This window comes from Deinococcus metalli, assembly GCF_014201805.1.
Classification (GTDB): Bacteria; Deinococcota; Deinococci; order Deinococcales; family Deinococcaceae; genus Deinococcus; species Deinococcus metalli.
On sequence record NZ_JACHFK010000002.1, the window covers coordinates 227,963 to 284,615 of the forward strand.

A 56,653-nucleotide genomic window follows, 5' to 3' on the forward strand; every position below is an offset into this window, starting at 1 on the left:
GAAGCGCTCCGCGAACCCGGACTCCAGCGCCGAGTCATGCTCGCTGGGAGGCGCGTAATGGCTGACGTAGCCGTCCTCGCTGGTCAGCTGGAACGACCACTCGTCGTCCCCGGGGTCCACCCAGGACAGGTCCTTGCGCGGTTTGAGGGCCGCCGACAGGTCCCACTTCGTGACGTGCAGCAGGGCCGGAAGGAATTTGGCCATCGCCAGGCCGTAGCGTGTGGTCGAGCCGAACAGGCTCGTGGGTCCGTCCAGGGTCAGCGTGAACCCGAACTCGGCATCGCCCTCGACGGTCACCATCAGGCCGAAAAACTTCAGGTACTTCAGGAGCTGCTTGTAGCGGGCGGGCTCGTTGCGCCGGGCGGTAATCACCAGACTGTAGGCGCGGTACAGCATGCCCTGTGCCTGCGCCAGGTCGTAGCGGTGGATCAGTTCCAGGGCGGCCGGCGGCTCGAAGGTCACCAGCGTCTGCTGATCGGACAGGTCGGCGTACAGGCTGGACGCCACGTCAGCGGCCGACAGCGGCGATCCGCTCGACAGGGCCCTCGCCGCCTGTTCGAGGAGGTGTGGCGTCTGCCGGCGGCTCGGCACGTGGGCCTGAGCGAGTTCAAAGACCTTCGCGCGGACGTGCACGGGGTCCACGTGGCCGCCCGCCTCGAAGGTGCCCATGCCGGTCAGCAGGTGGGCCAGGGCACGGACCGTCTTGAAGTCCTGGCGGCCGACCTCAAGGGCGCGGATGGCCTCGTCCAGCTCCCAGCGCCGCTTGCCGAGGTGATCCTCGAACACCCCGATCAGGTCGGCGGCGAGGTTCAGGTTGGCCGTGGTCGGCCTGAGGCGTCTGGGCTCGACCAGCCCGGCCTTCACACGGAATTGCAGCAGCTCAGTCGGGAGCATTGATGTCCAGGTAATGGTCGGCAATGTCCTGCGCGCTCATCCCCGCCTGCCACTGCCCCCGCCGCTGCTGGCTGACGCGCTCCTCACTGGTGCCCTCGGTGATCACCTCGTACAGCACCGCCTGCTTGCCCTCGACCCGCCGGAGGATACGGCCCAGCCGCTGGATGTGCTCGCGCTCGGTGGCGGTCCCCGAGAGGACGACCGCCACGCTCGCCTCCGGCACGTCCACGCCCTCGTTCAACACCCGGCTGGTCACGATGACCCGGTATGCCCCGGACCGGAACCTCTCCAGCACGGCATGCCGCTCCTTGACCGGCGTCTGGTGCGTGATGGCCGGAATCAGGAACTCGCGGCTGATGCGGTACACCGTGTCGTTGTCGTCCGTGAAGATCAGGGTGCGCGCGTGCGGATGGTTCGCCAGCAGTTCCTCTAGCACGCGCAATTTGCCCTCGGTGCCGTACGCCAGCGACTTCGCTTCCCGGTGTGCCCGCATGGCGGCCCGGCCCGGCGGACTGCCGCTCGCCCGGACGAACTCGGTCCAGCCCTCCAGCGACCCCAGACGGATGCCCTGCAGCCGCAGAAAGTCGTTCCGTTTGCGGATCAGGTCGTCGTACAGGCGCTGTTCACCCTGGCTGAGCTTCACGCGGATGATCGTCTCGCGGTAGTCCGCGAGCGTGTCGCCAGCCAGGTCGTCGGGGGCCGCGGCGTACACGATGGGGCCGATCAGCGAGTCCAGATCCCGCTCCCGGCCGTCGGACCGCTTGGGGGTTGCAGTGAGGCCCAGGCGGTACGGCGCGAGCCCCATCTCGGCGATCACGCGAGTGAAGTCGGCCGGGAGGTGGTGGCACTCGTCAAAGATCTGAAACGCGTACCTGCCAGCCAGCTCCTCGGCGTGGATGGCGGCGCTGTCGTAGGTGCTGACCAGCAGCGGCGTGTCGTCATGGCTGCCCCCGCCCAGCAGCCCAACACTGGCGTCCGGGAAGGCCGCCACCAGCCCGGCGTACCACTGCTGCAACAGGTCCAGCGTGGGCACGCAGATCAGGGCGCTCCGTGGCGTGTCCCTGAGGGCCAGCTGGGCCACCAGGGTCTTGCCGGCGCCGGTCGGGAGCACCACGACCCCCCGGCGCCCGGCAGCTTTCCAAGCGCGGACGGCAGCGGTCTGGTGTGGATACGGAATCACATCCCGCGCAAAGCCGAGCTCCAGTTTTACAAACGCGCTGGCCTCGTCCCTGACTGCGATTCCAGCATCCCTGAGGAGTTCCATCACGTCCCGGTAGCGGGTGCCTGGAGCGCGGTAATTCTGGCTGCGGGCATCCCAGGTGAACAGCCCGGCGACCGCCTCCGGACGGTCGCGCATCACCAGGGTGCCGCGGTCAAGCCGCAGCGTGGGCGGCCGGCCCGACGTCTGCCCGCTCCGCGCGCCGGAGGGGTCGTCCGGGACGGATCGGCGCAGCTGGCCCGCGTCAGAGCACACCGTGTAACCACTCAAGGCTGAAGGTCGTGCGCTGAATCCGCGGCCATAGGTCGTCGTGCAGCGGCACCGGACCGTCCCAGCGCCACGGCCCGGTATACAGCGGCACCACACTGTCCCGGCGCTCGGTTGACTGGACCAGACTGAGTTCTGCGCCGTAGGTCATCCGGACATACCGCCACAGGTCGTCAACGGCGTCCGCATTGATCTCGTGGTGCTCGGGGACGATCAGGATCAGGTTCGGTGTTACTTCGTCCATAGCATAATCAGTCTACCGCAATACGCCATAAGACGTCTGTGATGGGGTCTGTTGACGCCGCGCCGCATAGCCACGGTCTGACACTCGCCCGCCATCAGAGGGACGTGTGGCCGAGAGCCGCACCCAGCCACCACTCACACCGCAAAGGATCGGCCACACGTCTCCCCTCCCCCGTTCCACTTTGTCTTGGGAAGCATCAAGCGTGTGGTCGCACGAGCGTCCAGCACCTCATTGCCTTCCAGTTGCCATCCTGTGGGGCCACGAGGTATCGGACGTCGCCGGGCCCGAGCTGGTTGGTGCCCCCGGAACCCGTCTCATGGTGCCAGCGCTGAACACTATCCACAAGTGTGTGAGTGAAGCACTGGTAGAGGTCCGCTGCCCTGCTTTGCGAGAGAAACGTTCGGGTGCCCACCTCGACCATGAGCTACGTTCAAAGGGCACCGTGGAAGCGGCTGAGCATGAGATGCAAAGCATTGGAGATCAGGTTGGGAACGACCCACAGCAGCGTGTGACTGTCTCGATGCACCTTCCGCAGCCGCGGCACGTGAGTGCACCCATGGCGTCGATACAACCGGCCAGATAGCCCTGGTCTTACCGGTAAGACCACCCCGCGCGGTATGGTGCTCGCGTGAAAATTGCGACGGTGTTCAATCACGCTGGAGGTGCGGGTAAGACGTCCATCGTGCGTGATGTCGGCTATGAACTGACAGGCTTGGGCATGCGGGTTCTTCTCGTCGATCTCGATCCGCAGGCTTCATTGACCAAGTGGCTCGGGGTCGAAAACGTTGACCTTTCAGATACGGTCTATCCGCTGGCACTGGAAGGCAAATCGCTGCCCCAACCCAGGGAGGCACATGGCCTCCATCTGATCCCAGCGCATATCAGCCTGTCGCTCGCAGAGGCACAGATCAGCGGGCAGATCGGCGCAGTGTTGACCCTGCGTCAGGCCCTGGGACAGTTGCGCGATTCGTACGACGTCGTGCTGATCGACTCGCCGCCGAGCCTGGGCCAGTTGGCCGCCCTCGGAGCGCTCGCAGCCGACCACCTGATCGTTCCGGTGCTGACCCAGCAAAAGGGGCTCGATGCTCTGCCTGGACTCCAGAGCGCCCTGGAGCTGTACCACCGCCTGCGACCGGACCTTGGCGTCGCGCTGTACATCCCGACCATGTACGAGGGACGACGTGCCCATGACCGGGAAGTGCTGCAGGCTTTGCGTGCCAATCTGCCGCAGGTGTCTCGGCCCGTACCGTTGCGCGGCGCGGTGTGGCTCGACTCCAGCAGCGCAGGACAGCCGGTGGGCATGTTTGCACCTGGAAGCCCTGTTCACCGGGACGTACAGGAATTGACCCGCTCGGTCAGTGAGGCCCTGAAATTGGAAGTGACCGCATGAGCCAGAAGCGCAAGGGGCCAAACCTCGGCGGGCTGCTCGGTGCCTCGGCCGCTCTCCTGACAAGCCCGGACCTTCCGACGCGGACGCTGCCAGTGAACACCCTTACCACAGGCAAAGGTCAACCGCGGCGGACGTTTCCGCAGGGCAGTCTGGAGAGCCTGGCGAACAGCATCCGGGAACATGGGGTGCTTCAACCCCTGCTGGTGCGTCCTGACGGCGACGGATACGAGATCGTCGCGGGGGAACGGCGGTGGCGCGCCGCACAGCTCGCCGGAGTGACTGAGGTACCGGTCGTCATCCGCACCTTGAGCGACCAGGAAGCGCGCATCGTGGCTCTGGTCGAAAACCTTCAACGGGAAAACCTCAACGTCATCGACGAGGTGGACGCCAAGCTCGAGCTCGCTGCGGCGACGCTGAATCTCACTCCGGATCAGGCACGGTCACGGCTCATTCGCCTTACCAAACAGGACCCCGGAGAGGAAGCGGCGGCTCTGGCGGCCGCGTTCGCGCCGCTGGGGGAAACCTGGCAATCGTTCGCGAAGAACAAGCTGCGCGTGCTCGGCTGGCCGGACGCGGTTCTAGCTGCGTTGAGGCGTGGGCTCCCGCTGACAGTCGCGTCCGTCATAGCCGGCTCGCCGGCAGCCCATATGGATCGCTTGATCTCACTGGCAGAGGGCGGCGCCAGTCGAACGGACCTCAGGCAGGAGGTCGAGCGGCTGGCGGCGCCGGTCGAGAGCCCAGACCTTGCTGCCACCGCTGGCCGCCGCCTCTCGAGCCGCCGTTTCCTTGCGTCATTGGACGAGCACCAGCGCAAAGAAATGGACCGCTGGCTTGCTCGGATGCCAAACTTCATCAGGGATCGGACGGGGTGATGTTTCAAGCAGCGCACCTGACGAATTCTTTCGTGCACAAGCTGCTGTAGAACACGAATAGGTCGGTCAGCGTTGCTGTGCATTCAGAGCTGTCACGATGCGCTCCGATATGGCTCCGGCAGACCGCGCGGTCGGGCTCGACCGCGATTGCTAATGGCCATGCAGTATGGGTGAGCTTCAGCTGCCGTCGAGCATTTAGGACCGTTGCTTCTGCAACCGGAGAGCGGGTCGCCCTGCGGCATTCAGGGGCTTTATAGACCTAAAATCAGCCTGAGCCACCCCTTCATGACCACAGATGTGCCCCTACCCAACGGGGCCCTGATGACATTCACGATCCGTCGCGTTGTGTGGAGCGTTACCACGCAAGACCTGTACGGCTGTCGTACAGCGGCCCAACTGAGCAGGCCCTGACCTCACTACGCTGCTTTTAAACATAGGCCAAACACGACCTATGCCTCGAGGAGCGCTTCCAGTTGACGCAGGAGCTTTTCTACCTGGCTCCGTTTGCGATGGTCGAGGCGAGCACGAGACTGCGCGTCCAGCAGATGGCGTCCTACGGTGGTCCAAGGATCGTCTGGTGTCGGGTGGGCAGGCACGCGGGGTCCCGAAACCAGCGCACGGAGTTCCTGAACAGTGATGCCGCTCTGCGTACGCTCCAGCAGGGTCAGGCGCTCGCCTGCGTCCTTGACGCGGCCGATGATCAGAGCCTTACGATAGTCGAGGCCCTCGCGCACGGCGGCCTGGACATCGGGGGGCAGATTGAGAACGGCAGCACGATTTCGGATGAAACTGCGCCACGTCTCACGGCCGAGCGAACCGAAGGCCGCGTCGAGGGCTGCGACGAGATCAGGCGCTGCCTCGGGATGACGGTCAAGGGCAAACATCCGCGCGACGGCCTCCGACTCCGGGACATCAAGGGTGGCGGCTGCCACCTGCAGACGTGCCCGAACCTCCTCAATCACGTTCAGGTTCTCCCTCTGCAGGTTCTCGACTGCGGCCGCCATCCGCGCCTCGGCGTCGTTCAGGGTGCGGATGAGGACCGGCACCTCATCCAGACCGGCCAGTTGGGCGGCCCGCCAACGTCGCTCGCCCGCCACGATCTCGTAGTGTCCGCCCGCTTCGGGGCGAACAAGGAGCGGCTGGAGGATGCCCTGCTGACGAATGGAGCGCGCGAGGTCGGAGAGCGTGGCCTCATCGAAGTGAACGCGCGGCTGGAACACGCCAGGTCGCAGGCTGCCCACGGGCACGGTCGTGGTGGCCGGCTGCGACAGGTCATCGACCGAGGCGACGAGGCCAGTCAGTCGGGCGCCGATCACGGGTCGACCCCGGCGCGTCACGCGGGCGCTCCGGGAATGATCACACCCAGGCCAGCGGCGTCGCTGATCTCCTGAGTGACGCGCAGGACGTCGCGGTGGACGGGTGAACCGTTGGCGTACATTCCGACCGGCTGCCCGGCACTGGCGCTGTCATTCCACACCGCCCCGCGGTCAGCGATCGGACTTGCTAGAGGATGCAGAAGCTGCTTGAGAACCTCGTATGCCTCGCGGTCGTGCGAACGTCGGGCGTCGTAGAGCGTCGGTACATACAGCGCGACGGTCAGGTCTGGGCGGAGCTTGCGATACGTCGCCATCGCTTCGCCCAGGCCGGCCAGAGCATTCATGCCTTTCTGGCGCGTGGGCACCGGCACGATCAGGTGATCGGCAGCCAGAGCGCCCAGAATCGACAGCTGGCCCAGGCTGGGTGGGCTATCGATCAGCACACTGTCGTACTGGTCAGCCACCTGGGCCAGGGCCTGTCGAAGGTGAAGGTGCGCGCCAACCACACCCATCATCCGTCCTTCGGCCAGGGCCAGGGAGACGTCGCTCGGAATCAGGGACAGGCCGTGAACCTGCACTGGATCGGGCAGAGGAGAGCCCTGTGTCGCCGTGTTGAAGACCGTCTGATCCTGCCTGATATCGGTAACACCCAACCAGTCGGTAAGGTTCGCCTGCGGATCAAGATCGACCAGCAGGACGCGCTGACCTGCCTGGGCCAGCGTGTAGCCCACGTCGCGGGTAAGACTCGATTTCATGACCCCGCCCGCATGGTTGAAAAGCGTCATCGTCCGCATTACATACAGCCTACCTCGGCATCTGAACGTCTGGACGAAGGTAGCGCGGCTTGCTCGTCACATGACGAGCAGACTGAGTTGCACGGAATCAGTGACGAGTGGCGAACGCGTCCTATATGGCAAAAAATGCCGGTGGCGTGGCGCGAACCTATCGGACAACTTGCGCCATTCATTGTGGAGACCTTCTGAGACTATCGGACAACTTGCGCCGTTTTGTTCCCAGGACCCAAGCGGGCGGCCACTGCGAGCGGCCTCTCTGAAGCGCGTTTTGATCGTGTGGACCCACTATCGGACAACTTGCGCCGTTTTCCGCAGCCCGCTATCGGACAACTTGCGCCGTTTGACCGGCGGACCCCCTTGAAAACGCCAGAAATCGTCGATGCATCCAGACGCATTTGAACTATCGGACAACTTGCGCCGTTTGGTGGCAGCGTATCGGACAACTTGCGCCATGCGCGCCCTGCACTATCGGACAACTCGCGCCGTTCCAGCCACGCCGCTATCGGACGACTTGCGCCGTTGCTATCGGACAACTTGCGCTGTTGCTGCTCTGAGGTCGGACAACTTGCGCCGAAACGGGGGCCAAACTATCGGACAACTTGCGCCAAACTATCGGACAACTTGCGCCGTTTGGGACCCTGGAGCGCGTCCAGCACGCGAGGAGCGGCGCCGCTTGTTGTTGACAACATATATTCTTTTAAAAGATAAAAAGATCTACTAAAAGAAAAACAACAACAGGGGGATCCGTGACGGACCGGGGAATCAAGCGCTTCGACGAACTGAACATCGCCAGACTCAGCCTGATTAGCGTCCAGGAACGCATTCCGGCTGATTACCGGGACTGGGTCGTCGAACTCGAGGACGGAGATCGCCGCTACCGGGTCACGTGTCAGGCGCTGCCCGAGTACGGCGTGCCGCACGGAATCGACACGGACATCAGCGCGGCGCTGGTCAACCTATACATCGACCAGGGGTCACCCACGGACGGCACGGTCACCTGTACGCCGTACCAGCTGCTGATGATGGCCGGTCTCGATACCAGCGGCCGGTATTACGCGACCCTCGATGAGAGCCTCAAACGCCTGACCACCACGACCTACTTCATCGCTGAGGGTTGGCGGGACCATCCGCGTGGCCGGTGGACGAACGTCAACTTCCGGTACATCGACCGGATCGAATTCACGTCCGGGCAGGCCGAGAAGCTCGACGCCTCCAGCGTCCTGCGGATCACGCTGCCACAGGAGATCGCGCGCAGTGTCCGGGCGGGCTACATCAAGTCACTCGACCTGTCGTTCATGCAGACGCTCAAACGCCCACCCACACGGGCGCTGTACCGGCTGCTCGATGCCCAGCGGCGCGATCCGGAGAATCCGGACGCGGTGGCCATGGCCTATCAGGTGGGCCTGATGGAATGGGCAGAGGCGTGCAAGATCGTCACGGACCGGCCGAGCATGGCGCAGCGGACGCTCGACTCGGCGCACGAAGAACTGATTGAGAAGGGTTTTCTCAAGAGCGTCGAGTATCTCGGGCGTGGCAAGAAGAAGCTCCTCCAGTACACCTTCGGTGAGGCGTTCATTCCCCCTGACCCGGCCCTGCTACAGGAACTTGCAGAACTGGGCATCACACAGACCCGCGCGCTGCAACTCGTGCGCGAGCACGGCGAGAGTGGTGTGGAAGATGCCGTGGCACGCTGTCGCGCCATCCTGGCGAATGGCTACAAGCCGCGCAGCAAGCCGGCCTTTTACGTGGACGTCCTGAAGAACCCCACGAAGTACCAGATGCCCGAGGGGGCCGTGGAGCCTCAGAAACGGCCCTCTAAAGCCCAGGAGGGCCGGAGGCGGGGAGTTGGGCAGCCTACCCTCTTCGATGAGGCTTCTGGAGCCTCTCAGGAGGAAGTGCAGGACGAGGACGCGCTGCTCCGGGCCCAGCCCCGTGAAAAGCAGGTCGAGGAAGTCATGCGCACGCTCACCTTCCTGCTGCGCAACGATCTCAAGCTCATCGAACTGGACACCCTGCGCGTCGCCCTGGACGAAGGTTTGGAGGACCCCCTCGAGATCAAGGCCTGGGCCATCAAGGGTATCGCCACTGGGCAGAAGATGAGCATCGTCCGGGACCTGCGCACCCGACTGAGCTTGAAACCGCTGCTCGAGGTGTCGTCCTGAACAGGGCAGGGGAGACGAGAGGATCGCCGGTGATTTCTCACCGGCGAAGTTTCTTGTGGCCCTTACTCGCCTCCGGTGGCCTCCTGGCTCCTCGGAACGTCTGGTCCTGTCAGCCGTTTCGCCAGCCAGCGGTCGAAGCGCGCCAGGTTCTCCTCTTGTCGCGCGTACGCCTCGTTGATGGCGCGCAGGCGTGCATGCAGCGCCTCGAGCCGCTGGTCGCTGATCGGGACGTCCGAGCGTGTCCAGTCGCGGCGGTACTGGCCCGAGACGTCGTGCGTGGCCCGGCGCAGCGTGACCATGTCGCGCGCCTCCTCCAGCGTCATGCCGAGGGCGCGCAGGTCGATCAGGTCGCGCAGCAGGCGCAGCGAGTACGGACCGTAGAGTGCCCGCCCCGACGCCGTCACCTGATCCGGGGTGAGCAGGTTCAGTTCGGCGTAGTGCATCACGGTCCGCCGGGTTACGCCGGCCTCGCGCGCGAGTTCGGCGGTGGTGTAGAAGGCGATCTCGGGCGTCACGGGACGAGCACGACCTTGCCGGTCACGCGGCGCTCCAGCAGGGCCCGCAGCGCTTCCGGCCCGCGTTCCAGCGGGTAGCGCGCACTGATCAGCGGCCGGAGAGTGCCGCCCTGCACCCACGCGGCGAGTTGCGCGAGGTGGCGGGCGTTGGCGGCGGGCTCCCGGCGCGCGAATTCGCCCCAGAACACCCCGACCACGCTCGCGCCCTTCAACAGCGGCAGGTTCAGCGGCAGGCGCGGAATCTCGCCGCCGGCGAAGCCGACCACGAGGTACCGACCGTCCCACGCGATCGAGCGGAACGCCGGTTCGGCCAGCGCGTCTCCCACTGGATCGAGGATCACGTCGGGGCCGCTGCCGGCTGTCAGTACCTTGAGCCGCGCGCGGAGGTCTTCGGCGGCGTAGTCGATGATCTCGTCGGCCCCGTGCTCGCGGGCCACGGTGCCCTTTTCGGCGCTGCTCACGCCGGCGATCACGCGTGCCCCCAGCGCCTTGCCGATCATCACGGCCGCCAGACCCACGCCGCCCGCCGCACCCAGCACCAGCAGTGTCTCGCCACTCACCAGCCGGCCCCGGTCGACCAGCGCGTGCATGGCCGTGCCGTATGCAAGCGGCAGTGTCGCTGCGACCGCCGCGTCCAGGCCGTCCGGGAGGGGCATCACCGCGCGGGCCTGAGCGATCACGTGTGTGGCGAAGGCGCCCGTGCCGGTGAAGGCGGCGACCCGCTGCCCCACCCGGAGACCGTCCACGTCTGGGCCCACGGCGGCGACCGTGCCGGCGGCCTCCGCGCCGGGCACAAAGGGCAGGGGAGGCCGCACCTGGTACTGGCCCATGACCATCAGCGCGTCCGGGTAGTTCACGCCGGCCGCCTCGACCGCGATCAGCACCTCGCCCGGGCCGGGTACGGGCTGCGGCCCCTCCAGCACGCGCAGCGCCTCGGGCACGTCGTAGGACTCGCAGGTCAGGGCGCGCACGGAGCGCCTCGCGTCGTCAGGGCAGGGGGGAGCATGGATCATGTTAACGCGGGCGTGCACAGTTGACGTGCGGGGACACCGTGGATACGCTCGCCGTAGCCCAGACCCCAGTACCCGGCCGGGCGCCCCGGCCCCAGGAGACGATCAAATGGCCCCCTTCCTTGACCGCCGCGACCTCCGTTTCCAGCTCTTCGAGGCGCTGGACACCGCCCGCCTGCCCGAGCGCCCGAGGTTTGCCGACCACTCCCGCGAGACCTATGAGGATGTCCTGAAGCTCGCCTACGCCGTGGCGGAGCGGTACTTCGCCAACCACGTTCGGGCTGCTGACCTGAACGAACCGCATGTCGTAGACGGCAAGGTGGTGCTCGTGCCGGAGGCGAAGGAGGCTCTGCGTGCTTTCCGAGACGCGGGCTTCTACGCCGCGCACCACGACGAGTCGCTGGGCGGTCTGCAACTGCCGTGGGTGGTCATGCAGGCGGTCATGGCGCACTTCCAGGCGGCGAACATCGGGACCGCCGGATACGCCTTCCTGACCATCGGCAACGCCAACCTGCAGCGCGTGTTCGCGTCACCGGAGCAGCAGCGCACGTACATGCAGCCCCTGATCGAGGGCCGCTGGACCGGCACCATGGCCCTGTCCGAACCGCAGGCCGGCTCCGGGCTCGCGGACATCACCACGACCGCCACGCCGCGCGCGGACGGCACGTACAGCCTCCGGGGCAGCAAGATGTGGATCTCCGGCGGGGAGCACGAACTCGCCGAGAACATCGTGCACCTCGTCCTGGCGCGCATCGAGGGCGGCCCGGCCGGCGTGAAGGGCATCAGCCTGTTCCTGGTGCCGCGTTACCGGCCCACCCCGGACGGCCGGCTCGGCGAGGACAACCACGTGGTACTGGCGGGCCTGAACCACAAGATGGGCTACCGCGGCACCACCAACACCCTCCTGAACTTCGGCGAGGGCGGCGAGACGGTCGGCGAGCTGGTGGGCGAACCTGGCCAGGGCCTGGCACAGATGTTCCACATGATGAACGAGGCGCGGATAGGCGTGGGGCTGGGCGCGGTGATGCTCGCCTCGGCCGGGTACCAGGTGAGCCTGGAGTACGCCCGCGAACGCCGCCAGGGCCGGCGGCCCGGCGTCCGCGATCCCCTCAGCCCGCCCGTGCCGATCATCGAGCACGCCGACGTGAAGCGGCTGCTGCTGCGGCAGAAGGCCATCGTCGAGGGCGGCTTGGCGCTGTGCTTGTACGCGTCGTCGCTGGTGGACGACCTGGAGACCGGCGCGCCGGACGCCCGGCCGGACACGGCCCTGCTGCTCGACCTGCTGACCCCGCTGGTGAAGTCCTGGCCGAGCCGGTATGCCCAGGACGCCCTGAGCGACGCGATTCAGGTGATGGGCGGGGCCGGTTACACCCGCGACTACCCGGTCGAGATGTACTACCGCGACAACCGCCTCAACCCCATCCACGAGGGCACCGAGGGCATCCAGGGCAACGATCTGCTGGGCCGCAAGCTCACGCAGGCGGGCGGACGGGGCCTGACGGTGCTGCTGGAGCGGATCCACGCGGATCTGGCCAGCGCGGACGGGCTGGAGGCCGTGGAGGGCATCGGTACCGCCCTCACTACGGCTGCCGGCCACGCGCGGGAGGCGCTGGGCACCCTGCTCGGGCAGGCCGACGCGCTTGGACCGGAACGCGTCCTGGCCAACGCCAACGCGGCGCTGGAGTTGCTGGGGCACACGGTGGTCGGGTGGATGTGGCTGCGGCAGGCGACAGTCGCCGCGAGCGCCTTGGATCTGGCCCGCGGCGACGACGCGGCCTTCTACCGCGGCAAGCTCCAGACCGCGCGCTATTACGCCGTGTACGAGTTGCCCAAGGTGCGTGCCCTCGCCGAGCTGCTCGCCAGCGCCGACACCACCACGCTGGAGATGCAGGCTGAGTGGTTCTGAACGCAGGACCCGCCGTCCCTGTCCTGGCTGTGCAGCGCCGGGCTCAGTTCAGCAGCTTGCCGGCGTCACGCTCCGTGCGGGTCACGGCGACCAGGGTGAAGTCGGCGTGCACGTGCAGCACCACGTCGCGCTGCTGGTAGCGCAGGGTGACCGTGTGCAGGTTCTCGGCCATGAACTGGTGCCCGATCACGCGGGCCGTGTTCACGAAGTACGACGCGAAACTCAGCAGCTTGGGGTCCAGCGGCCGACCCTGGTGCCCGAGCAGCTTGTGGCTGGCGTCCAGCAGGGCCAGCGCCTCGGCACGGCCCGAGTCGTGGTAGTGCTGGATCAGGCGCTGCGCCTCGCCCACCGGCCGCTCCGGGGCCGGGGCAGCGGCCGGTGCCGGCACCGGAGCGGCGGCCACGGCCGCCTGGAGAGCGGGCACCTCAGCGGGTTGCGCGTCTGGGGCAGGAGCGCGGCCAGGGAGCAGGCCCTCGACCATCGGAATGAGTTCGTCCTGGCTGAAGGGCTTGCGCAGCACGGCGTTCGCGCCGGCGTCGCGGGCCTGCGCGCGGATCTCCTCGTCGACGTTGCCGCTCATCAGGATCACCGGCAGCGAGTGGAAGCGCTCCTGGCGGCGCAGCGTCGAGCATAGCTCCAGACCGCTCATGCCCGGCATGATCACGTCCACCATCAGCAGGTCGAAGGAGGTCGGCTCGTTCAGCAGCGCCTCGAGCGCTTCCTCGCCGCTGACCGCGCTGTGGCTGGTCAGGGCGTGACGCTTGAAGGTGATCTCGAGGGCCTTGCGGACGGAAACGCTGTCGTCGACGATGAAGATCTGTGGCATGGGGTGTCCTGTCAGGGCCGCGCGCTGGATTCGTCCAGGTCGACGGCAAGTTCGATGAGAAGGCGGGCGGTGGATTGGGTGAAGTCCTGGGCATCGTGCACGGGCACTTCGGGCGAGCGGTAGAAGCTGAACTCTGCGGCCGGGTGCTGCTCGATGAACTTCAGCAGCGCCAGGATCGCGGCCTTGCCGGAGCGGCCCGCGAATTCGGCGTACACGACCTGCCCCGCGTTCATGGCGAGGTGACCGGTGCGCTGGCTGCCGCCCTCAGGGCGCACCGTGACCAGCCAGTGGCCGCTGAACGCCAGGTCCGCCACCCAGTTCAGGAATTCCGGCAGGCTGGGCGCGCCCAGGTGGCCGTCGAGTTCCGGCCGCCGGCGGGTGTTCATCGGCACCGGGTAGTGGGCCATGTCCACGCCCAGCTGCCGGAACGCGCGGGCGAGCACCTCGGGGCCGGCGGGCAGCGTCATGAAGCGGTGGTCGCCGGCGTCCGGCGCGCCGGGAATCAGGTACACCGGCAGGCGGCTGGTCGAGTCGTCGCCCGCCACCACCGAGCAGAATTCCGCGCCGGACATGTCGGGCATCTGCGCGTCGCAGATGATCGCGTCCACCGACGTGCGTTCCAGCTGCGTCAGGGCGTGCAGGGCGCCCTCGGCGTGCACGACCTGCACGCCCACCTGGCGGGCAAGGTGGCCGTACATCGCCGCGCGCGCGGGGTTGTTCAGCACCGTCAGCATGACCGGGGTGCTCATATCTGCGCTCCAGCCAGGCGGCCCACGCGGCGCAGCAGCAGCGCCTCGTTCACGGGCTTGGTGAAGTAGTCTGTGGCGCCCAGGTTGAAGGCCAGCCGCTGGTGCTTCTCGCCGGCGCGGGTGGTCATGATCACGACCGGCAGCGCCGCGGTGGCCGCGCGCGCCCGCAGGCTGGACAGCAGCTCGAAGCCGTTCATACGCGGCATCTCCAGGTCACTCAGGACCACGTCAAAGCGGGGATCGAGCTGCAGCTTCTCGTAGGCTTCCTGGCCGTCGTTGGCAGTCTCGACCGTGAAGCCTGCGCGTTCCAGCATGCGGCCCACTACGCGGCGCACGCTGAGCGAGTCGTCGACCAGCAGCAGGCGTCCGCGCGCCGCCCCCTGCTCGGCGGCGGCGCCGGAGCGCAGCCACGCGTCCGGCCGGCGGGCCAGGCGCAGCAGACCCTGCGGTTCCAGCAGGGGCAGCACCTCGCCGGACGCGGACAGCGCCGTGCCGCTGAGATAGTCCAGCGTGCCCAGCAGGGTGCCGGGCGGCGCGACGGAACTCTCCTCGATGGTGCCGAAGGAGTCCACCCGCGCCGCGACCTCGCCGGCCAGGGTCGAGAGGATCACCAGCGAGAAGGTGCGGCCCGCCGCGTCCGCGCCCCACAGGTCGCGCAGGTCGATGACCGGCACCCAGCGGCCCTCGAAGGGCGCCTCGAAGCCCAGCTCGCCGATGCGCAGCTCGTCCTCGTCCAGCTCGCGCAGGGCGCGGACGCCGGCCACCGCGAACGCGAGCGGCACGGACCCGACCCACACCTGCAGCACGTCCATGATGCGGCGGGTGGTGGGCAGGCGCAGCGTGAAGGCGGTGCCCTCGCCGGGGCGGCTGCGGATCAGCAGCTCCCCGCCGAGCTGCCGGGTGGTCGTCGCCACGATGTCCATGCCGACCCCTCGGCCGGCCACGGTGCTGACGTGCTGCTCGGTCGAGAGGCCCGGCAGCAGGATCAGGCGGGCTACCTCCTCGTCCTCCATGACGTTCAGTTCCTGGGCCGAGCGCAGGCCGCGCGCCAGCGCCCGCTCGCGGATCGCGGCGTAGTCCAGGCCGCGGCCGTCGTCCTGCACGGTGATCTCCAGGAACGAGCCAGCCAGTGCGGCGCTCAGCTCGACGCGGCCGGTGGCGGGCTTGCCGGCGGCGATCCGCGACTCCGGGCTGCCCAGGCCGTGGTGCACGGCGTTGGTGAGCAGGTGCAGCAGCGGCTCGCCCAGGCGCTGCAGGGTGGCGCTGTCGACCTTGAGGTCGTCGCCGCGCGTCACGAGGTCCACGCGCTCGCGGTGGTCGCGCGCCCAGCGGCGCAGCCGGGTCGTGACCTGCGAGAACGGCACGCGGGCCGTCTGGGTCAGGTCCACACGCAGGCGGCGCAGGCGTTTGCCCATGTCCTCGTGCTCGCCCAGCAGGTCGCCCACCGCGCCGTCCAGGCGCCGGCGGACCTCGGCGAAGTCGGCGCTGAGCTCCGTGATCGAGCGCGCCAGGATGTTCAGGTCGGAGTAGGTGTCCAGTTCCAGCTCGTCGAACTCCTCGGCCAGCGCGGGACCGGCGCGCTCCGGGCGGGCGTCCCCGGCGGCGCGCAGCATGTCGGGGTTCAGGTAGCGTTCCTCGAAGTCCCGCACGGCGCGGCCGAAGCGGTCCTGGCTGTCCTGCATCGCGCGCTGGAGGTCGTCCAGTCTGGTCAGGGCCTGCCCCAGCCGGGCGCGCGACGTGACCAGGCCGCCCATCTGGTCGATCAGCCCCTCGAGCTGCCGTGCCGGGACCCGCAGCGTGGCGAGTTCGGGCGCGGCGACCGGGGTCTCGCGGGTCGCCTCGGGGGCCGGGGTGGGCGCTGTGACCTCCCCGCTGGCCAGCTGTGCCAGCCGCGCCGAGTGCTGCTCCAGCGCCGCCAAGACCGGCTCGTCGGCCCCCTCCGCGACGCGCAGCATGGCGTCCAGCACGTCTGCGGCGCGCCGCAGCTCGTCGCGCATGGGCGTGCCCAGCCGCAGCAGGCCGTCACGCACCCCGCCGAGCACATCCTCCAGCGTGTGGGCGAAGGTGCCCAATGGGTCCAGGCCCACCATGAACGAACTGCCCTTGATGGTGTGCGCCGCGCGGAATGTGACGTCCAGATCGGGTTCCGGCTGGTCCAGCTGGGCGCGCAGGTTGGCCAGGTGCTCGCGCACTTCCGGTGCGAAGTACTCCCACACCTCGCCCTGTTCCCGCACGAAGGCGCGCAGGACGCCCGTCAGATCGGTGCCCGGCACTGGGCCGTCCACGGGAACAGCTTCGGTCTCGAGCACGTCCGGTGTGGGGGTCGGCAGCGGCTGGGGCACGAAGGCCTGCGGCTGGGCGCGCAGCATCGCCTGGAGCTGCGCCGCGCCGCCCGCGCGCGTGAAGCGCAGGCCCAGCTCGGCCTCGCCGCGGCCGGCGGTCACGTCGTCCAGGCCCTCACCCAGCACCGCCAGCGCGGTGTCCAGCAGCGCCGCGTAGGCCGTGCGGGCCTCAGTGTGCAGGTCAGGCCGCGCTTCCAGGACGCGTTCGAGCAGCGCGGCCACCTTCGAGAGCTGCGGGAAGCCGTAGAGGCCCGCGCTGCCGCGCATGCGGTGGGCGACGATGGCGAGGCGTCCCAGCAGGAGCGCGTCGTCCTCGAGGCCGGCCCGCAGGGCGTCCGCGCCGGCCCGCAGCGTGCTCAGGTCGGCCCGGGCCTCGCTCAGGAAGGCCGGCAGCAGTCCGGTGCGCGTCGCGGCGTCCATGGTCAGCTCGGCAGCCGGAAGCGTTCCAGGCTGCGGTTCAGGGTCGAGGCCAGCGCCTCCAGCTGCTCGGCGGTCTGCCGGCCGTGCTCGACGGACGCCTTGGACTGCTGCGCGGTGCTGGCGATCGACTGCACCGCCACGCCCATCTGCTCCACGCCCTGCACCTGCGCCTGGGTGGCCTGGGCGATCTCGTCGGCGAGCTGCGCGGACTGCTGCGACAGCGCGCCGATCTGGCGCAGGCGTTCCCCGGCGGTGCCGGCCACGTGGTAGCCCTGCTCCACCTCGCGGGTGCCGTCCTCCACGCTCACGACCACGTCCTGGATCTCGGCCTGCACCGTCTTGATCAGCGTGGCGATGCGGGCGGTGGCGCTCGAGGACGTGTCGGCCAGCTTGCGCACCTCGTCGGCGACGATGCTGAAGCGCCCGCCGGCCTCGCCCGCGCCGGCCGCCTCGATCGAGGCGTTCAGGGCCAGCAGGTTCGTCTGGCGCGCGATCTGCGAGATGGTGTCCACGATCTCCTGGATCTCCAGCGAGCGGTCGCCCAGCGTCTTGATGCGCTTGGCGATGCCCTGCACCTCGCGGCGGATGTTCTGCATGCCGTCCAGCGTGCCCGTCACGGCTTCCTCGCCCTGCTGCGAGGCCAGCAGCGCCTGGCGCGCGGTCTCGGCGGAGGCCTGTGCGGCCTGCGCCATGCTGCGGATGGCGTGCGTGACGGCGCGCACGCGTTCGGACACGCGCTGCGCTTCCTCAGCGGTCAGCTGCGCGCCGTGCTGGATCTGCTCGGTGCTGCCGAGCATCTCGCGCGAGCCCACCGACACCGACTGCGACGCGTCCTGCACGGTCCTGAGCACGCTGCCCAGCTCCTCGGTCATCAGGTTGATCGAGTCGACCACGTTGCCCAGCACGTCCTCGGTCACGGTGCCGCGCCGCGTCAGGTCACCCTCGGCGATGTCCATGGTCACGTCCAGGAACGCGCCGATGTTGCGCTGCAGGTCCTCGGAGTCGCGCAGGCTGGCCTGGTTGCGCTCGTCGTTGGCCCGCAGCTTGAGAACGGCGTCGTTGAAGGCGCCGGCCACCACGCCCACCTCGTCGCGGGTGGTGACGCGCACGTCCGCGCTGAGATCGCCGCGTGCCAGCTGCCCCGCGGCGCGCGCCAGCCCGGCCAGCGGGCGGGTGATGGCCCGGCCGATCAGCAGCAGCAGCACGGTCGCGGCCAGGGTCAGCAGGCCCAGCGCGGCCAGCTGGCTGTACATCACGCGCTCGGTCGCGGCGACGCGCGCGTCGAGAAGGCGCGTGACCTCGGCGCTGCCGGAGCGCACCGCCTTGCCCACCTGCTCGCTGGCGGCCTGCAACGCGTCCGCCTGCAGGCTGCTGTACTCGGTCATGCCGGTGGTCGCGCCCAGGTTCAGCACCTGCCGGATCTGCGCGAGGTCGTTCACGGCCGCGCCCAGGGTGTCGGTCAGCGACTCGTCGGAGCGCTGGGCGCGCTTGGCAGCGCTCATGGCGGCGTCCAGGGCCACGCCGGCGCGGATCGCTTCCTCCTTGAACTGGGGCTCCAGGATCGACACGACCGCGGTCTGACCCTGCACCCGCGTCAGCGCGTCCGCGAGCAGATACATGCTGGCCAGGCGCACCTGCACCTCCGGCAGCTTGATCAGCACGCTCTGGATGGCGTAGTTGGACGCAGCCTCAGGGTCGCGCCCCAGCTTGGAGTCCTGCAGCAGCGTCTCCAGGCCCGGCAGCAGCTGCTCCTTGGCGAGCTGCGCGAAGCTGGACACCGCGATCATGCCGCCCGGTCCCATGTCGGACTTCTGCAGCGTGGCCCACTGCGAGGCCACGTCCTCGAAGGCAGTCCGGGTGTCGTACAGCCCCTGGGCGCCGGCGTCAGTGGTCAGCTGGTTCAGGCCCCGCTGCACCTGCACGGCGGCCGTCTTGGCGGTGGCGGCGTCGTGTTCGGTGGTCGCGTTGATCCACGTCATCATGCCGGACTGCAGCTGCTGGAAGGCGCCGAACTGCGCCGCGCCGGTCACCTCGCGCTGCGCGAAGCTCAGGTTGTCCTGGTGCACGCGCACGGCCAGGATCAGCACGCCCGCGATCGGCAGGGCGAAGGCTGCGGCGCTCAGGGCTAGTTTCTGGCTCACACTCAGGCGCGCGAGCAGTCCGGCGGAGACCTGCGTGGTGTTGCCGAACAGCGTGTCGTGGCGCTTGGCGGGGGAGGCGTTCAGGGGCGAGGCGATCTTGTGCAGCATGGGCAACTCCTGGAGGGGGCAGGCAGCCGCTGAGCCTCAGCTCAGGCGGAAGCGGGCGAGGGTGGCGTTCAGGTCGCGGGCGAGCTGCGTGAGCTGCCCGGCTGCCTCGCGCGCCCGGGCGGCCGAGTCCTGCGACGCGCCGGCCACCTGCGCGATGGCGTGGGCGCCGTCGGACACCTGCGTCACGCCCTGCACCTGCTTGTCGGTCGTGGCGGAGATGTTCTGCGCGAGCTGCGCGGTGATGCCGGCCAGTTCACCGATCTCGCGCAGCCGCTCCCCGGCGCTGCCGGCCACCTGCACGCCGCGCGTGACCTGGGCGGCGTTTTCCTGCGCGCCGCGCGCCACCTGCGCGATGTCGGCGCGCAGCTCCGCGATCAGCGTGCCGATGCGGGCGGTGGCGGCGGTGGACTCGTCGGCCAGCGTGCGGACTTCCTCGGCCACGACCGCGAAGCGGGTGCCGGCGGGACCGGCGCCGGCGGCCTCGATGGACGCGTGCAGCGCCAGCAGGTTCACCTGCGAGGCGATGTGCGCGATGGTGTCCACGATCTCCACGATCTCGCCGGAGCGCGTTTCCAGCGCCCGGACGCGCTCGCCGGTGTCCTGAGCAGAGGCGCGGATGGCGTCCATGCCGCCCAGCGTGGCGGCCACGGCCTGCTCGCCGTGCTGCGACGCGGCCAGCGTGCGGCGCGACGCCTCGGCCGACGCGCGGGCGATGGCGGCCATGGTGCGCACACCCTGGCTGAGGTCCTGCGCCTGCGCGGTCATGCGCTGCGCGGCGGCGCTGGTGGTGCGCGTGCCGTCCTCGATCTGCTCGGCGCTCTGGAGCATGGCCTGCGAGCCGCCGGACACCGTGGAGGACGCCTGCTGCACCGACTGCAGCGTCCGCGCCAGCTCCTCGGTCATCACGTTGATCGAGTCGACCACGTTGCCCAGCACGTCCTCGGTCACGGTGCCGCGCCGGGTCAGGTCGCCGTCCGCGATCTCCATGGTCACGTCCAGGAAGGACCCGATGTGCTGCTGGAGCTGCTCGGCCTCGAACAGCTGGTACTCGCTGCGCTCCTGGTTGCGGCGCAGTTCGGCCACGGCGGTGTTGAACGCGCGTGACAGCGTGCCCAGCTCGTCGTTCGAGGTCACGGGCACCTGCACGGCGAACTGCCCCTGTTCCATGCGCTGCGAGGCGTGCGTGAGCAGCCGGATCGGCTGCGTGATGCGCCGCACGACGGTCAGCAGCAGCGCGCCGGCGGCCAGCAGGGCACCCAGCACCAGCACCGTGAGCAGCCCCAGCTTCAGGAGGTCCTGGCGCATGCGGTCGCGGATCTGCCGGTCCATCTCGACCACCACAGCGCGGTACTCGCGGTCGAGGGTCTCCAGGCCCGCGCTGTAGGCCTTCAGCAGTGCGGGGGTGACCAGGCCGCTGGCGAGCGTCTGGTCGGTGAGGTCCAGCGCCTGCTGCGCCGCTGCGGTGGCCGCGCCGCCGGCCTCGCCCAGCCGCTCCTTGAGATCCGGCTGCAGCGTGAACGCGCGGTTCAGGGCGATCTGGTAGGACGCCAGCGCGTCGGCCGCCATGAACATGTTCCGCTCCGTGAGGCGGGCCTCCAGGCCCGCGCTGGACGGCTCGCGCAGCAGCGCCGCGTCCAGCGACAGCAGTTGCAGCTGGCGAGTGAGCAGGGCCGCCTGCCGCGACGACGTGAGCAGCGACTCGATCACCGGGGAGCGTTCGAGGTCGAGCCCCGCCTCCGCGAAGATCGCCTCGGTCAGGGGCTGCTGGTGGGTCTGCACCAGGGTCTGGTAGTTGTTGATCACCGTGAAGGTGTCGCGCGTGCGGGCGTAGTCCTGCAGGCTCTGCCACGACCTCTGCAGCGCGCCCAGCTGACCGGCGGCGTCACCGCCCAGCCGCTCTGTGAGGATGGCGAGGTTCGTGCGCGTGGCGTCCAGGCCCGCCCGGGTGGCGGCCGAGTCGCGCGCCACATGGCCGGACGTGAAGGCGTACAGGCCCGATTGCAGCGCCGCGAGGGTCGCGGCGTCCTGCAGGCCCCGCAGTTCGGCGGCCGATCGGCTGCCGGTCTGCAGGCCCTGGGACAGCTGCGACGCGCTCAGGCCGAGCACCGGGACGCCCAGCACCAGGGCCATCAGCCCCAGCTTCTGACCGACACTCAGCCGGTCGAGCCAGTGGTCCCGGCGCAGCGTGGCGCCTGGCCGCCCGTGGGCCGGGGTCGGCGCGAGGTCCGTCAGGGGGGTAATCGTGGTCATGCCTGGAACTCCTTCAGGGTCAGGGAAAACGGGCGGCGGATACCGGGGGTCATGGGCCGCGGTGCGGGAATCACACGCGCTCGAGGTGCTGGCGCAGGGTCTGGACCAGCGCGGCGGGGTCCAGCGGCCTCACGAGGCGCTGGCCGGCGCCGTCGGGGGCGGGCACCGGCAGCGCCTCGCCGATCGGGGCGCCGCCCGGGACGCCGGGCAGGCGGGACAGCCCCAGGGTGCGGTCGGCGGGCAGGGCCACCGCCTCGCCCTGCACCTCGATCACAACGTGCAGGGACGCGCCGGCGTGCCCGGGCGCGCCCAGCAGGTGCGCGAGGTTCACGACCGGCACGGCGCGGCCGTGGATCACGCTCAGGCCCAGCAGCAGGGGCGCCGCGACGGGCAGGCCGGTGGTGGCGCCCGCCTCCAGCACCTCGCAGCGTGCGCCGTCGGCGGGAATGGCCAGGGCCTCTCCGGCGAGTTCCACCAGCAGCGCGCGCGTCACGAGAGCCTCAGTTCACGTGCCGGGACACGATGCCCAGCACCTGCTCGGGGGTGTACGGCTTCACGACGTAGTCCACGGCACCCTGGCGCAGGCCCCACTTGACGTCCGTGTCGTTGCCCTTGCTGGACACGAAGATGACCTTCAGGTTGCTGAGCTCCGGCGTGCGCTTCATGGCGCGGGCCACGTCGTAGCCGCTGCGGCCGGGCATCACGACGTCGATCATGGCGAGGTCCGGCTGGTCACGCAGCGCGGTGTCCACGGCCGCCTCGGGGTCCGTGATGGCGGTGATGACGTGGTTCGCGGGCCGCAGGGCGGCGGCGAGGAAGTTCAGGTCAGCCTGGGAATCGTCAATGATCAGGATGCGGGCCATGGTCGGGCCTCCTTGGAGTGGGGGAGCGGGGGCGGAGAACGGTGCGGGGTGGCGGCGGTGTCAGCCGGTGGCGGCGTCCAGATGGGCGGTCGATTCGCCGGTGTCCATCGCAATGCTGGTCACGGCCAGACCGAGCAGCAGGAAAGTCACCACACCGACCACCAGAGCGAGCAGGCTGGGATCGGCGCCGTGCGCGGCCATGCGGCTCGGTTCGGCGTTCGGGTCGATGACGTAGTGCAGGGCGGCCATGCCGGTGTAGTGCATGCCGGTGATCGCCACGCCCATGACCAGGGCGGCCAGCGCCTTGGCGCCGTACAGCGTGGCCCGCTTCTGCTGCGCGGCCCAGCTGCTGGCCAGCAGGCCGAACAGCAGGAGCGCGACCATGCTGGCCCCGACGGCGATGGCGACCGACGCGAGCAGCGGGGCCCACACCAGCTCGACGGTGGTGCCGGGTATGCGGTAGGCGGCCATGCCGAGGTAGTGCATGGCCGAGATGCCGCTCCCGGCGACCGCGCCGGCCAGCGCGAGGCGGCCCAGGGTCAGCGGGCCGGCGTGCAGGATGCGCAGCGCCGGGTAGACCAGCGCCACGGCGGCCAGACCTGACAGGGCCGTAGGCAGCAGCTCGAACGTGGAGGGCATGTTGCTGTGCAGGGCGAGCATGCCGATGAAGTGCATGGCCCAGATCCCGTAACCGAGCAGCAGGGCCTGGGCGATCTGCCAGAAGTGGCCGGAGCCGATGGCCTGGGCGCGTCCGGCCCGCCCGGCGAGCTCCAGCGAGATGAACGAGGTGAGGGTCGCGATCACGTACGACAGCCCGACGTAACTGGCACTCCATGTCTGGATGAGCGGATGTTCCATGGTGGCCTGACCGTAGGACAGCCACCCACACATGTTTCTTACATGTGCCGTTCTGGAGGGCAAATTCCAAGTTTTTCACACAGATGGCATTTCGGTCCCGGCGCCGTGTCCGTTGTCGTCCACAATTGACGCGCACGTACACTTCTGGCTATGCTGGCGGCACCGTCACGTCCCCGGAGGTTTCCCGATGAAGGCTCCCCTATGTCCTTGAAAGCCCTGTTCGACCTCAGCGGCCGCGTCGCCGTGATCACCGGCGGCAGCCGCGGTCTGGGCCTCCAGATCGCCGAAGCGCTGGGCGAGTACGGCGCCACAGTCGTCCTCACTGCCCGCAAGCAGGCCGAACTCGATGAGGCCAAAGTCCACCTGGCCGGACTGGGCATCACCGCCCACGTCTACGCCAGCGACCTCGGGCAGTTCGACGCCATCGACCCGCTGGTGGAGCGCATTCACGCCGAGGTCGGCTCCATCGACATTCTGGTGAACAACGCGGGCGCCACGTGGGGTGCCCCCACGCCGGAGCATCCCCTGGACGCGTGGATGAAGGTCATGAACGTCAACGTCAACGGCCTGTTCCTGATCACCCAGGCCGTGCTCAGGCGCTGCATGCTCCCCGCCGGGAAGGGCCGCATCGTGAACGTCGCGTCCGTCGCGGGGCTCCAGGGCAACGACCCGCGCATGTCGCCCACCCTGGCGTACAACACCAGCAAGGGTGCGGTCGTGAACTTCACCCGCGCGCTCGCCGCCGAGATGGCAGACAAGGGCATCACCGTGAACGCCATCTGCCCCGGCTACTTCCCGACCAAGATGACCAGGGGGACGCTCGCGTACGGCGAGGACCTGATTCTGTCGCACACGCCCATGCACCGGCTGGGCACCGACCAGGACCTTAAGGGCCTCGCGCTGCTGCTCGCCAGCGACGCCAGCGCGTACATGACCGGGCAGAACATCGCCGTAGACGGCGGCGCCAGCAGCGTATGACGGGTTCCGGGCTGGACTCTCCCGCGGCCCTGGAACTCGTCCGGCGCGGCGTCCACGCCAGCGCCTACACCACCGCCATGGGCACGCGCCTGCGCCACTTCGAACCCGGGCGGGTCGAGATCGAACTCGATCTGCGGCCCGATCTGACCCAGCACCACGGGCAGGCACACGGCGCCGTGATCGGCCACATCGCGGACACCGTCAGTGCGTGGGCAGCGTCCAGCGTCGCCGGCGACGTCGTCACGGCCGAATACAAGATCAACTTCCTGACCGCCGCGCGTGGTGAGGTGCTGTGGGGGCGGGGCGACGTGCTGCGTGCCGGACGGCGGCAGGTCATCGTCCGAGCCGACGTGTATGCCACCCACGCCGGGCGCGACACGCATGTCGCCACCGCCCTCGCCACCATCGCTCCCGTCGGGGGGCCGGCGTGATGCGTCCAGACGAACTCGCCGCCCACGTGGGCCAGCCGGTCGCCCTCTCCGAGTGGATCGAGATCACCCAGGACCGCATCGACGCCTTCGCGGACGCCACGGGCGATCACCAGTTCATCCACGTCGACCCGGAGCGGGCCGCGCAGGGTCCCTTCGGCACCACCATCGCCCACGGCTTCCTGACCCTGTCGCTGCTGGCGGGCGACTTCATGACGCGCGGCGGCGCGCCGCATATCGATGGTGCACGTCTGACCGTCAACTACGGCCTGAACCGCGTGCGCTTCATCACGCCCGTGCGGGTCGGCGCGCGGCTGCGCAACCGCGCCGTGCTCCAGGCCGCCGAACCCGGCGACGGCTACGTGCAGATCACCGTGCTGAATACCATCGAGATCGACGGCGAGGCCCGGCCTGCGTGCACCGCCGAGAGCGTGTTCCGGGTGTACGTGTGACCGGCCTGTGAAGCCCGGCACGGTCTACACCCTGGAGCGTGGCGCGGAGGTGCTCGGCACCCTGACGGTCACGGACACTGCGGGCTTCGCGGTGCACGCGACCTTCGAGGCCACGCCCGCCTTCGCGCCCTACCGCGTGCTGTTCGACGAGGACGCCCGGCTGGCCCAGCACCTCGCGGCCGATCCCGACCCTGCGCTGCTGGAGGCGGCGGAGGCCTTTCTGGACAGCATCGTGGCCCTCGGCCTCGTGCTGCGGGGTCAGGGCGGCACCGGCCACCGCACCTTTCTGATCGGCATCGAGGGTGACAGCGCCCACTTCCGCCCCCTGAGTCCCGAGGAGGAACCCCTATGACCGTGTTCGACGTGTCCGACCGCTCCCGCGACCTGCGCGCACGCCTGAGCGCGTTCATGGAGGAGCACATCTACCCGAACGAGGGCGAGATCGCCCGGCAGATCGCCGAGGGCGACCGCTGGCAGCACCTGCCGCTGATCGACGAGCTGAAGCCGCGCGCGCAGGAGGCCGGGCTGTGGAACCTGTTCCTGCCGCCGGCCAGCAGCCGGGGCGGCACGTACGGCGCGGGCCTGAGCAACCTGGAGTACGCGCCGCTGTGCGAGATCATGGGCCGCGTGTGGTGGGCGCCGGAGGTGTTCAACTGCTCGGCGCCGGACACCGGAAACATGGAGGTGCTCGCCCGCTACGGCACGCCCGAACAGCAAGAGCGCTGGCTGCTTCCGCTCCTCAACGGTGAGATCCGCTCCGCGTTCTCCATGACCGAGCCGGACGTGGCGTCGAGCGACGCGACGAACATCCAGTCCAGCATCGTTCGTGACGGTGACGACTACGTGGTGAACGGCGACAAGTGGTGGACGAGCGGGGCGGGTGATCCGCGCTGCGCAGTCAGCATTTTCATGGGCAAGACCGACCCAGGAGCCGAAAAACACCTTCAGCAGAGCATGATCCTGGTGCCCATGGACGTGCCCGGCGTGGAGAAACAGCGCATGTTGACCGTGTTCGGCTACGACGACGCCCCGCACGGCCACGCCCAGATGACCTTCCGCGATGTGCGCGTGCCCGCCACGAACATGCTGCTCGGTGAGGGCCGCGGCTTCGAGATCGCGCAGGGGCGCCTGGGGCCGGGCCGCATTCACCACTGCATGCGCCTGATCGGGCAGGCGGAGCGGGCGCTGGAACTCATGGTCGAGCGCGCCGGGCAGCGCGTCGCCTTCGGCAAGCCCCTGCTGGGGCACCAGCACGTCCGTGAGGCCATCGCCCACTCGCGCATGGAGATCGACCAGGCGCGGCTGCTGACCATGAACGCCGCGCACATGATGGACACCGTCGGGAACAAGGAAGCGCGCGGCCAGATCGCGGCGATCAAGGTCGTCGCGCCGAACGTCGCGCTGCGCGTCATCGACCGCGCCATTCAGGTCTTCGGCGGCGCGGGCGTCAGCCAGGACACGCCGCTGGCGATGATGTACGCCCAGGCCCGCACCCTGCGCCTCGCGGACGGCCCGGACATCGTCCACACCGAGACCGTGGCGAAGGTGGAGATCGGGCGGCAGGCTGGGGCGCGGCAATCGTTCGGAGGCGCCAGGGACCGCCTGTTTACTGAGAAACGCGACCTTCTCCAGCGAGACGCTGGAGAAAGTTGAGCGGCGAGGCGACCAAGGTGGTTTCTCTTGGTGTGAATGTGAGGACGGCTGTATGAAGGATGCCTCCAACTTTGACTCATGACTGATCCACTCCCGGACTTCCGGTACTACGCCGATCCATATGGCGACCGGACAATCATCGAAGAGGACATCACGTGTCGGGTCTGTGGTGCCCAACGCGCATGGAAATATGATGGCGTTCTCTACGCCGCTGATGAGCTGGACGCAATCTGCCCGTGGTGCGTCGCGAATGGCCACGCAGCGGAGAAGTTCGACGGATGTTTCCAAGATGTCATGTTCCCTGAAGCCGCCAGTGAAGAGAGCGTTCTATGGGTGCTGATGCGGACGCCATCGGTGGCGAGCTGGAACCCATTCGAGTGGCCGGAGCATTGTGGTGAGTGCTGCCGATACATTGGGGATCTGAGAAATCACCGCCATCCGGGCTACATCGAGAGCGCTAGTGTTCAGACTGACCTGTTTGAGATTTCCCGGAAGACGGGGCTGACCAGGGACGAGGTGCTGTCTTGGGCAGACACAGGATCGATCTACCTGCGATTGTTTCAGTGCGTCCAGTGCGGTACTTATCGGGTGATCCTCGATCTTGACTGAGGCAAGGAGGAAGTCATGGAATTCAAGGACAGAGTGATTGTCGTGACCGGCGCGGCCTCCGGGATCGGGCTGGCCCTGGCGGCCCGCTTCGTGCGTGAGGGCGCGACCGTGATTGCTTCCGACCGGAACGCGGAAGGAGGTGCGGCGCGGGCTGCGGAGATCGGAGCGCGGTTCGTCGCGGCGGACGTGGGGCAGGAAGCGGACGTCAAGGCCCTGATCGATGACGTGCTGGCGACCGAGGGCCGTATCGACCTGCTCTGCTCGAATGCCGGGATCGGGGTGGGGGAAGGCCCGGAGACGCCGGACAAACAGTGGGACCTGATCCACCGCGTGAACGTGATGAGCCACGTCTGGGCGGCCCGGCACGTGCTGCCGCACATGCTCGCGCGCGGCGAGGGCTACCTGCTGAACACGGCGTCGGCGGCGGGCCTGCTCACGGAACTGCACTCCGCACCGTACGCGGTCACCAAACACGCGGCGCTCGCCTTCGCGGAATGGCTGGCGATCACGTACGGCGACCGGGGCATCCGGGTGGCGGCGCTGTGCCCCGAGGGCGTGTGGACGCCGATGATCCAGAACACGCCGCTGCTCCAGCAGACCGCGATCAGCACCGACGACCTCGTCGAGGCGACGCTGGAGGTGCTGCGCCGCGACGGCTTCCTGATCGTGACGCACCCCACCACGCTGAAGTCCTTTCAGAACAAGGCCAATGACTACGACGTGTGGATCAGCAAGATGCGTCATCTGCGCACCAAGGCGATGGCGCTGCTGGCCGCGCAGGTTCACGGCGCGGCCCCAGGCGGCGGGCAGCCGTGACGACGGGAGACACCGCGCCCGTCCGGCCCGGCGAGGAGCTGCCGCTGGACGCGCTGCGGGAGGCCCTGCGCGGCCGCGTGGCGGGAGACGTCGACGCGCTGAGCGTGGAGCAGTTTCCCGGCGGCTTCTCGAACCTCACCTATCTCGTGCGGGCCGGAGAGCAGGAGTATGTGCTGCGCCGCGCGCCGCTGGGGCCGGTCCCCAGGGGCGCGCACGACATGGCGCGCGAGGCCCAGCTGCTGTCGCGGGTCGCGCCGGTGCTGCCGGTCGCGCCCCGCCCCGCGCTGCTCGTCGAGGACGCCTCGGTGATCGGCGCGCCCTTTTACCTGATGGAGCGCCGGCACGGAGTGGTGGTGCGCTCGGCGCTGCCTCCCGCATATGCGGCCATGCCCGACGCGCCGGCTCGCCTGTCGGAAGCGCTCGTGGACACGCTGGCCGACCTGCATGCCGTGGACATCGACGCGGCGGGCCTGCGCGAAATCGGCAAACCGGAGGGCTTCAACGCTCGGCAGGTCTCGGGCTGGGCGGGCCGCTGGCGCCGGGCGCGGGAGGCCCTGAAGGACACCGGCGACCTGCCGCCGCCCGCCGTCCTGCGCGACGAACTGGTGATCGCGTGGCTGGAAGCGCACACGCCGCCGGAGAGCGCGCACACGCTGGTGCACAACGATTTCAAGCTCGACAACGTGATGCTCGATCCGGCCGATCCCGGCACCGTCACGGCGCTGCTCGACTGGGAGATGACCACCGTGGGCGATCCACTGGTCGATCTGGGCCTGACCCTGACGTACTGGACCATGCCCGAGCAGCCGGGCCGCGCGCCGAGCGCGGTGGGCGCGCACGTGCCGGGCTTCCTGGGCCGCGAGGCCATGGTCGCCCGCTACGAGATCCGGAGTGGTCGTCACGTGACGAGCAGCCTGCCGTGGTACGAGGTGCTGGGCCACTTCAAGCTCGCGGTCATCGTCATCCAGATCTTCGCGCGCTACCGGGCGGGGCAGACGAACGACCCGCGGTTCGCGCCGCTGGCTGGGCAGGCCGAGTGGTTGATGCGCGAGGCGTGGCGGCGCATCACCATGCTGTCGGACGTGCAGGGCGGGGGAGACGTCACGCCCGCAGGCGAGCCGCCCGCGTGAGCGAACTCCTCCTGGTGCGGCACGGACAGGCCACGCCCTTCGAAGCCGACACGGACCGCCTGTCTCCGCTGGGCGAGGCCCAGGCCCGCGCGGTGGGCGACGCGCTGAGGGCAGACGGCGTGCGTCCTACGCACGTCCTGCACGGTGCACTGGTGCGGCAGCGGCGCACCGCCGACCTCGCCGCCGCGCTGGAGTGGCCCGCGCCGGCGCTGGATGCCCGGCTGTCGGAATACGACGGCGACGGCCTGGTGAACGTGCTGGCCCCGCTCCTCGCCGCCCGTGATCCGGTGGTCGCCCGGCTCGCCGCGACGTTCCGGGCAGCGGCCCCGGCCGAGCGCAACCGCGCGTTTCAGACGTATCTGGAAGCCGTCGCCGCGGGCTGGCAGGCCGGCACGCTGACCCACCCCGACGTCGAGGACTGGGCCACCTTCCGTGCCCGCGTGCGCGCCGCGCTGGACGATCTCTTGCGGCTGCCCTCCGGTTCCACGGTGCTGGCGTTCACCAGCGGCGGCGTCATCGGCCTCACGGTCGCGCTGGCGCTGGACGCGCCGGACACCACGGCCCTGGCCCTGAACTGGCGGGTGAAGAACGGCAGCGTCACCCGCCTGACCTTCGGCCGGGGCCGCGTCAGCCTCGATTCATTCAACGAGGTGCACCACCTGCCGCCGGACCGGCGCTCCTGGCGCTAGCACCGGCGCCGGCCCGTGCGCCGGGCAAACGAGGAGGGAGTGGTCGGCCGTCGCCGCCACTCCCTGTCCTGTGTGAAGTCAGCGGTACTGCTGGAGGGTTCCGCTGATGGTGTAGGGCACGCCCCGGCTGTCCTTGAAGGACAGGGTGAAGGGGCCGCTGGCCGGCAGGTTCGGGATGTCGAAGGTGTACGAGACCACGCCGAGGTTGCGGAAGTCGGACTCCCCGCTGGGCAGCGTGAAGTTGTCCCGGTACGGACCGTCCACCGAGGGAGAAGCGGCGTACTTCCGCCCCGCGACCGTCATGGTGGCCGGCTTGAAGAAGTCCAGGTAGCTCTTCTCCTTGTCTGGGTTCGCCTTGATCCTGTCAGTCTTGTACGCCAGCTGCCACTGCTCCTCCTCGTCCGCGACGGAGTAGGGGCTGTGCGAGTACACGCGCACGGTGATCTTGTGGTTGAGCTTCTGCGCGAACGCGGTGGCCTGGGCGGTGGTCAGGGGCTTGCCCTCTAGCCGCGCGAGGTACGCCTCGTAGCGCAGGCGCTCGAAGGGCGTGCCGAGCACCACGCCGTCGATCTCCGGTGAGTTCGGACGCAGGATCACGTCCTCGTTGTAGGCCCTGAGCAGGTACGACCCGAGGATGTACCCGCCCTCCTGGATGCTCATCGCCTCACCGGCCTTGAGCGCCTCGGTCACGATGGCCGGGGTGAGGGTCGGGCTGACCGCCTGCACGGAGCCGACCACACTCAGCGCAGCCAGCACGCCCAGCGTCTTCAGTCCGCTCATTTGAGGCTGTAGATCGCGATGCGCGACCCGACGTTTTTCACGCCGGCCGTGCCCTTGGAGGTGTTGCCCGCCGCGACGGCCATGTACTGCTTGCCGGCGATCTCGAAGGTGGAGACCCCGCCGCCGATGGGCGCTTTGTCGATGTTGTCCTTGAACAGCACCTTGCCGGTCTTGGCGTCCAGCGCGTAGAACGTGCCGTTCATGGCGCCGGCCAGCACCAGGTTGCCGCCGGTCGAGGTCACGCCGCCCACGATCCGGATGCTGGGCAGTTCGTACTTCCACATGGGCTTGCCGGTGGCCGCGTCGTAGGCGGTGGTGTTGCCCACGGCCTTCTCGGCGGGGTCGAGCTGCATGGACCCGCCGAAGAACAGCTGGCCCTTGATCAGGCGCACCTCGCCCAGTTTGACCACGCCGCACCAGTCCACCGAGTTCACGAACAGCATCTTGTTCTGCGGATCGTAGGACGGGCCGGACCACTGCGAACCGGCCGAGTAGTTCGGGCAGATCGGCAGGCCTTCACGGGTGGTGGGCTTCTCCTGGTTGGTGGTCTTGATCATGGCCTGCTTGAAGACCTCGGTCTTGCTGTCCTCGTTGTAGCCGTGCAGCCAGCCGGCCTTGGTGGCGACCGCCAGACGCTTCTGGCCGTCGACGTCGTACAGCACGGGCGCGGCGGCCGTGTCGTAGTCCTTGTCGTCGTGCGGGATCTGCGAATAGTGGTGGTCGTACTTGCCGGTCTCGGCGTCCAGCACCGTCACGGTGTTCGTGAAGAGGTTGTCGCCGGGGCGGTACTGCGCGGCGAAATCCGGCGCGGGGTTCCCGACCGAGACGTACAGCTTGCCGGTCGCGGTGTCCAGCGTGTAGCTCGTCCACGTGCTGCCGCCGCCCGTCACGGTGGAGTCGGCCTTTTTCCAGGTGTCGGCGCCGACCTGGCTGCCGGTAGGGATCAGGTCGAAGGTCCAGGCCTTCTTGCCGGTCTTGGCGTCGAACGCGTACATGTGCGCCTTGATGCCCCAGTCCGCGCCGGCCTCGCCGATGAAGACCTTGCCGTTGTAGTAGATGGGCGCGGCCGACAGGAAGTAGCCCACGGTCGAGTCCGCGACCTTGGTGTCCCACAGCTGTTTGCCGGTGCCCGCGTCGATGGCGATCAGGTGGGCGTTGGGTGTGCCGCGGTACAGCACGCCGTCCGCGATGGCCAGGCCGCGGTTGGTGGTCAGGACCGAGGGGCTGTCCATCATGTACTTGTTGATCCACAGGGCCTTGCACGTGCGGGCGTCCACTGCGAAGGTGCGGTTGGCCTGCGTGAAGAACAGCACGCCCTTGTAGACCTGCGGCGTGACCTGGAAGCCGCCGTCGTCACCGGTCTCGAAGGTGCACATGCGCTGCATCTGCGCCACGTTCGAGGTGTTGATCTGGTCCAGCGGCGAGTACCGCTGGCCGGCATAGCCCTTGTTGTACATCAGCCACGAATCGGTCGCCTGGTCGGCATTGTTCAGCTCGTCCTGGGAGGGGCCGGTCATGGCCAGACCCTGGCCGAGCAGCAGGGCGGTGCAAAGAGCGAAGCCGACGTTCAGTCCTGATTTCCGCATACGTGCCTCCTGGGCAGGTGTGGTGAGTCGGAGTGGGGCGTGACAGGCCGTCCCGGCCCCTGGGTGGGGACAGGTCGGGAAAGGAAGCGTCAGCGGGGAGCGGGCGCTACTTCTTGAAGGTGTAGGCCTTGAGGTCCTTGACCGCCAGCGCCTTGGTGGTGGGCTTGAAGCCATTCACCTGCAGGATGTACGCGAGCACGTTGATGTACTCGGCTTCCTTCAGGCCGCCGGGCTTGGTCTGGGGCATGGTGGTGGACATGATGAAGTGGAAGTCGTCCAGGGTGTTGGTGGCCCACTTCTGGAAGAACGTGGTTCCGGCGAGTTTCGGAGCGCCGCCGTTGCTGAGTTTTGCGCCGTGGCACATGGCGCACTGCGCGGCGTAGGTCTTGGCGCCGGCCGCCGCCTGGGCCTTGGTGTACTGGGGCGTGGCCGCCAGCGCCGGGCCGGCGAGCAGCAGAGCGGGAAGCAGTCGGGCGGGGTGCATCACGGAGTCTCCTTGGGGGAGGGCTGGAAGAGGGGAAGCAGGAGCGTCATGGCTTCCTGGACGGCCGCGTCGACGCTGCGCTGCCGGGTGTACAGCCGGGCATAGAACAGGCGTTCGGTGACGGCGGTGTACAGCTGGGCCAGGCTCTCGGCGGGCGTGCGGGCGATCAGGCCACGCGCCTGGGCGTCCAGAAAGATGGTGGTGTAGATGTCGATGAAAGGCAGGTACCGGTCGGCGTTCTTCGTGTCTTCACGCAGCACCATGTGGGTGAGTTCCAGATCCGCCACCAGCAGCGCGTACAGCCTCGAGAGGCCCTGGGCCATCCGCCGCTCGAGGGTCACGCCGGGCGGGCCAGCCATGATCTGCGTGGCCGCGTCGCGCCAGCTGCGCAGCGTCTCGCTCACGATCTCCTCGAAGGCGGCTTCCTTGCTGGGCCACGTGCGGTAAAACGACGGCTGGGTCAGCTGGGCGGCGGCCACGATGTTGCTCACCTTGGTGCCGTGCAGACCGTGCCGCGCGAATTCCCGGATGGCGGCCGCACGCAACCGCTGCGTGTTGTGCAGATGCCGCTTCGTCTGTGGGTGAAGCGGGGAGCCGGGGTCACCCTGCATGCTCCTGAACCTCCTTTCGTTGTGTGAGGGCATGCTAGGAGCCGGTAGATGTACTCTCAAGCCCCCTCCGAGTACCTTTGTCCTTGATTTTCCGCGTGCCAGTGGTGAGAACCACTCGCCGGCCCCGGGCGGAGCAGGGCGCCGCCGGGCGCTGAGTGACGCCCCAGACGTCGTCTCGGCCGGGAGCCCACAGGCAGCTTTCATCCCCCTCAGAGAGCTACGGGAACGGTCTGATCGTTCCGGCCACTCAGTCCAGCTGGACGATCACGTCGGCCCGGTTCCGCGTGCCCTCGATCAGGGCGGCGTTGCGCTGGTCCACGGCCCCCACCCACGCGACGGCGTCGTCGTGTGCGCGGCCGAATGTCTCGTGCCGGCGGATCAGCCGGTCCACGCGGACGTCGTCCGGCAGGTCCAGGTACCACACCTCGTCGACCGCGGCGCGGACGTCCCGCCAGCGGCCCTCGTCCAGCAGCAGATAGTTGCCCTCCGTGAGGATCAGCGGCGTGCCGGCCGGCACGGGGATGGCGCTGCCGATGGACTCCTCCAGCGCCCGGTTGAAGAACGGAGCGTACACGGTGTCGTCCTTCTCCGCGCGCAGGCGGCGCAGCAGGGCGGCGTAGCCTCCGGCGTCGAAGGTATCCTGCGCGCCCTTGCGGTCCTGGCGGCCCAGCCGCGCGAGTTCCTCGTTCGCAAGGTGGAAGCCGTCCATGGGGACCACGCACGCGTCCGCGCCCAGGGCGGTGGCCAGTGCCTCACACAGCGTCGATTTCCCGGCGCCCGGCGCGCCCGTGATGCCGAGGATGCGCCGATCGCCGGCCGTGACCAGCGCGCGGGCCCGCGCGACGAGGGTCTCCAGATCGGCCCGGAGAACCGGGGGGTGGGATGCGCCGTGGTCAGCCATGCTGGAGGTCATGATGCCTGATCCCGGCCGCTCAGGCGTGGCGCAGCGCCTCGACCACGCTGAGACGGGCGGCCGTATGCGCGGGCACCAGGGCGGCGAGCACGCCGAGGAGCCCGCTCACGCCCAGCGCCGTGAGGGCCAGGACCGGGGTGAGGGCCGCCGCGTCGATCCCGGCGAGACTGCGGGTGTAGGCGTTCACGCCGGCGTTGCCGGCCATCCCCAGCAGCACGCCGGCCGCGCCGGCCGCCAGCGCGAGCAGCAGGGCCTCGGTCAGCACCACGGCGCGCAGCGTGGCGGGCCGCGCGCCGATGGCCCGCAGCGTGCCGAATTCGCGGATGCGTTCAAACACGCCCATGGCGACGGTGTTCGCCACCGCCAGCCCGCCCACGATCAGCGCGACCACCGACAGGCCGACGCGGGCAGCGTCCGTGACGCGCAGCGCCCGGTTCACGACCGCGAGCACGTCCCCGCGCGTCTGGCCCTCCAGCTCCAGCTGACGGGCGAGCGTGGCGGCCACCTGCGGCGCCCGGCCCGGGTCGCGCAGCGTCACGGCCACCAGCGACACCCGCCCCGGCGTCCCGGCCAGTCGTTGCAGGGTGTCCAGCGGCAGGAAGGTGAAGGTGTCGTTCAGGCCGTGTCCGCCCTCCAGCACGCCGATCACGGTCACGCGCGTGCCCAGGACGTCCACCCGGCCGCCCACGTCCACTCCGGCGTTGTGGGCGGCGCTGCGGCCCAGCACGGCCACGTCGCGTCCCTCGTCGGCTGCCGTGAGGACGCGTCCGCGCGCCGCGCGCAGGCCCCCGAACAGCGCGCCGATGCCCTGGTCGGCCGGCAGGCCGTAGTACACGGCGCTCTGTGCAGGGTCGAGCGACTGCTTGAGCAGCGTCACGGCGGGCGTGACCTGCACTGCCCCCAGCGGGGCGGCGGCCGCACGCACGCGCGCCACCACGCTGTCCGGCAGGTTCGGCGGGGGCAACAGCCCGCTCTGCGCGCCATCGAGCGTGAGCTGCACGTCCGGCCCGACGCTGCGGAACTGCGCCGTGAACACCTGCCGGATGCCCTCGCCCAGCGACAGGAACACCACCATGCCCGCCACGGCCACGGCCAGGCCCAGCGCGGTCAGCAGCGTCCGCACCAGGCGGCGGCTCAGGCCGCGCCACGCCAGGAGCAGCACGTCGCTGGGAGTCATGCCGCCCAGCGTAGAGCCCGGCGGCCCGGGCACGCCGCTATGCTCGGCGCATGAAGTGGCCCCCGACGCCCGTGCTGGTGCGCTTGGCCGTCACGCTGGGCGCGGCGATCGGCGCGGCGGCCATGGTCGGCCGCACGACCGGCTGGCGGCGCCCCCTCGTGGCCGTCGCCCTGCACGCGGGCCTGATGCGCTGGGCGGTGGACGCCCTGCCCGCCCTGTGCCCTGAGCTGCGGGGCGGGTGGTTCCGCGTGCGGGACTGGGAGCCGCGCGTGTACCGGCGCGTGGGTGTCTACGTGTACATGCGGGGCCTGCGGGTCCTCGGGTGGGAGGCGTTCCGGCGGAGCGCGGTGGGGTTTGCCGGCCGGCGGGCGGAACTGGCCCGCCTGGAGCGGGCCACCCGTGAGGCCGAGACGAACCACGCCGTGCTGGGCGCCCTGGGGGTGACGCTCGCCGTGCTCGCCGCGCGGCGGCGCTGGTGGGACGCGGCGCTGTGGCAGCTCCTCCTGACTGCACTGCTGCACGCCTACCCGGTAATGCTCCAGCGCACCCTGCGCGCCCGGCTGGCCCGGCTTCAGCGCCCCTGAAGGAGGCCCTCGATCAGGTCCGCCGCCTCGCGCGGGGCGTCGTGGGCGCGGAACTCTGCCCGGAGGGTCTGCGCGCGTTCGCGGAACCGCGGCTCGCGCAGCAGGCGCCGTACGGCGCGCCGCACCGCCCCGGGGGCCGGCGTGCGGGTGCCCAGGCGCAGACCCACCCCCGCTACCTGCACGCGCCGGCCGACCTCCAGCTTGTCCTCGGTGGTGCCGGCGGACAGCACCGGCAGGCCGTGCGACAGCGCGAGCTGCACGCCCCCGTAGCCTCCGTTCGTGACATACACGCTGGCGTGCGGCAGCATCCGGTCGAAGGGCAGGAACGGCGCCGTGCGCGCGTTGGCCGGAAGTTCGCCCAGGGCCGCCGGATCGCGCACGCCCGCGGCCACGACCAGCACGGGCTCGTCCGCCAGGGCGCGCACAGTCGGCAGAATTAAGTCGCGCGGGTCCGTGGCGATGGTGCCCTGCGTGACCACCACCACCGGCCGGTCGGCGCGCTGCACGTCGGGCCACCAGTCCGGCAGCGCGGCACCGGGCGGTGCGGGCGGCGTCAGTGCCCCGATGAAGTGCAGCTGCGGCGGCCGGTCGCTGACGGCGTACTCCACGCCCGGCACGCTGGCCTGCAGCAGCAGCGTCGGCGGGATCGGCGGCTCGAAGGGCCGTTCCGGAATGCCCAGGGAGCGGCACACAGCCCGCAGGTCTCGGTCGGCGCCGCCGAACACCACGCGCTGCGTCACGCGGCGCAGGGCGGCGTTGCGTGCGCGGCCCAGCGGTCCCCGCATGGGCGGCAGCCCCGGCCCGAACGGCGCCGTGTCTCGGCTGTGGATACCCAGCGGCAGCACGCCCAGCAGCGCGCACGGCGGGCCGCCCAGTTCCTCCAGCAGCAGGCCGGCGCTGAGGGTCTGTTCGGCCAGCGTCACCTCCCACGGCCACGCCCGGTGCAGGGCTTGGAGGTCACGCAGCTGCGGCAGCATCTGGCCCACGAAGATGTGCCGTGTGTCGAACTGCACCTGCCGCAGTCCGCTCAGCGCGTCCCGGCCGGGAAAGGCCACGCCGAACGCGCGGTCGTCGTAGTCGCGCGCCAGGGTGAACGGCTCGAAGGCCGCGCCGGCCGCCCGCACCCGCGCCGCGTACTTGCGCCCCGTGTACCAGCGCAGCTCGTGCCCACGCGCCGCGAGTTCGCGCGCGACCGGCAGCAGCGGCAGCAGGTGCCCCGCGATGGGCTGCGACGCGATCAGGATGCGGGCCATGGAAACCCCACCCTAGCGCGCGGCCAGGGTGGGGCGGTCAGGGGTTCAGAACGGCGAGTCGGGGAAGTAGTAGTTCTTGGCGTTCGCGGGCGTCACCAGCACCGAGGGGATCAGGGTGGTGGCCTTCATGGGCGTGCCCTTCACGCGGCTTTCCACGGTCAGGCGGATCGCGTCGGCGATCATGCTGGGCGGGTACGTGACGTCCGCCGGCATCAGCTTGTCCTTGTCCATCACCTTCTTGATGGCTTCCTTCATGCCCGCGCCGCCCAGCACGAGCTTCACATCGGTGCGCTTGGCCTGCTCCAGCGCCTTCAGGACGCCCACAGCCATGTCGTCGTCGCTGGCCCACACGGCGTCGATCTTGGGGAAGCGGGTCAGGTAGTCCTGCATGACCTTGAAGGCGTCGTCGCGGTTCCAGTTGCCGAACTTCGCGTCTAGGATCTTGATCTTGGGCGACTTGGCCACCGCCGCCTTGAAGGCGTCCACGCGCTGGTTGTCGATCACGGTGGGAATGCCGCGCAGCACGACCACGTTCGCGCCGCTGGTGCCGAACTGCTTCACGAAGTATTCGCCGGCCACGCGCCCGAAGGCGGTGTTGTCGCCGGCCACGTAGGCGTCCTGGGCCTTGGGATCAGTCAGGCCTCGGTCCACCACCGTCACGAACACGCCCTTGGCCTTCAGGGCCGCGACCGGGCGGGTCAGGGGCGCGCTCTCCTGCGGCAGGATCACCAGCGCACCGATCTTATTCACCGTCAGCAGGTCCTGGATCTGGTTGGCCTGCTCGTTGCTGTCCTTGGCGGTCTTCACGATGATCTGGACGTTCGGGTACATCTTCTCCAGCATCGCCTTGGCTTGGTTGGCGTGGTATACGACGCCCGCCGTCCAGCCGTGGTCCGCCGAGGGAATCGAGACGCCGATGACCTGCTTGGCCTGCGCGAGGGCGCCGCTGCCGGCGAGGAGGAGCGAGAGGGCGGTCAGTCGGGTGAGGTGTCGCATGTTGGAACTCCTTGACGGGGCGAGAGGGGCGGGGACGGCGGGCACGGGGGCGCTCAGGTCATGGCTCTCCCTTCAGCGGCGGCCGCGCTGGAAGAACGCGACGCCGATGATCACGAAGCCGGTCACGGCCGCGTTCAGGTACACGGAGATGATGTTCGTCAGGTTCAGGACGTTCTCGATGGTCACGAGCAGCACCGCGCCGACCACGGTGCCCCAGATGCGGCCCGAGCCGCCCCTCAGCGCCGTGCCGCCGATGATCACGGCCGCGATGGCCTCCAGTTCCCACAGCAGGCCGGTCGAGGGCGTGGCGCTGCCCAGCCGCGGCACGTACAGGATCGTCGCCAGGCCCACGCACACGCCCAGCAGCACGTAGGTCAGAATCTTGATGCCGGTGACGTTGATCGCCGCGTAGCGCGCGACCTGCTCGCTGCTGCCGATGGCCTGTACGTAGCGGCCGTAGCGGGTGCGGTTCAGGATCACGCCGCCCGCGAGCGCCACCGCCGTGAACACCAGGATCGGCACGGGCACGCCCAGCAGCGAGCCGTAATACACCGGTCCGTAGCGGTCGCCCACGCCCGAGTCGAGCGAGATGGCCCCGCCCTGCGCGAGGTACGTGAGAACCGCCCGGAAGATGCCCAGCGTGCCCAGCGTGACGATGAAGGGCTCGATACGCCCACGCGTGATCACGGTGCCGTGGAACAGCCCCGCGAGCGCGCCGATGGCGAGCGCCGCGAGCATCCCCAGCGCGATGGTCAGCAGGCCCGGCCCCAGATGCACGCTCAGGGCGTTCATGATCAGGATCATCGAGCCGGCGATCAGCGCGGCCATGGAGCCCACCGACAGGTCGATGCCGCCGGAGATGATCACGAAGGTCATGCCAACCGCGATGATGCCGCTGAAGGCCGCGCGCGTCAGCACGTTCGAGAGGTTGGCCACCGTGAGGAAGTCCGGGTTCAGCAGCGTGGCCGCCACCATCAGGGCGATCAGCCCCAGCAGCGGCCCCAGCGACGCCACGCGGGTCAGGACCGGGCGCGGCGGCCGGGCGGGGACGGCGGTCGTCCCGGCGGCGCGCGGATCAGGCTGGGACATGGGCCTCCCGGCGGCGCAGTCCGGTCGCGTACTGGATCACGTCCTGCTCGCTCAGGCCGCCCGAGTCGAGGTCGCCCACCACCCGGCCCTCGTGCATGACCAGCAGGCGGTGGCACAACCCCAGCAATTCGGGCAGTTCCGAACTGATCACGATGATGCCCTTGCCCTGCCGGGCGAGGTCGCCCACCAGCGCGTAGATGTCCCGCTTGGCGCCCACGTCTACACCCCTTGTCGGTTCGTCCAGGATAATCACCTCCGGTTGCACCTCCAGAATCTTCGCCAGCGCCAGCTTCTGCTGGTTCCCGCCGGACAGGCTGCCGGCCGGCACGTCCAGCCGGCCCGCACGGATGCCGAAGGTCTGCACCGCGCGCTTCAGGGCGCCGTCCTCGGCGCGGGTGTCCAGCAGCGGGCGGGCGTAGTGCTCCAGCGTCATCAGCGTCAGGTTGGGGCGCAGCGCTAGGTCCACGTGCAGGCCCTTGCCCTTGCGGTCCTCGCTGAGGTACACCATGCCCGCCTGCACGCCGTCCGCCGGGGACCGCAGGCGCACCGGGCGGCCCCGCACCCGCACGCTCCGGACGTGGTGGGGCCGCAGACCGAGCAGCCCCTCGATGCTCTCGGTGCGCCCCGCGCCGACCAGGCCGGCCAGGCCCAACACCTCCCCCCGGCGCAGCGTGAAGGTCACGTCGTGCGCCCAGCCGGGCACGTCCAGGCCCTCCACGTGCAGCAGTTCCTCCGCCAGCGGCTCCATGCGGGGCGGATACATCGCCTCCAGCTCGCGGCCCACCATCGAGTTCGCCATCTGCGCGGTGCTGAGGTCCGCCGTGTCGGCACTCATGACCACCCGGCCGTCGCGCAGCACCGTGACCCGGTCCGTCACGGCTTTCACCTCGTCGAGCTTGTGGCTGATGTACAGGATCGTCACGCCCCCCTCGCGCAGCCGGCGCATCAGGTCGAACAGCGTGGCGGTCTCGTGCGGGGTGAGCGCGGCGGTCGGCTCGTCCATGATCAGCACCCGCGCCCGGCGCGACAGGGCGCGGGCGATCTCCACGAGCTGTTTCATGGGCACGGCCAGGTCGCGCACGCGCACGTCCGGGTCGAGCGTGACCTCCAGCCGCGCGAGCGCTTCGCGCGCCCCCCGGCGCATGGCCGCGTCGTCGAGCAGCGCGCCGCCCAGTTCGTGGCCCAGGTAGATGTTCTGCGCGACGGTCAGGTCCTCAGCCAGGTTGAATTCCTGGTGGATCAGCACGATGCCGCGCGCCTCGGCGTCCCGGCCCCCGCGCAGGGTCACGGGCTCGCCGTCCAACACGACGGTGCCGCGCGAGGGCGCATGGTATCCGGCCAGCACCTTCATCAGGGTGCTCTTGCCGGCGCCGTTTTCGCCCAGCAGCGCGTGGATGCTGCCGGGCTGCACGTCGAAGGTGACGTCGTGCAGCACCTCGACGTCACCGAAGGCCTTGGAGATGCCCTCGAAACGGACGGCCGCCCGGATGGGTCCGGTCATGCCGGCCCGGGAGCAGGGGAGAGCAGGGCGGGAAGACGTCCGGAAACAGGCATGGAACGAACACTCCTCGTGCAGTGGCGGTCCACCCAATCTAGGAGCCACGCCCGCCCGGGTCAACCCGGGATGAGCCGTGGACCCCGTGCTGCTCGTCAGTATCTGGGCGCGCGGTCAGTCGCGGCGGGTGCCGTCGCCGGAGGGCCGTGTCAGGATCTCGTACAGCTCGCGGATGTACGCGGCGCGGGCGCGGGTCCAGTCCTCGCCCTGCTTGCCGCCATGGTCGAGATTCCCGATGCTGGACAGGTCCGACGCGATCTCGAGGGCCCGGGTGTGGAAGTCGCTGCTGGTCAAACTCACCTTGTCGGCCATGCTTCACCGTAGCAAGCCTGGGCACGTCATGAGCCGGGCCACCCGGCACGATATCGTCCTTTCATGGTTCTCATAACGGTGGAACTCGCGGTCTGGAGCGGCATCTGTCGAGGAAACAGCGCGGTGCCGCTGCGCACCCTGTAGCGGTCCTGAAGCGGCACTCGCCCATCCGTAACGGCGCCGGACCCCCCAGATGACTAGGGTTCATTCACCGGGGCCGACCATGCCTCGGGACGCCAGTGGACCGGGCCGACGCGCCACTCACCGGCGGGGCGATGACCACGAACACCGGATCACGCGGAGCGGGGGCTCGGCGTGACCTGGACAACCAGAGGAGCGGAGGGAATGCAGATCGCGTTGCTGTGCGAAGGCACGTATCCCCACATGCATGGTGGGGTCAGCGTGTGGTGTGAACAACTCATCGCCGGACTTCCAGAACACACCTTCGACGTCTACGCCATCAGCGGGCCACCGCTGGACGCCCGCGGCCTGACGCTGCCGGGCAATGTCCGGAGCGTGACCAACGTGCCGCTGTGGGCCGCGCGGCCACCGGCCCTGCGCGGCCGGACCCGCGCGGCCGATCTGCATGAGGGGTACGGGCAACTCCTGTACAGCCTGTTCGTGGCCGCGGACCGGCCCGAGATGTTTCTCGCCGGTCTGCGCCGGCTGTTCGACTACGCGCAGCACGGCGACCTCGGGCGTGGCCTGGACACCGGCAAGAAGGCCGCGCAGCTCTTCGAGATGTGGCGCGTCGCGGCCCGCGACCACGCGCCGGACGCCAAGCGCCAGAGCGGCCTGCTGCTGCCGCCCACCCTGGCGGACGCCCTGCAGGCCCACGTGTGGCTGGAACACTTTCTGCGGCCGCTGTCGTGCCCCGCGCCGTACGCGGCGGTGTGCCATGCCACGTCCAATGGCCTGAGCCCGCTGGTCGCCTTCGGCAGCAAGTGGCGCTACGGCACGCCCTTCGTCCTGACCGAGCACGGCATCTACCTGCGCGAACGCTACTTGGAACTGCGGTACAGCGGGCACACGCCGGCCTTCAAGTCTTTCCTGCTGCGCTTTTACCAGCAGCTCAGCGCGGCCGCGTACCGCATGGCTGACCTGATCACGCCCGGCTCGCACTACAACGAGCGCTGGGAAGTGATGCAGGGGGCCGAGCCCGGCCGCATCCGCGCGGTGTACAACGGCGTGAACCCGGCGTTCTTTCCGCAGGCGCCGGCCGAACCGACCGAACCGACCATCAGCTGGGTGGGGCGCGTCGATCCCCTCAAGGACCTCGAGACGCTGATCCGCGCCTTCGGAGAGGTGCGCGCGCAGCTGCCTACCGCCAAACTGCGGATGTTCGGCGGCACGCCGCGCGGCAACGAGGACTACGCCCGGCACTGCCAATCGGTCATCGACGAGCTGGGCCTGCGCGGACAGGCCACCTTCGAGGGCCGCGTGACCGACGTGGTGGACGCGTACCACGCCGGTCACCTGGTCGCGCTGACCAGCATCTCCGAGGGCTTCCCGTACACGCTGATCGAGGCGATGGCCGTCGGGCGCGCCACCGTCTCGACGGATGTCGGCGGCGTCACCGAGGCGGTCGGAGACGCCGGCCTGGTCGTGCCGTCCCGCGACCCGGGCGCGTTCGCGCGCGCCAGCCTGCGCCTGCTGGGCGACACGGGCCTGCGCGAGCAGCTGGGCCGGGCCGCCCGCCACCGCGTCCTCAGCGAGTTCACGCTCGACAGTTTCCTGAGCGTGTACCGCCGCGTGTACCCGCTGGTGTCGCAGGAGGGCAGTGCGCGCGTCGCCCGCAGCGGCCTGCGCGCCGCGCTGCTGGACAGTCCGGCCGGCCAGCCGCTGGTCGGGGCGGTCGCGTGACCACCATGTCGTGCGGCCCGGAACGGCGCTCGGCCGATCCGCTCGCGCAACTGTCGCGCCAGCTCGACCCGGCGTGCGTGGCCGCCGTGCATCCCCTCGAACTCGCCGCGGTGCTGGAAGCCGAGGGCCTGACTGACCGCGTGGTGCGCGAACGTTACGGCCAGGAGAGCGTGTTTGCGTGCGCCCAGCAGCTGTACCACATGGTGCCGCACCGCGCCGGCCCGCCCCCACCGCCGCGGCCCGGCCCGCAAAGTCCGTCGTGGCAGAACCTGCTGCGCGGCGTGATCTACCTTCTGCCGGCCCTGTGGACGCCGCATGCCCTGGCGGTGGCGGGCGGCGGCGTGTACCGCGGCGCGGGCCTGGGGCTGCTGGTCGCCACGCTGTTCGGGTGGGGCTGGATGCAGGGCGTGGCGTTCCTGGGCTACGCCGCGCTCGGCCATGACCGGGCGCTCGCGCAGCGCCGCCTGCGCGCGCTGGGCTTCGGGGCGGCCACGCTGAGTGTGCTGCTGGCCGCGGCGCTGGCTGCCGTGCTGGGTCAGGCGCCGGTCCCGGTCGCGCTCGCCACGGGCGCCATCTCGCTGTACCTGGCCGCCGCGACGACCCTGCTGGTGCTGGGCCGCGAACTCGCCCTGCTGCTGGCCGCTCTGCCGGCCCTGCTGTGGGTGGCCGCGCAGTCCCGCTGGCCCGGCGCGCTGCCGGGCGGCCCGGACGCCGTGCTGCTGCTGGCGGTGGCCGTGCCCGCGCTGCTGGCGGCCGTGGCGCCCCGCAGCGCGGCGCCCTCCCGCACGGCCGGCGTGCCCTGGCGCGCGGCGCCGCCGCACATGCTGTACGGCTGGCTGTGCGCCGCGTGCCTGTCGCTGGCGCTGCTCGATCCCTTCGGCACGGTGCCGGACGGCGGGCTGCTCGGGGCGTCGTGGAGCGTCGCGCCGCTGATCCTCAGCCTGGGGGCGATGGAACTGCAGCTGCGGCACCTGCACGCCGGGCTGCGGCGGCAGTCGCGCCTGTCGGGCACGCTGCGGTCGATCGTGTGGCGCGCGGCAGGTGAGGTCGCGCGGCGCGGCGGGCAGTACGCGCTGGGACTGGCCGCGGCCTACGGCCTGGTCGCGCTGCTCGCCCCGCGGGTGGGCGCTGGCCCGCTCCCGGACGCGCTGCTGGCCGGACACGTCCTGACGGGCGCGGCGCTGATGCTCAGCGGCCTGCTGATCAACTTCGCGCAGCTGGTGCGGGTGCTGGTGGTCTGGGGGCTGTCGCTGGCCGCGCAGCTCACCGTGCTGCTGCGCGGCGCGGACGCTGCCAGTGCGTACCTGCAGGGCTCGGCCGTGGCCGCCGCGCTGCTGGTGGTGCTGGCCGCTCTGGCCGTCCGCGACGTGCGGCACCTGGGCTGACGCCCGGCACCGGCGCGGCCCCCAGTCTTCGATCATCTCCGGCCAGCACCACCGGCCCATCACAACCGCACCCATCCACGTCACGGCCGCTCGGGGGAGCGGTCCCGCAGGAGAGGAGGACGCATGAACGCAGTGGTCGCAGTCACAGGAGCAGAGGGATTCATCGGCTCGCATCTCGTCGAGGCGCTCGTTCGGGCCGGATTCCGGGTCCGCGCGATGGTGCTGTACAACTCGTTCGGCTCGTGGGGCTGGCTGGAGCAGCTGCCGCCCGACGTGCTGGCCGAGGTGGACGTGGTGCTGGGCGACGTGCGCGACCCGCTGTCGGTGCGCGAGGTGCTGCGCGGCGCGGAGGTCGTGTACCACCTCGCGGCGCTGATCGCCATTCCGTACTCGTACCGGGCGCCGCACTCGTACGTGCAGACGAACGTGGTCGGCACGCTCAACGTCCTGGAGGCGGTGCGCGAGCTGGAAACGCCGCGCCTGATCCACACCTCGACCAGCGAGGTCTACGGCACGGCCCGCCAGGTGCCCATCCGCGAGAGCCACCCCCTCCAGGCACAGTCCCCGTACGCGGCGTCCAAGGTGGGCGCGGACAAGCTCGTCGAGAGTTACCACCTGAGTTTCGGGCTGCCCGCCGTGACGCTGCGGCCCTTCAACACCTTCGGGCCCCGCCAGTCGGCCCGCGCGGTGATTCCCACGGTCATCTCGCAGATCGCCGCGCGGCGGGACGTCATCAAGGTCGGCTCGCTGGCGCCCACGCGCGACTTCAACTACGTCGCGGACACCGCCCAGTCGTTCCTGGCGGTGGGCACCGCGCCGGCCGAGAAGGTGCTGGGACGCACGCTGAACACCGGTACCGGCGTGGAGGTCTCGGTGGGCGCGCTGGTCGAGGCGATCGCGGACGTCATGGGCGCGCGCGTGGAGGTCGAGCAGGAGGCCGAGCGCATGCGGCCGGACGCGTCCGAGGTGATGCGCCTGATCAGCGACAGCTCCGCGCTGCGCGACCTGACCGGGTGGCAGCCGGCGTACACCCTGCACGCCGGGCTGGAGCAGACCAGCCAGTGGTTCCTGCACCCGGCCAACCTCGCCCACTACCGCCCCGGCCAGTACGCCATCTGAGCGGCCCGGCCCAGAGCGCCACGTCCACCGCCGCCACGTTCCACCGTCCCCGATTCCAAAGGAGCGACTCCATGCACGCAGTCATCATGGCCGGAGGCAAAGGCACCCGTCTGCGCCCGTACACCACCTGCGTTCCCAAGCCCCTCGTGCCCATCGGCGACCGCTACTCGATCCTCGAGGTCGTGTTCCATCAACTCGCACACAGCGGCTTCACGAGCGTCACCCTGGCGATCGGGCACATGGGTCACCTGATCCGCGCCTTCGTCGGCGACGGCCAGCGCTGGGGCCTGACGGTCGATTATCTCGACGAGGTCACGCCGCTGGGCACCATCGGACCCATGCTGGGCGCGCTGGACCGCCTGCCCGAGCACTTCCTGGTGATGAACGGCGACGTCCTCACGAACCTCGACTACGGCACGCTGCTGCGCACGCACCAAGCGTCGGGCGCGCCGGTCACGGTCGCCACCTACGCCCGCGAGGTCCGCAGCGAGTTCGGCGTGCTGGACGTGCAGGGCGGCACCATCGTGCAGTTCCGCGAGAAGCCGGTGTTCGACTTCATGGTCAGCATGGGCATCTACGGGTTCACGCGCTCCACCCTGCAACGCTACCCGGCCGGGCAGGCCTTCGGCTTCGACCAGCTGATCCTCGACCTGCTGTCGCGCGGCGAGCGCCCGGCCAGCTACGCCTTCGGCGGGTACTGGCTGGACATCGGCCGTCCCGACGACTACGACCGCGCCAACGAGGAATTCGAGAAGTACATCGACCAGCTGATGCCCGGCCTGCGGGGCACCGCTCCGGGCGCCCAGCTGCCGCTGCCCACCCGCCCCGGAGTCCAGGCCGCGCCATGAAACGCGTGCTGCTGCTGGGCTCCGGCGGGTTCATCGGGCGCGCGGTCGCCCGGGAAGCGCGGGAGTGGGCAGACCTGGAGGTGATCCCCGGTCCCCGCCGCGCGGACCTCGACCTGGCCGACGCCAGCGACCGCGAGTGGGACGACCTGCTGGGCTGCCAGCCCGACGTGGTCATCAACGCTGCGGGCGCCACCGTGGGCGACGACGACACGCTGTTCCGCACCAACGCGCACCTCGTGGGCCGCCTGATCGCGGCGCTGGGCCGCCAGCCGGCGCGGCCGTGGCTGGTGCAGCTCGGCTCCGCCGCCGAGTACGGCCGGTCGGCGCCGGGCGTGCCGGTCAGCGAGCACGCCCTGGCCCGCCCGCAGAGCAGTTACGGCATGAGCAAGCTCACAGCCACCCAGTCGGTGCGGCACGCGTGCGAGAGCGGCCGGCTGCGCGGCGTGGTGCTGCGCGTGTTCAACCCGGTGGGCGCCGGGCAGAGCGCGGCGACGCTGCCGGGCCGGGCCGCCGCGCTGCTGCGGGACGCCGCCGACCAGGACGCGCCGGGCGTGGCCTTCGGCGCGCTGGACACCTCCCGCGACTACGTGGCCCTGCGTGACGTCGCGGGCGCGGCGCTGTTCGCGGCCCGCCTGGAGCGCAGCCCGCTGCTGCTCAACGTGGGGTCCGGCCGCGCCCGGGCGTCGTGGGACATCGTGCGCGGTCTGGCCCGGCTGGCCGGCTACCGCGGCGAGGTGACCGAGACGGCGTCTCCCTCCGGCCGGTCTGCGGCGGTGCCGTGGCAACAGGCCGACCTGTCGCGCATCCGTGCCCTCGGATGGGCTCCCCGCTTCACGCTGGACGAGGCCCTGCTCGAGCTGTGGTACGGCCCGTCTTCCCCCGTTCCAGCGGCCTGGAGCCGCGAGGAGATCCGTCATGATGCGATGTCACGTTAATACCGCGCTGCGTGTGTGCGCGCTGCTGCCCGGCCTGCTCCTGGCCGCGTGTTCCACCTCCAAGCCGCCCGCCACGCAGGACGCGGCCGGGAGCGCGGCGCCGGTTCACGGCGGCACGCACAGCGTGACCCTGGCTCCCCCGGCCCTGCCCGACAGCCGCGCGCTGACGCCGCTGCCGGAACTCACCGGCGCGACCCCGGCGGTGCCGCTGCGGTCCCTGGCGGTGGCGAACACGGCCGTGGTGGGCCTGAAGGTGCTGATTCTGACGGCGTCCTCGACCGACTCGGCGCTCAGTGACGCGCAGGCCATGCTCGACCAGGCCGGCGTGCCCTACGACGTGGTGAACCCCAGCGTGCCCGGCGCCTTCACGATCGACACGCTGGTGGCGGCCGACGGCAGCGGCAAGTACCAGGGCGTGATCCTCACCAGCGGCAACCTGGCGTACGAGGCCAGTCCCGGCGTTTGGCAGAGCGCGCTGGACTGGACCGGCTGGAACGTGCTGTGGCAGTACGAGACGGACTACAACGTGCGCCAGCTCTCGCTGTACACCTACCCCAGCTCGTGGCCCGAGGACTACGGCCTGCGCGACGCGGGCGCGGCCTCAGCGACCTCGGACCCCGGGCTGACCACGACGGGCCGCACCGTCTTCAAGGACCTCAAGGCGACCACCAAGTTGCCCATCCGCTACGCCTACAACTACCCGGCCACCGTGACCACCGTGGCGGGTATCACGACCACGCCGCTGCTGACCGACGCGGCCGGGCGGGTGCTGGCCGCCACGTCCACCGCCGGCACCCGCGAGCGGCTGGCGCTGACCTTCGCGCAGAATCCCTACCTGCTGCACAGCGCCCTGCTCGGCCCCAGCCTGGTGAACTGGCTGACCAAGGGCGTGTACGTGGGCGAGTACCGCCGCTACAACCAGCTGGACATCGACGACTGGTTCCTGCCCGGCGACGTGTTCGACGAGACCACCCGCACGATCCAGCCCGACGCCTTCCGCATCAGCGCGAGCGACGCGCTGGCCGTCTCCAAGCAGCAGGACGCCCTGCGCGCCACCTTCCCGGTGTCCAGCAACTTCACCTTCAGCATGGTGTTCAACGGCGGCGGCGCGAACACCAGCGCGCCGGTCAGCTGCGACCCGAATGTGGTCAGCCCCGATGCGCTGACGAGCATGTCGCGCTGCCTGAAAGACGCCTTTGACTGGGTCAGCCACACCTTCGACCACGAGTACATGGACTTCCTGAACTACGCCGACTCGCTCGCGCAGCTCAGGCCCAACATCACCGTCGGGCAGACGCTCGACCTGAACCTAAGCCGCAAGAGTCTGGTGACCGGCGACATGTCCGGCCTGGGGTACTACAACCCGGCCGGCGACGGCCCCAAGACCAACTACGGCCTGGGCGCGTCGAACGTCAACTTCCTGCAGGCCGCGCAGAAGTCCGGCGACCAGTACCTCGCGTCGAACCACTCGGTGGACGGGCAGTGGGACCCGGCGTGCATGAACTGCGGCGTGGTGCACCCACTGAACGCGAACATCTTCCTGGTGCCGCGCTGGCCCACCAACGTCTTCTATTCCGTGACCACCCCGGCGCAGATGACGTCCGCGTACAACTCGGTCTACGGCCCCGGCGGCACGCTGGCGTTCTGGGACCACAACCTGACCTACGCCGAGATCCTCGACAAGGAATCGGACATCGCGCTGTCGCACGTGCTGAGCGGCGGGGCCTTCCCGCACTACATGCACCAGGACAACCTGCGGCAGTATGCGCCGGGCCGCAGCCTCGCCTTCGACTGGCAGTCGGCGCTGCTCACCAAGTACTCGCAGTACTCCACGCTGCCGCTCCGGACCCTGCGCTGGGACGCGGTCGGTGCCCACGTGAAGTCGCGGACGTCGTTCATGAAGAGCGGTGTGAGCGGCCGCTGGGACCGCGTGGCCAAGACCATCACCGTGACCTCCGCGCGGGGCGGCGACGCCTACGTGACCGGCGTGACGGTGGGCACCACGCAGACCTACGCGGGTCAGAAAATCAGTTCCCTGACGCTCGCGGCGGGGCAATCGGTGACCGTCGCCGTGCCGTGATGCCGGCGCTGCGTCACCCCCAGACGTACCTGGAGCGCCCGGCGGACGTCCGCGAGGACCCCGCCCGGCACCGGGCCCTGGCGGTGTACTACGGCCCCGAGCTGAGCCCGGTGCTGGCCCGTTACCGGCGGGTGGTGGTGCAGCCGGGTCACTTCTGGCCGGAACGCGTCGAGCGGCTCCAGCGGCGCGGGGTGGAGGTCCTCGCGTACCTCAGCCTGGGCGAGGACGACGGCGGTCCGGCCGCGTGGAACACCGACGACATCCACCCCGAGTGGCGCACGCGGCGCGTGAACGTGCGCCATCCGCAGTGGCGGGAGCATATCCAGGCGCAGGTCGAGCGGCACCGGCCGGTGTTCGACGGCTTCCTGCTCGACACCCTGGACAGCGCCGCCACCGATCCGAACCAGAAGCGGGCCATGATCAAGCTCGTGCGGCTGGTGCGGCAGTGGGCCGGGGACCGCTACCTGCTCGCCAACCGCGGCTTCGACCTGCTCGAACGCCTGCGCGGCAGCGTGGACGGCGTGCTGATCGAGTCGTTCTCCACCACGTGGCAGGGTGGGTACCACGCGTACCAGGGCCATGAACTCGCGTACACCGAGGGTCTGCTCGATCTCACGCGGCGCCTGAAACTCGACGCCTTCGCGCTCGACTACGCCGATACCCCGATCCTCAAACGCTTTGCGCGGCGCCGGGCCAACCGGCTGGGCGTTCCCACCTTCATCACCAACCGCGAACTGACCCGCCTGTGACGGGCCGCACAACGCGCCCCCGGGCTCCGCTACGGAACGCCGGGGGCGCGCTCGGCGCTCAGTTGCAGGTCTGGCGCAGGTAGCCGCTCATGCCGGGCGCGACCAGGTCCAGGTCGCGTTTCATGGCGTTCACGCCCTGGCCCGAGAACTGCGTGCAGTTGAGGCTGAGGCCGGACTTGTACTCGACGTCCAGCGCCAGCTTGCCGCGCTTGGTGTACTCCGCCAGCGCCGCGCACTCGCCGTATTCCTGGCACTGCTCGTTGAGGATGCCGTCGAACTTCTCGACCATCATCTTGCCGGTGCGGTCCCTGAGCAGGATCTTGTCCGGGCCGTTCTTCTGGAACACGGCCAGGCCCGCGGCGTGCGCGGCGTCGGCCACCCAGCCGTTGAAGTCGATCTGCTGCTGGGTGGTGATGCGCCCGCCCGAGACGTTCTCGTCGTTCTGGAGGTTGTCGGGTTCCACCGCGTCGAAGCCCTTGGCCTTGCACATCGCAAAGCGCTTGTTCAGGATCGTGGCGAGCACCGAGTTGCTCTTGAAGACATCCGTCACGTCCAGGAAGTACTCCTGGGGCCAGTCGGGGTCCTGCTGGATCTTCAGGTAGTCCGGGTACTGGCTGGAATCGGGCCGGCCGGGCTCGTAGCTGCCGACGTCCAGGTAACACACGGTGTACAGACCCTGTGCCTTGAGCTGCGCCACCTTCGCGGCGGTGGTGTCGAAGCCGTCCACGTCGATCAGCACCGCGCCGGACGGCACGTTGATGTTGCTGTCGCCGCCCGCACCGATCTGCCAGTCCCAGCTGACCTTCCCGCTGGGGGGCGGGGTGATCCCGGGGACGATGGTCGGTGCCGGTGCCGGCGTGGGGGCGGGGGCAGGCGCGGGAGCCGGTGCCGGGGCGGGCGCAGGGGATGGGGCGGGCGCGGGGGCCGGTGCGGGTGCCGACCCCGTCTTGGGCACGAAGCTCAGGTAATCGACCACGGCGGCGCGGCGTGTGGTGGTGTCGCCGTTGACCAGGCGCACGGTGAGCGTGTCACCGGTGTTGAGCTGGAAATGGCCGAAGTACACCGTCGTGAAGGTGCTGCTCGACAGCGTCTGGCGGGCAAGTTCCTGGCTGCCCCGCATCAGGCTCACGATCGGCTGGCCAGCGCCCCGGGCGCGGATGCTCACGGCGGTGTCGCCGGACTGGAAGGAGGACGGAAGCGCGAAGGACACGCTGCTGCCCGGCGCCCGGAGCTTCACGGCCTGGCCGCCGGTCGCGCTCGAGTCGTTGATGGTCACGGCGCCCGAGGTGGTGCCGGGGTTGACCACGGTCAGCGCGGCCAGCGCCGTGCTGGCTTCGATGGTGGTGGTGTCGGGGGCGCTGGCCTGGGGAACCCGGCCCTGCTGTCCGCACGCGCTGATCAGGAGTGTGATGAGTGAAACACACACGGGGAGGCTACGTCGCATGGGCGGCAGGTTAAACGTGTAATGACCGCGCGAAGTATTAAAAATCCGACATCCATCAATGGGGGATGGGCCTCTTTTTCGTATTTGAGAGTTTCGTGTAAATAGTCACGTTCATCTAATGAGTCAAATCGGCATGAATATGCACCTGGGGGCTTCTTGAGTGTGATCTGGCCGGCGTTGCCGAGAATGGACGCGGCTTCACCTTGGACTCAGAAAGCTCACATTTTTGATGGTGCCCCCGGATGGCTGCCCCCACCGCTCCCAGTCGGCCGGTCTCATGCCGGCTCACCCCCTTCAGGTGAGGAGGGGGCCGGTGGGACCCCGATCCGTCATGGTGACGTCCTCCATGATTGAAAGAATGAAGATTTAATAAACAGCTGTCGGTGGGCTTACGTCCGCCCGTCCGTGACCGGCACCAGGACCTCGCCGCCCACATGCCACGAGGCGATGGTCAGGGCCACGTCGAGCGCGCGCACCTGCACCTCCACCGGGCCGGACGCGCAGCGGCCCGCCAGCCTGAACCAGCGGCCCAGCGGCACCCGGCCGCCCTCGGCGCCCGCGTCCTCCCACACCTCGTCCGGGCGGTAGCGCAGCAGCGGCGCGCCGGGCAGCTGGATGCCCAGCGCGAAGCCCGGCTCGGCCGCGCCCAGTTCCGCCGCCTCGTGGAACACGTCCACCCGCGCCACGAGCTGCCACTCGCCCGCCGGAACCCGCGGCCAGTGCAGGCGCAGCAGCGGCGCGCGGGCGTGCACGCCGTAGCGCAGTACCTGGAGGTAACCGCCCTCGAGCGCCACGCGGTACCCGTTTCCGGTCCGCTGCTCACGCCGCGAGCCCGACGCGACCTCCAGGTGGGCGTGATGGCCGGAATGCAGCGCCACCGGCCCCCGCTGCGCCGCCACGGCCGCGCGCGCGGGCACCGGCCGCGCCTGCGCCGCCTGGGCCAGATCGGGCCGCGCCGCCCGCTGCGCGTAGTACAGCGCCAGGGCGGCGTCCTCACGATCCTCCAAGTGGTGGCGGGCCATCTGGGCGCGCAGCGACCGCCGCTCCATGCTCGTGAGCATGCCCGACAGCGTGGCGCGCAGCGGCTCTCCTGCCAGGGATAGCTGGTCGTCCTGATCGCTTGACTGGTAGCGCAGGCTGGGCATCGCCACGCGTTCGGACGGCGCGGCCGTGGACAGCAGGCCTCGCCGCTCGGCCTCCTCCAGCACGTCCGGCGCGTCGGGGCCGAGCAGCACCGTCGCCAGCGCCACGTCGAAGGCGCTGTGGATGGTGGCCAGGCGGGTCAGCGCTGCGCGCAGGCGCGGTTCCAGCCCCGCCACCTCGCCCAGCAGGACGTCCCGCACCTCATCCAGCAGCGACACCGACGCGAGGGTGTCCCCGACGCGCGCACCCAGCACCCGCCGGACCAGCGACTGTGCGAAGTACCCCCAGCCCTCGGACTGCTGCGCGATCACGATCGCCAGTTCCAGCCGCTGCTCGGCGCTGAGTGCTGGATCGGCGCGCGCCAGGAGCGCCAGGATCTCGGCCACGCCCAGCGGCGGCACACTCAGGCGGTGCACGCGGGCCGCGTCGAAGGTGGCGAGGTGCTGGTGCAGCGCTCCGCCGCCGTGCGTGCCGTACAGCAGCACCGCCAGCCGGCCGGGCAGCGACAGCGCCACCTGGAGGCTCCGCACGACCGGCGCCGCCAGGGACGCGCCCACGTGGATCGCCACGAGCACCTTCTGGCCACTGGCCGCCACGCGCGTCCACGCCTGCACAAGCAGGTCGCCGGGTTCGCCGGCGGGCGCCGTGTCCGGCGCGGTCAGGTGCCACAGCTGGCGGCCCAGCACCGGCGCGAGCAGGTCGGGGTCGGCTGGCGCCCGGACGTCCAGCAGCTGCCAGCCGGCGTCGGCCGCGACCTGCTGGGCGATCTCCCGCAGGTCCGGCCAGCTGCGGTCCTCCACCGCGACGAGCTGGGGCGCGGCGGCGGCGCGGCGCAGGATGTCCCGCAGCTTCGCGCGCAGATCCGGCCGCTCGAAGGTCAGCCGGGTGGGCGGCGAGGCCGGCGTCGCCGGTACGGACAGGCCCTGCCGGTGCAGGTGCCCCTCGATCAGGGCCGCGCCGCCGCCGCCGCGCGCGAGCTGCCGCGTGTGGGCGCGGTGCAGGCGCTCTTCCACCACCTGCGCGATCACGGCCCGGCGGGTGTCCAGCCAGCTGCGGAAGGCCACGGTGCCCACGTCGTCCAGGCCGCTCAGCGGCAGGCCGCCGGACGCGGACAGCCACGCGCTCAGCTCGGACTCGGTGGCGTCGTCCGGCGCGGCGAGCCATTCGTCGAGGTCCGTGGCGACCTTCAGGTCCAGCATGGGTTCCCCGGCCGCGAAGAGGTTCAGGCCCCGCTGGCGCAGCCGGCTCAGCTCTACCCGCAGGTTGCGCAGCGCTCCGGAGGACTCCCACAGCAGATCCGCGACACGGTCACGGTGGTGCGGCCGGCGCTCCAGCGCCAGGTACGCCAGCAGGGCCAGCGATTTCACGGACAGGCGCACGGGCCGGCCATCGACGGTGCAGTAGGTGTGGCCCATCACGTGCAGCTTTACCGTCGCGGCGTCCGCGGGCACGCCGGTCACAGGTCGCGCGCATTCACCGGCTGGGCGGCGCGGGCCACGTGCGGCGCCGCATGGAGCCGGCGCCGAGCGCGGGACGGTCGGGCAGCGTGACGTGCCCCGGTGAGCGGGCACGGGCAGGAATGGGCGCAGGTCGACATCGGGTGCACTCCCAGCACAGGAAAGACGGGTCGGACGCCAGCATGGCGGGCCGGAACGCTGGCCCGGGGGGGACCATCAGAATACACGCCACACGCCGGGAATCCCGCCCAGATCGGCGCGGAGCTACAGGCCGCGCATGGTGAAGGCCCGCGCCAGCACGGTGTGGAGCGGACTGGTGAGGAGTCCCGCCATCAGCGCCTCGCGCGCCCGGCCCTCGGCGCCGCGCAGGGGGCGTCCCAGCCACATGTTCACCTCCGCCTGACGCGCGGCCCGGACCGCGGGCGGCCGCCGCGCCGCGGTGTATCCGTCCAGGGCCGCCGTGTCGCCCCGCAGCGCCGCCACCACGCGCGGCGCGAGGTCCTGGGCGTCCAGCCACCCGAGGTTCATGCCCTGCCCGCCGATGGGACTGACCTCGTGCGCGGCGTCGCCGGCCAGCACGATACGGCCCGACCGGAAGCGCGGCGCGAGGTGGCGGCGCACCGCGAAGGCGCTCAGCATGGTGCACTCCGCGGCGGGCACGTGCAGCCCCGTGCGAGCCGCGAGCAGCGCGGTCAGGTCGGACGGCCGGGCGTGCGCCAGCAGCGCCGGTGTCTGCGCCACCCAGCGCCGCTGGCCGCCCGGCAGCGGGAAGGACTCGACCACGCCGCCCGCGCTGAGCGTGATCACGGCGTCCGCGGCGTACGTGGTGGTGTCGGGAAAGTCGCCCATCACATACGTCATGGGGTACGTGCGGCCGGGAAAGGGCACGCCGGCCGCGTCCCGGACCGCGCTGCGCCGGCCGTCGGCCCCGACCACGTAGCGGGCGCGCAGCGTGGACCGCCCGGACGCGGCGTGCACGCCGATCTCGACGTGGCCGTTCCGCTCACGCACCGCCGTGACCTCCACACCGCGCTGGAGAACCGGGGGGAGCCGAGCGCGCAGCGCCGCCTCCAGCCGCGCCTCGGTGTGCTGCTGCGGCAGCGCCAGCACGTAGGGGTGCGTGGCACTGGTGCCCGCGAAACTCAGCTCGCCCAGCGTGCCGGACGGGCCGCGCACCACGCCCCGGCGGATCGTCACGCCGGCCCCCGCCAGTTCGTGGCCCAGGCCGCCCAGCGCGTCGAAGGCCTCCAGCGCGGGCGGGTGCAGGCCCACCGCGCGCGAGTGCGTGCTGACCGCGCTGCGCCGCTCCAGCACGCGCACATCCACCCCCGCCTGCCCGAGCAGCAGGCCCATGTACAGGCCCACCGGCCCGCCGCCGACCACCGCGACGTCGCAGGTCTCAGTCACGAGGAGCCCGCCACGTGAGCAGGGTGCGGAACGGAACCTGCCGCCGCGCCGTCCAGCCCGGCGGGGCCACGGCCGCGAGTTCCGCGGCCGTGTACGACCGCCGGATCGAGCGCAGGCCGTCCACGTGGATGAACGACCCCGGGAACAGCCGCGGCGTGACCAGCCGGTACGCGGCGTACGCCAGCGGGTGCCGCTCGATGTCGCCGTGGACCGCCACACCCGTGCACAGCGCCTCGGTGTCGTCCAGCAGGGCGGCCAGTTCGGCGGCGCTCAGGTGGTGCAGCACGTGGTTCGAGACCACCACGTCGAAGCGCTGCCCCTGGGCACGCAGGGCGGCGCTGCTGGCGTGCCGGTAGGTCACGCCCGTCGCCGCTCCCGTGCGGGCGTGGGCGATGGCCCGCGCGTCGGTGTCGATGGCCGTGACGTGCAGCGTCAGGCTGTCGCGCCGCGCCCAGCGCGCGAGTTGCCGGGCCACGTCGCCGCCGCCGCAGCCGATGTCCAGCACGCTGCCGCCGCCCCGCACGCGCAGGTGGGGCCGCAGGTCACGGGTGTAGACCCGCCGCCATCCGGCGATCAGCGCGTTGATGGTCCCGAAGGCGCGGTACGTGCGCTCCAGCCCGGCCGGGTCGCATGCCGGATCGTCCATCAGCTCGGGCAGGTGCTCGGCCCGCCGCCGCCAGCCGCGCAGGGTCACGGCGGTCCACCGCAGACCGTGAACACGCCCGACTCCACCGTCAGGCCCGGCCCGAAGGCCAGCGCCGCCACGCGGTCGCCGGGTGCCGCGCTCGTCAGCACGTCTTGCAGGATGAACAGCACCGTCGCGCTGCTCATGTTGCCGGCGCGGCGCAGCACGTCACGGGACGGCGCAAGTTGTCCGTCACTCAGGCCCGCGCTGGTCTGCACGCGGTCGAGGATCTGCCGCCCGCCCGGGTGGATCGCCCAGCGCTCCACGTCCGCCCAGCGCTGTACTCCGGGCATGCCG

52 protein-coding genes (2 of these 52 cut by a window edge) are annotated in these 56,653 nt (G+C 70.2%); 21 read left to right on the plus strand and 31 right to left on the minus strand.

Features of this window, described 5'->3' with window-relative positions:
* The 3 genes from HNQ07_RS06190 to HNQ07_RS06200 all read right to left on the minus strand — a co-directional run.
* Positions 1-894 carry the 5' portion of a DUF790 family protein gene (locus HNQ07_RS06190; protein ID WP_184110064.1) on the minus strand. It extends 333 nt beyond the left edge of the window, so the window shows 894 of its 1,227 coding nt (coding positions 1-894); its start codon is at positions 892-894; the stop codon falls past the left edge of the window.
* Positions 881-2,278, minus strand: a complete 1,398-nt coding sequence (locus HNQ07_RS06195) for a DEAD/DEAH box helicase family protein (protein WP_260322801.1) — start codon at positions 2,276-2,278, stop codon at positions 881-883. The genes HNQ07_RS06190 and HNQ07_RS06195 overlap by 14 nt, the downstream gene beginning before the upstream one ends.
* A gap of 79 nt (positions 2,279-2,357) precedes the next feature.
* On the minus strand, positions 2,358-2,624 hold the full coding sequence (locus tag HNQ07_RS06200; RefSeq protein ID WP_184110065.1) for a hypothetical protein: 267 nt from the start codon (positions 2,622-2,624) through the stop codon (positions 2,358-2,360).
* Positions 2,625-3,252: 628 nt separating this feature from the next.
* Here HNQ07_RS06200 and HNQ07_RS06205 point away from each other — a divergent pair.
* Both HNQ07_RS06205 and HNQ07_RS06210 read left to right on the plus strand, forming a co-directional pair.
* Positions 3,253-4,014, plus strand: a complete 762-nt coding sequence (locus HNQ07_RS06205) for a ParA family protein (RefSeq protein ID WP_184110066.1) — start codon at positions 3,253-3,255, stop codon at positions 4,012-4,014.
* Positions 4,011-4,886, plus strand: coding sequence for a ParB/RepB/Spo0J family partition protein (locus HNQ07_RS06210; protein WP_184110067.1), 876 nt, complete (start codon positions 4,011-4,013; stop codon positions 4,884-4,886). The genes HNQ07_RS06205 and HNQ07_RS06210 overlap by 4 nt, the downstream gene beginning before the upstream one ends.
* A gap of 449 nt (positions 4,887-5,335) precedes the next feature.
* Here the strand turns inward: HNQ07_RS06210 and HNQ07_RS06215 are convergent, their stop codons facing one another.
* Complete coding sequence (locus HNQ07_RS06215; protein WP_229831849.1) at positions 5,336-6,202, minus strand: ParB/RepB/Spo0J family partition protein; 867 nt, start codon at positions 6,200-6,202, stop codon at positions 5,336-5,338.
* Positions 6,203-6,219: 17 nt separating this feature from the next.
* Complete coding sequence (locus tag HNQ07_RS06220; protein ID WP_184110069.1) at positions 6,220-6,996, minus strand: ParA family protein; 777 nt, start codon at positions 6,994-6,996, stop codon at positions 6,220-6,222.
* A 746-nt stretch (positions 6,997-7,742) separates the two neighbouring features.
* On the opposite strand from HNQ07_RS06220, the gene HNQ07_RS06225 reads away from it, so the two are divergent.
* Positions 7,743-9,158 (plus strand): replication initiator protein A, encoded by a 1,416-nt coding sequence (locus HNQ07_RS06225; protein ID WP_184110070.1) that lies wholly within the window; start codon positions 7,743-7,745, stop codon positions 9,156-9,158.
* 62 nt (positions 9,159-9,220) lie between these two features.
* Here the strand turns inward: HNQ07_RS06225 and HNQ07_RS06230 are convergent, their stop codons facing one another.
* Both HNQ07_RS06230 and HNQ07_RS06235 read right to left on the minus strand, forming a co-directional pair.
* Entirely contained in the window at positions 9,221-9,673 is a 453-nt protein-coding gene (locus tag HNQ07_RS06230) for a MerR family transcriptional regulator (protein WP_184110071.1), read from the minus strand.
* Positions 9,670-10,644, minus strand: a complete 975-nt coding sequence (locus HNQ07_RS06235) for an NADPH:quinone oxidoreductase family protein (protein WP_184110072.1) — start codon at positions 10,642-10,644, stop codon at positions 9,670-9,672. The genes HNQ07_RS06230 and HNQ07_RS06235 overlap by 4 nt, the downstream gene beginning before the upstream one ends.
* Before the next feature lie 148 nt (positions 10,645-10,792).
* On the opposite strand from HNQ07_RS06235, the gene HNQ07_RS06240 reads away from it, so the two are divergent.
* Positions 10,793-12,589, plus strand: coding sequence for an acyl-CoA dehydrogenase (locus HNQ07_RS06240; RefSeq protein ID WP_184110073.1), 1,797 nt, complete (start codon positions 10,793-10,795; stop codon positions 12,587-12,589).
* Positions 12,590-12,632: 43 nt separating this feature from the next.
* Here HNQ07_RS06240 and HNQ07_RS06245 read toward each other — a convergent pair whose 3' ends face one another.
* The 8 genes from HNQ07_RS06245 to HNQ07_RS06280 form a co-directional block, all read right to left on the minus strand.
* Entirely contained in the window at positions 12,633-13,415 is a 783-nt protein-coding gene (locus tag HNQ07_RS06245; protein WP_184110074.1) for a response regulator, read from the minus strand.
* 11 nt (positions 13,416-13,426) lie between these two features.
* On the minus strand, positions 13,427-14,164 hold the full coding sequence (locus HNQ07_RS06250) for a response regulator (RefSeq protein ID WP_184110075.1): 738 nt from the start codon (positions 14,162-14,164) through the stop codon (positions 13,427-13,429).
* Positions 14,161-16,926 (minus strand): hybrid sensor histidine kinase/response regulator, encoded by a 2,766-nt coding sequence (locus HNQ07_RS06255; RefSeq protein WP_184110076.1) that lies wholly within the window; start codon positions 16,924-16,926, stop codon positions 14,161-14,163. The genes HNQ07_RS06250 and HNQ07_RS06255 overlap by 4 nt, the downstream gene beginning before the upstream one ends.
* A gap of 2 nt (positions 16,927-16,928) precedes the next feature.
* On the minus strand, positions 16,929-19,175 hold the full coding sequence (locus tag HNQ07_RS23980) for a methyl-accepting chemotaxis protein (protein ID WP_229831848.1): 2,247 nt from the start codon (positions 19,173-19,175) through the stop codon (positions 16,929-16,931).
* 36 nt (positions 19,176-19,211) lie between these two features.
* Positions 19,212-21,425 (minus strand): methyl-accepting chemotaxis protein, encoded by a 2,214-nt coding sequence (locus HNQ07_RS06265; protein ID WP_184110077.1) that lies wholly within the window; start codon positions 21,423-21,425, stop codon positions 19,212-19,214.
* A 70-nt stretch (positions 21,426-21,495) separates the two neighbouring features.
* Entirely contained in the window at positions 21,496-21,918 is a 423-nt protein-coding gene (locus HNQ07_RS06270) for a chemotaxis protein CheW (RefSeq protein WP_184110078.1), read from the minus strand.
* Positions 21,919-21,925: 7 nt separating this feature from the next.
* A complete protein-coding gene (locus tag HNQ07_RS06275; RefSeq protein WP_184110079.1) occupies positions 21,926-22,288 on the minus strand; it encodes a response regulator in 363 nt (120 codons plus the stop codon).
* Between the two features lie 60 nt (positions 22,289-22,348).
* The gene (locus HNQ07_RS06280; RefSeq protein WP_184110080.1) at positions 22,349-23,146 is read right to left on the minus strand and encodes an MHYT domain-containing protein; all 798 of its coding nucleotides are present in this window, start codon (positions 23,144-23,146) and stop codon (positions 22,349-22,351) included.
* 201 nt (positions 23,147-23,347) lie between these two features.
* On the opposite strand from HNQ07_RS06280, the gene HNQ07_RS06285 reads away from it, so the two are divergent.
* The 9 genes from HNQ07_RS06285 to HNQ07_RS06325 all read left to right on the plus strand — a co-directional run bounded on the left by HNQ07_RS06285 (position 23,348) and on the right by HNQ07_RS06325 (position 29,901).
* Positions 23,348-24,124: an SDR family oxidoreductase gene (locus HNQ07_RS06285; protein WP_184110081.1), complete on the plus strand. Its 777-nt coding sequence runs from the start codon at positions 23,348-23,350 to the stop codon at positions 24,122-24,124.
* Positions 24,121-24,555 (plus strand): PaaI family thioesterase, encoded by a 435-nt coding sequence (locus HNQ07_RS06290; protein WP_184110082.1) that lies wholly within the window; start codon positions 24,121-24,123, stop codon positions 24,553-24,555. The genes HNQ07_RS06285 and HNQ07_RS06290 overlap by 4 nt, the downstream gene beginning before the upstream one ends.
* Positions 24,555-25,004: a MaoC family dehydratase gene (locus HNQ07_RS06295; protein WP_184110238.1), complete on the plus strand. Its 450-nt coding sequence runs from the start codon at positions 24,555-24,557 to the stop codon at positions 25,002-25,004. The genes HNQ07_RS06290 and HNQ07_RS06295 overlap by 1 nt, the downstream gene beginning before the upstream one ends.
* Positions 25,005-25,011: 7 nt before the next feature.
* Positions 25,012-25,356, plus strand: coding sequence for a hypothetical protein (locus HNQ07_RS06300; protein WP_184110083.1), 345 nt, complete (start codon positions 25,012-25,014; stop codon positions 25,354-25,356).
* Entirely contained in the window at positions 25,353-26,657 is a 1,305-nt protein-coding gene (locus HNQ07_RS06305; protein WP_184110084.1) for an acyl-CoA dehydrogenase family protein, read from the plus strand. Before HNQ07_RS06300 ends, HNQ07_RS06305 begins: the two co-directional genes overlap by 4 nt.
* A 78-nt stretch (positions 26,658-26,735) precedes the next feature.
* The gene (locus HNQ07_RS06310; protein WP_184110085.1) at positions 26,736-27,266 is read left to right on the plus strand and encodes a CbrC family protein; all 531 of its coding nucleotides are present in this window, start codon (positions 26,736-26,738) and stop codon (positions 27,264-27,266) included.
* 15 nt (positions 27,267-27,281) lie between these two features.
* Positions 27,282-28,082, plus strand: a complete 801-nt coding sequence (locus tag HNQ07_RS06315; protein ID WP_184110086.1) for an SDR family oxidoreductase — start codon at positions 27,282-27,284, stop codon at positions 28,080-28,082.
* On the plus strand, positions 28,079-29,212 hold the full coding sequence (locus HNQ07_RS06320) for a phosphotransferase family protein (RefSeq protein ID WP_184110087.1): 1,134 nt from the start codon (positions 28,079-28,081) through the stop codon (positions 29,210-29,212). Before HNQ07_RS06315 ends, HNQ07_RS06320 begins: the two co-directional genes overlap by 4 nt.
* The gene (locus HNQ07_RS06325; protein WP_184110088.1) at positions 29,209-29,901 is read left to right on the plus strand and encodes a histidine phosphatase family protein; all 693 of its coding nucleotides are present in this window, start codon (positions 29,209-29,211) and stop codon (positions 29,899-29,901) included. The genes HNQ07_RS06320 and HNQ07_RS06325 overlap by 4 nt, the downstream gene beginning before the upstream one ends.
* A gap of 78 nt (positions 29,902-29,979) precedes the next feature.
* Here HNQ07_RS06325 and HNQ07_RS06330 read toward each other — a convergent pair whose 3' ends face one another.
* From HNQ07_RS06330 to HNQ07_RS06355, 6 genes are all read right to left on the minus strand, one after another.
* Complete coding sequence (locus HNQ07_RS06330) at positions 29,980-30,681, minus strand: hypothetical protein (protein ID WP_184110089.1); 702 nt, start codon at positions 30,679-30,681, stop codon at positions 29,980-29,982.
* A complete protein-coding gene (locus HNQ07_RS06335; RefSeq protein ID WP_184110090.1) occupies positions 30,678-32,267 on the minus strand; it encodes a pyrroloquinoline quinone-dependent dehydrogenase in 1,590 nt (529 codons plus the stop codon). Before HNQ07_RS06335 ends, HNQ07_RS06330 begins: the two co-directional genes overlap by 4 nt.
* A gap of 106 nt (positions 32,268-32,373) precedes the next feature.
* Positions 32,374-32,751 (minus strand): c-type cytochrome, encoded by a 378-nt coding sequence (locus HNQ07_RS06340; RefSeq protein WP_229831871.1) that lies wholly within the window; start codon positions 32,749-32,751, stop codon positions 32,374-32,376.
* Entirely contained in the window at positions 32,751-33,362 is a 612-nt protein-coding gene (locus tag HNQ07_RS06345; RefSeq protein ID WP_184110092.1) for a TetR/AcrR family transcriptional regulator, read from the minus strand. Before HNQ07_RS06345 ends, HNQ07_RS06340 begins: the two co-directional genes overlap by 1 nt.
* Positions 33,363-33,609: 247 nt before the next feature.
* Positions 33,610-34,263, minus strand: a complete 654-nt coding sequence (locus HNQ07_RS06350) for a nucleoside/nucleotide kinase family protein (protein WP_184110093.1) — start codon at positions 34,261-34,263, stop codon at positions 33,610-33,612.
* A gap of 31 nt (positions 34,264-34,294) precedes the next feature.
* On the minus strand, positions 34,295-35,452 hold the full coding sequence (locus HNQ07_RS06355) for an ABC transporter permease (protein WP_184110094.1): 1,158 nt from the start codon (positions 35,450-35,452) through the stop codon (positions 34,295-34,297).
* A gap of 50 nt (positions 35,453-35,502) precedes the next feature.
* Between HNQ07_RS06355 and HNQ07_RS06360 the strand changes: the two genes are divergently transcribed.
* Positions 35,503-36,036 (plus strand): glycosyl-4,4'-diaponeurosporenoate acyltransferase CrtO family protein, encoded by a 534-nt coding sequence (locus tag HNQ07_RS06360; RefSeq protein WP_184110095.1) that lies wholly within the window; start codon positions 35,503-35,505, stop codon positions 36,034-36,036.
* Here HNQ07_RS06360 and HNQ07_RS06365 read toward each other — a convergent pair.
* From HNQ07_RS06365 to HNQ07_RS06385, 5 genes are all read right to left on the minus strand, one after another.
* Positions 36,024-37,289 (minus strand): glycosyltransferase, encoded by a 1,266-nt coding sequence (locus HNQ07_RS06365; protein ID WP_229831847.1) that lies wholly within the window; start codon positions 37,287-37,289, stop codon positions 36,024-36,026. The genes HNQ07_RS06360 and HNQ07_RS06365 overlap by 13 nt on opposite strands.
* Positions 37,290-37,334: 45 nt before the next feature.
* Positions 37,335-38,285, minus strand: a complete 951-nt coding sequence (locus HNQ07_RS06370; RefSeq protein ID WP_184110096.1) for an ABC transporter substrate-binding protein — start codon at positions 38,283-38,285, stop codon at positions 37,335-37,337.
* A gap of 72 nt (positions 38,286-38,357) precedes the next feature.
* Positions 38,358-39,374 (minus strand): ABC transporter permease, encoded by a 1,017-nt coding sequence (locus tag HNQ07_RS06375; RefSeq protein ID WP_184110097.1) that lies wholly within the window; start codon positions 39,372-39,374, stop codon positions 38,358-38,360.
* Positions 39,361-40,875, minus strand: coding sequence for a sugar ABC transporter ATP-binding protein (locus tag HNQ07_RS06380; protein WP_184110098.1), 1,515 nt, complete (start codon positions 40,873-40,875; stop codon positions 39,361-39,363). Before HNQ07_RS06380 ends, HNQ07_RS06375 begins: the two co-directional genes overlap by 14 nt.
* 168 nt (positions 40,876-41,043) lie before the next feature.
* Entirely contained in the window at positions 41,044-41,241 is a 198-nt protein-coding gene (locus HNQ07_RS06385) for a hypothetical protein (RefSeq protein WP_184110099.1), read from the minus strand.
* 345 nt (positions 41,242-41,586) lie between these two features.
* Here HNQ07_RS06385 and pelF point away from each other — a divergent pair, with 345 nt between their 5' ends.
* The 7 genes from pelF to HNQ07_RS06420 all read left to right on the plus strand — a co-directional run bounded on the left by pelF (position 41,587) and on the right by HNQ07_RS06420 (position 50,220).
* Positions 41,587-43,104, plus strand: coding sequence for a GT4 family glycosyltransferase PelF (pelF, locus tag HNQ07_RS06390; RefSeq protein WP_184110100.1), 1,518 nt, complete (start codon positions 41,587-41,589; stop codon positions 43,102-43,104).
* Complete coding sequence (locus tag HNQ07_RS06395) at positions 43,101-44,489, plus strand: hypothetical protein (RefSeq protein ID WP_184110101.1); 1,389 nt, start codon at positions 43,101-43,103, stop codon at positions 44,487-44,489. The genes pelF and HNQ07_RS06395 overlap by 4 nt, the downstream gene beginning before the upstream one ends.
* Before the next feature lie 123 nt (positions 44,490-44,612).
* The gene (locus HNQ07_RS06400; protein ID WP_184110102.1) at positions 44,613-45,608 is read left to right on the plus strand and encodes a GDP-mannose 4,6-dehydratase; all 996 of its coding nucleotides are present in this window, start codon (positions 44,613-44,615) and stop codon (positions 45,606-45,608) included.
* 71 nt (positions 45,609-45,679) lie between these two features.
* Positions 45,680-46,456, plus strand: coding sequence for a nucleotidyltransferase family protein (locus HNQ07_RS06405; protein ID WP_184110103.1), 777 nt, complete (start codon positions 45,680-45,682; stop codon positions 46,454-46,456).
* Positions 46,453-47,391, plus strand: a complete 939-nt coding sequence (locus HNQ07_RS06410) for an NAD-dependent epimerase/dehydratase family protein (protein ID WP_184110104.1) — start codon at positions 46,453-46,455, stop codon at positions 47,389-47,391. Before HNQ07_RS06405 ends, HNQ07_RS06410 begins: the two co-directional genes overlap by 4 nt.
* Positions 47,372-49,471, plus strand: a complete 2,100-nt coding sequence (locus HNQ07_RS06415) for an Agd3-related carbohydrate-binding protein (protein WP_184110105.1) — start codon at positions 47,372-47,374, stop codon at positions 49,469-49,471. The genes HNQ07_RS06410 and HNQ07_RS06415 overlap by 20 nt, the downstream gene beginning before the upstream one ends.
* On the plus strand, positions 49,471-50,220 hold the full coding sequence (locus tag HNQ07_RS06420) for an endo alpha-1,4 polygalactosaminidase (RefSeq protein ID WP_184110106.1): 750 nt from the start codon (positions 49,471-49,473) through the stop codon (positions 50,218-50,220). Before HNQ07_RS06415 ends, HNQ07_RS06420 begins: the two co-directional genes overlap by 1 nt.
* 58 nt (positions 50,221-50,278) lie before the next feature.
* Here HNQ07_RS06420 and HNQ07_RS06425 read toward each other — a convergent pair whose 3' ends face one another.
* From HNQ07_RS06425 to HNQ07_RS06445, 5 genes are all read right to left on the minus strand, one after another.
* Positions 50,279-51,664, minus strand: coding sequence for an endo alpha-1,4 polygalactosaminidase (locus HNQ07_RS06425; RefSeq protein ID WP_229831846.1), 1,386 nt, complete (start codon positions 51,662-51,664; stop codon positions 50,279-50,281).
* A 389-nt stretch (positions 51,665-52,053) separates the two neighbouring features.
* Entirely contained in the window at positions 52,054-54,267 is a 2,214-nt protein-coding gene (locus tag HNQ07_RS06430; RefSeq protein ID WP_184110107.1) for an amino acid adenylation domain-containing protein, read from the minus strand.
* A gap of 261 nt (positions 54,268-54,528) precedes the next feature.
* Complete coding sequence (locus HNQ07_RS06435) at positions 54,529-55,671, minus strand: FAD-dependent oxidoreductase (protein ID WP_229831845.1); 1,143 nt, start codon at positions 55,669-55,671, stop codon at positions 54,529-54,531.
* Positions 55,664-56,365: a methyltransferase domain-containing protein gene (locus HNQ07_RS06440; RefSeq protein WP_229831844.1), complete on the minus strand. Its 702-nt coding sequence runs from the start codon at positions 56,363-56,365 to the stop codon at positions 55,664-55,666. The genes HNQ07_RS06435 and HNQ07_RS06440 overlap by 8 nt, the downstream gene beginning before the upstream one ends.
* A protein-coding gene (locus tag HNQ07_RS06445; RefSeq protein ID WP_184110108.1) for a type III polyketide synthase crosses the window boundary here: on the minus strand, positions 56,362-56,653 show its 3' portion. It continues 833 nt past the right edge of the window; the window shows 292 of its 1,125 coding nt (coding positions 834-1,125); the start codon falls outside the window, past its right edge; its stop codon occupies positions 56,362-56,364. The genes HNQ07_RS06440 and HNQ07_RS06445 overlap by 4 nt, the downstream gene beginning before the upstream one ends.

What these genes read in the sequence shown, in the direction of transcription:
- HNQ07_RS06200 (WP_184110065.1), bottom strand. Translation starts at nt 2,624, where the DNA reads ATGGACGAAGTAACACCGAACCTGATCCTGATCGTCCCCGAGCACCAC.
- HNQ07_RS06210 (WP_184110067.1), top strand. Translation starts at nt 4,011, where the DNA reads ATGAGCCAGAAGCGCAAGGGGCCAAACCTCGGCGGGCTGCTCGGTGCC.
- HNQ07_RS06220 (WP_184110069.1), bottom strand. Translation starts at nt 6,996, where the DNA reads ATGCGGACGATGACGCTTTTCAACCATGCGGGCGGGGTCATGAAATCG.
- HNQ07_RS06240 (WP_184110073.1), top strand. Translation starts at nt 10,793, where the DNA reads ATGGCCCCCTTCCTTGACCGCCGCGACCTCCGTTTCCAGCTCTTCGAG.
- HNQ07_RS06245 (WP_184110074.1), bottom strand. Translation starts at nt 13,415, where the DNA reads ATGCCACAGATCTTCATCGTCGACGACAGCGTTTCCGTCCGCAAGGCC.
- HNQ07_RS06250 (WP_184110075.1), bottom strand. Translation starts at nt 14,164, where the DNA reads ATGAGCACCCCGGTCATGCTGACGGTGCTGAACAACCCCGCGCGCGCG.
- HNQ07_RS06255 (WP_184110076.1), bottom strand. Translation starts at nt 16,926, where the DNA reads ATGGACGCCGCGACGCGCACCGGACTGCTGCCGGCCTTCCTGAGCGAG.
- HNQ07_RS23980 (WP_229831848.1), bottom strand. Translation starts at nt 19,175, where the DNA reads ATGCTGCACAAGATCGCCTCGCCCCTGAACGCCTCCCCCGCCAAGCGC.
- HNQ07_RS06265 (WP_184110077.1), bottom strand. Translation starts at nt 21,425, where the DNA reads ATGACCACGATTACCCCCCTGACGGACCTCGCGCCGACCCCGGCCCAC.
- HNQ07_RS06275 (WP_184110079.1), bottom strand. Translation starts at nt 22,288, where the DNA reads ATGGCCCGCATCCTGATCATTGACGATTCCCAGGCTGACCTGAACTTC.
- HNQ07_RS06280 (WP_184110080.1), bottom strand. Translation starts at nt 23,146, where the DNA reads ATGGAACATCCGCTCATCCAGACATGGAGTGCCAGTTACGTCGGGCTG.
- HNQ07_RS06285 (WP_184110081.1), top strand. Translation starts at nt 23,348, where the DNA reads ATGTCCTTGAAAGCCCTGTTCGACCTCAGCGGCCGCGTCGCCGTGATC.
- HNQ07_RS06290 (WP_184110082.1), top strand. Translation starts at nt 24,121, where the DNA reads ATGACGGGTTCCGGGCTGGACTCTCCCGCGGCCCTGGAACTCGTCCGG.
- HNQ07_RS06295 (WP_184110238.1), top strand. Translation starts at nt 24,555, where the DNA reads ATGCGTCCAGACGAACTCGCCGCCCACGTGGGCCAGCCGGTCGCCCTC.
- HNQ07_RS06305 (WP_184110084.1), top strand. Translation starts at nt 25,353, where the DNA reads ATGACCGTGTTCGACGTGTCCGACCGCTCCCGCGACCTGCGCGCACGC.
- HNQ07_RS06310 (WP_184110085.1), top strand. Translation starts at nt 26,736, where the DNA reads ATGACTGATCCACTCCCGGACTTCCGGTACTACGCCGATCCATATGGC.
- HNQ07_RS06315 (WP_184110086.1), top strand. Translation starts at nt 27,282, where the DNA reads ATGGAATTCAAGGACAGAGTGATTGTCGTGACCGGCGCGGCCTCCGGG.
- HNQ07_RS06330 (WP_184110089.1), bottom strand. Translation starts at nt 30,681, where the DNA reads ATGAGCGGACTGAAGACGCTGGGCGTGCTGGCTGCGCTGAGTGTGGTC.
- HNQ07_RS06335 (WP_184110090.1), bottom strand. Translation starts at nt 32,267, where the DNA reads ATGCGGAAATCAGGACTGAACGTCGGCTTCGCTCTTTGCACCGCCCTG.
- HNQ07_RS06340 (WP_229831871.1), bottom strand. Translation starts at nt 32,751, where the DNA reads ATGCACCCCGCCCGACTGCTTCCCGCTCTGCTGCTCGCCGGCCCGGCG.
- HNQ07_RS06345 (WP_184110092.1), bottom strand. Translation starts at nt 33,362, where the DNA reads ATGCAGGGTGACCCCGGCTCCCCGCTTCACCCACAGACGAAGCGGCAT.
- HNQ07_RS06350 (WP_184110093.1), bottom strand. Translation starts at nt 34,263, where the DNA reads ATGGCTGACCACGGCGCATCCCACCCCCCGGTTCTCCGGGCCGATCTG.
- HNQ07_RS06355 (WP_184110094.1), bottom strand. Translation starts at nt 35,452, where the DNA reads ATGACTCCCAGCGACGTGCTGCTCCTGGCGTGGCGCGGCCTGAGCCGC.
- HNQ07_RS06360 (WP_184110095.1), top strand. Translation starts at nt 35,503, where the DNA reads ATGAAGTGGCCCCCGACGCCCGTGCTGGTGCGCTTGGCCGTCACGCTG.
- HNQ07_RS06365 (WP_229831847.1), bottom strand. Translation starts at nt 37,289, where the DNA reads ATGGCCCGCATCCTGATCGCGTCGCAGCCCATCGCGGGGCACCTGCTG.
- HNQ07_RS06370 (WP_184110096.1), bottom strand. Translation starts at nt 38,285, where the DNA reads ATGCGACACCTCACCCGACTGACCGCCCTCTCGCTCCTCCTCGCCGGC.
- HNQ07_RS06375 (WP_184110097.1), bottom strand. Translation starts at nt 39,374, where the DNA reads ATGTCCCAGCCTGATCCGCGCGCCGCCGGGACGACCGCCGTCCCCGCC.
- HNQ07_RS06380 (WP_184110098.1), bottom strand. Translation starts at nt 40,875, where the DNA reads ATGACCGGACCCATCCGGGCGGCCGTCCGTTTCGAGGGCATCTCCAAG.
- HNQ07_RS06385 (WP_184110099.1), bottom strand. Translation starts at nt 41,241, where the DNA reads ATGGCCGACAAGGTGAGTTTGACCAGCAGCGACTTCCACACCCGGGCC.
- pelF (WP_184110100.1), top strand. Translation starts at nt 41,587, where the DNA reads ATGCAGATCGCGTTGCTGTGCGAAGGCACGTATCCCCACATGCATGGT.
- HNQ07_RS06400 (WP_184110102.1), top strand. Translation starts at nt 44,613, where the DNA reads ATGAACGCAGTGGTCGCAGTCACAGGAGCAGAGGGATTCATCGGCTCG.
- HNQ07_RS06405 (WP_184110103.1), top strand. Translation starts at nt 45,680, where the DNA reads ATGCACGCAGTCATCATGGCCGGAGGCAAAGGCACCCGTCTGCGCCCG.
- HNQ07_RS06410 (WP_184110104.1), top strand. Translation starts at nt 46,453, where the DNA reads ATGAAACGCGTGCTGCTGCTGGGCTCCGGCGGGTTCATCGGGCGCGCG.
- HNQ07_RS06415 (WP_184110105.1), top strand. Translation starts at nt 47,372, where the DNA reads ATGATGCGATGTCACGTTAATACCGCGCTGCGTGTGTGCGCGCTGCTG.
- HNQ07_RS06420 (WP_184110106.1), top strand. Translation starts at nt 49,471, where the DNA reads ATGCCGGCGCTGCGTCACCCCCAGACGTACCTGGAGCGCCCGGCGGAC.
- HNQ07_RS06425 (WP_229831846.1), bottom strand. Translation starts at nt 51,664, where the DNA reads ATGCGACGTAGCCTCCCCGTGTGTGTTTCACTCATCACACTCCTGATC.